Origin of the sequence: Pandoraea sp. SD6-2 (assembly GCF_000389825.1) — a bacterium.
Taxonomy (GTDB): domain Bacteria; phylum Pseudomonadota; class Gammaproteobacteria; order Burkholderiales; family Burkholderiaceae; genus Pandoraea; species Pandoraea communis.
The window spans coordinates 1-57671 of the sequence record NZ_KB944429.1; the positions used below are offsets into that span (position 1 = coordinate 1).

General features: G+C 62.4%; 50 protein-coding genes (1 of these 50 running past the window's edge). 19 read left to right on the forward strand and 31 right to left on the reverse strand.

Annotation, left to right across the window (positions count from 1 at the left end):
- The 5 genes from C266_RS06660 to C266_RS06680 all read right to left on the reverse strand — a co-directional run.
- Window positions 1-1475 (reverse strand): filamentous hemagglutinin N-terminal domain-containing protein (locus tag C266_RS06660; protein ID WP_010805340.1); only part of this gene is annotated, 1475 nt, incomplete at its 3' end.
- Between the two features lie 159 nt (window positions 1476-1634).
- On the reverse strand, window positions 1635-2624 hold the full coding sequence (locus C266_RS06665) for a FecR family protein (RefSeq protein WP_010805341.1): 990 nt from the start codon (window positions 2622-2624) through the stop codon (window positions 1635-1637).
- Window positions 2625-2819: 195 nt separating this feature from the next.
- Window positions 2820-3323: an RNA polymerase sigma factor gene (locus C266_RS06670; protein ID WP_010805342.1), complete on the reverse strand. Its 504-nt coding sequence runs from the start codon at window positions 3321-3323 to the stop codon at window positions 2820-2822.
- Window positions 3313-3915 (reverse strand): secretin and TonB N-terminal domain-containing protein, encoded by a 603-nt coding sequence (locus tag C266_RS06675; RefSeq protein ID WP_010805343.1) that lies wholly within the window; start codon window positions 3913-3915, stop codon window positions 3313-3315. The genes C266_RS06670 and C266_RS06675 overlap by 11 nt, the downstream gene beginning before the upstream one ends.
- 315 nt (window positions 3916-4230) lie before the next feature.
- Window positions 4231-5556: a citrate synthase gene (locus C266_RS06680; RefSeq protein WP_010805344.1), complete on the reverse strand. Its 1326-nt coding sequence runs from the start codon at window positions 5554-5556 to the stop codon at window positions 4231-4233.
- 215 nt (window positions 5557-5771) lie between these two features.
- Between C266_RS06680 and C266_RS06685 the strand changes: the two genes are divergently transcribed.
- From C266_RS06685 to C266_RS06695, 3 genes are all read left to right on the forward strand, one after another.
- Entirely contained in the window at window positions 5772-7136 is a 1365-nt protein-coding gene (locus tag C266_RS06685; protein WP_010805345.1) for an MFS transporter, read from the forward strand.
- 81 nt (window positions 7137-7217) lie between these two features.
- A complete protein-coding gene (locus C266_RS06690; protein WP_010805346.1) occupies window positions 7218-8207 on the forward strand; it encodes a 4,5-dihydroxyphthalate decarboxylase in 990 nt (329 codons plus the stop codon).
- 62 nt (window positions 8208-8269) lie between these two features.
- The gene (locus C266_RS06695) at window positions 8270-9034 is read left to right on the forward strand and encodes a class II aldolase/adducin family protein (RefSeq protein ID WP_370855851.1); all 765 of its coding nucleotides are present in this window, start codon (window positions 8270-8272) and stop codon (window positions 9032-9034) included.
- 60 nt (window positions 9035-9094) lie between these two features.
- Here the strand turns inward: C266_RS06695 and pdxA are convergent, their stop codons facing one another.
- The 3 genes from pdxA to C266_RS06710 all read right to left on the reverse strand — a co-directional run bounded on the left by pdxA (window position 9095) and on the right by C266_RS06710 (window position 12455).
- Complete coding sequence (pdxA, locus tag C266_RS06700; RefSeq protein ID WP_010805348.1) at window positions 9095-10096, reverse strand: 4-hydroxythreonine-4-phosphate dehydrogenase PdxA; 1002 nt, start codon at window positions 10094-10096, stop codon at window positions 9095-9097.
- A gap of 98 nt (window positions 10097-10194) precedes the next feature.
- Window positions 10195-11469, reverse strand: coding sequence for a four-carbon acid sugar kinase family protein (locus C266_RS06705; RefSeq protein ID WP_036661894.1), 1275 nt, complete (start codon window positions 11467-11469; stop codon window positions 10195-10197).
- On the reverse strand, window positions 11466-12455 hold the full coding sequence (locus tag C266_RS06710) for a 2-keto-3-deoxygluconate permease (RefSeq protein ID WP_010805350.1): 990 nt from the start codon (window positions 12453-12455) through the stop codon (window positions 11466-11468). The genes C266_RS06705 and C266_RS06710 overlap by 4 nt, the downstream gene beginning before the upstream one ends.
- 346 nt (window positions 12456-12801) lie before the next feature.
- On the opposite strand from C266_RS06710, the gene C266_RS06715 reads away from it, so the two are divergent.
- Both C266_RS06715 and C266_RS06720 read left to right on the forward strand, forming a co-directional pair.
- On the forward strand, window positions 12802-13566 hold the full coding sequence (locus tag C266_RS06715; RefSeq protein ID WP_010805351.1) for a DeoR/GlpR family DNA-binding transcription regulator: 765 nt from the start codon (window positions 12802-12804) through the stop codon (window positions 13564-13566).
- Between the two features lie 137 nt (window positions 13567-13703).
- Window positions 13704-14429 (forward strand): ABC transporter substrate-binding protein, encoded by a 726-nt coding sequence (locus C266_RS06720; protein WP_010805352.1) that lies wholly within the window; start codon window positions 13704-13706, stop codon window positions 14427-14429.
- Window positions 14430-14477: 48 nt separating this feature from the next.
- Here C266_RS06720 and C266_RS28370 read toward each other — a convergent pair whose 3' ends face one another.
- Window positions 14478-14594, reverse strand: a complete 117-nt coding sequence (locus tag C266_RS28370) for an MEKHLA domain-containing protein (RefSeq protein ID WP_144265738.1) — start codon at window positions 14592-14594, stop codon at window positions 14478-14480.
- 451 nt (window positions 14595-15045) lie between these two features.
- Here C266_RS28370 and C266_RS06725 point away from each other — a divergent pair, with 451 nt between their 5' ends.
- The 5 genes from C266_RS06725 (at window position 15046) to C266_RS06745 (ending at window position 22405) form a co-directional block, all read left to right on the forward strand.
- Window positions 15046-15831 (forward strand): DUF3050 domain-containing protein, encoded by a 786-nt coding sequence (locus tag C266_RS06725; protein ID WP_036661937.1) that lies wholly within the window; start codon window positions 15046-15048, stop codon window positions 15829-15831.
- Window positions 15832-15969: 138 nt separating this feature from the next.
- Window positions 15970-16893, forward strand: a complete 924-nt coding sequence (locus C266_RS06730; protein WP_010805354.1) for a diiron oxygenase — start codon at window positions 15970-15972, stop codon at window positions 16891-16893.
- Window positions 16894-16903: 10 nt separating this feature from the next.
- The gene (locus C266_RS06735; protein WP_010805355.1) at window positions 16904-20509 is read left to right on the forward strand and encodes an amino acid adenylation domain-containing protein; all 3606 of its coding nucleotides are present in this window, start codon (window positions 16904-16906) and stop codon (window positions 20507-20509) included.
- Window positions 20510-20570: 61 nt separating this feature from the next.
- On the forward strand, window positions 20571-21062 hold the full coding sequence (locus C266_RS06740; RefSeq protein ID WP_010805356.1) for an SRPBCC family protein: 492 nt from the start codon (window positions 20571-20573) through the stop codon (window positions 21060-21062).
- 116 nt (window positions 21063-21178) lie between these two features.
- Entirely contained in the window at window positions 21179-22405 is a 1227-nt protein-coding gene (locus tag C266_RS06745) for a PLP-dependent aminotransferase family protein (RefSeq protein ID WP_010805357.1), read from the forward strand.
- Window positions 22406-22456: 51 nt separating this feature from the next.
- Here C266_RS06745 and C266_RS06750 read toward each other — a convergent pair whose 3' ends face one another.
- Entirely contained in the window at window positions 22457-23371 is a 915-nt protein-coding gene (locus C266_RS06750; protein WP_010805358.1) for a LysR family transcriptional regulator, read from the reverse strand.
- A 301-nt stretch (window positions 23372-23672) separates the two neighbouring features.
- Between C266_RS06750 and C266_RS06755 the strand changes: the two genes are divergently transcribed.
- Window positions 23673-24650 (forward strand): sigma-54-dependent Fis family transcriptional regulator, encoded by a 978-nt coding sequence (locus C266_RS06755; RefSeq protein WP_010805359.1) that lies wholly within the window; start codon window positions 23673-23675, stop codon window positions 24648-24650.
- An 80-nt stretch (window positions 24651-24730) separates the two neighbouring features.
- Here C266_RS06755 and C266_RS06760 read toward each other — a convergent pair whose 3' ends face one another.
- Window positions 24731-25726: an aldo/keto reductase gene (locus C266_RS06760; RefSeq protein WP_036661898.1), complete on the reverse strand. Its 996-nt coding sequence runs from the start codon at window positions 25724-25726 to the stop codon at window positions 24731-24733.
- 404 nt (window positions 25727-26130) lie between these two features.
- Here C266_RS06760 and C266_RS06765 point away from each other — a divergent pair, with 404 nt between their 5' ends.
- Window positions 26131-26886, forward strand: coding sequence for a 4'-phosphopantetheinyl transferase superfamily protein (locus C266_RS06765; protein WP_010805361.1), 756 nt, complete (start codon window positions 26131-26133; stop codon window positions 26884-26886).
- Between the two features lie 67 nt (window positions 26887-26953).
- On the opposite strand, the gene C266_RS06770 is transcribed toward C266_RS06765, so the two are convergent.
- On the reverse strand, window positions 26954-27847 hold the full coding sequence (locus C266_RS06770; protein ID WP_010805362.1) for a LysR family transcriptional regulator: 894 nt from the start codon (window positions 27845-27847) through the stop codon (window positions 26954-26956).
- Window positions 27848-27946: 99 nt separating this feature from the next.
- Here C266_RS06770 and C266_RS06775 point away from each other — a divergent pair, with 99 nt between their 5' ends.
- Genes C266_RS06775 through C266_RS06785 form a run of 3 tightly spaced genes read left to right on the forward strand, consistent with a single transcriptional unit; the run spans window position 27947 to window position 30957 of the window.
- Window positions 27947-29251 carry a CitMHS family transporter gene (locus C266_RS06775; protein WP_010805363.1) on the forward strand — a complete coding sequence of 435 codons (1305 nt, stop codon included), beginning with the start codon at window positions 27947-27949 and terminating at the stop codon, window positions 29249-29251.
- 25 nt (window positions 29252-29276) lie between these two features.
- Window positions 29277-30644: an acyclic terpene utilization AtuA family protein gene (locus tag C266_RS06780; protein ID WP_010805364.1), complete on the forward strand. Its 1368-nt coding sequence runs from the start codon at window positions 29277-29279 to the stop codon at window positions 30642-30644.
- Between the two features lies 1 nt (window position 30645).
- Window positions 30646-30957: a hypothetical protein gene (locus C266_RS06785; RefSeq protein WP_010805365.1), complete on the forward strand. Its 312-nt coding sequence runs from the start codon at window positions 30646-30648 to the stop codon at window positions 30955-30957.
- Window positions 30958-31221: 264 nt separating this feature from the next.
- On the opposite strand, the gene C266_RS06790 is transcribed toward C266_RS06785, so the two are convergent.
- Together C266_RS06790 and C266_RS06795 are read right to left on the reverse strand one after the other, a co-directional pair.
- Window positions 31222-32730, reverse strand: a complete 1509-nt coding sequence (locus tag C266_RS06790; protein WP_246831149.1) for an aldehyde dehydrogenase family protein — start codon at window positions 32728-32730, stop codon at window positions 31222-31224.
- 181 nt (window positions 32731-32911) lie between these two features.
- Complete coding sequence (locus C266_RS06795) at window positions 32912-34051, reverse strand: helix-turn-helix transcriptional regulator (protein WP_081636194.1); 1140 nt, start codon at window positions 34049-34051, stop codon at window positions 32912-32914.
- A 293-nt stretch (window positions 34052-34344) separates the two neighbouring features.
- Between C266_RS06795 and C266_RS06800 the strand changes: the two genes are divergently transcribed.
- Entirely contained in the window at window positions 34345-35691 is a 1347-nt protein-coding gene (locus C266_RS06800) for a UbiD family decarboxylase (protein WP_010805368.1), read from the forward strand.
- On the forward strand, window positions 35688-36260 hold the full coding sequence (locus C266_RS06805; protein WP_010805369.1) for a UbiX family flavin prenyltransferase: 573 nt from the start codon (window positions 35688-35690) through the stop codon (window positions 36258-36260). Before C266_RS06800 ends, C266_RS06805 begins: the two co-directional genes overlap by 4 nt.
- A gap of 87 nt (window positions 36261-36347) precedes the next feature.
- Here the strand turns inward: C266_RS06805 and C266_RS06810 are convergent, their stop codons facing one another.
- From C266_RS06810 to C266_RS06845, 8 genes are all read right to left on the reverse strand, one after another.
- The gene (locus C266_RS06810) at window positions 36348-37259 is read right to left on the reverse strand and encodes an ABC transporter permease (RefSeq protein ID WP_010805370.1); all 912 of its coding nucleotides are present in this window, start codon (window positions 37257-37259) and stop codon (window positions 36348-36350) included.
- Entirely contained in the window at window positions 37259-38047 is a 789-nt protein-coding gene (locus C266_RS06815) for an ABC transporter ATP-binding protein (RefSeq protein WP_036661947.1), read from the reverse strand. Before C266_RS06815 ends, C266_RS06810 begins: the two co-directional genes overlap by 1 nt.
- Window positions 38048-38097: 50 nt before the next feature.
- On the reverse strand, window positions 38098-39096 hold the full coding sequence (locus C266_RS06820) for an ABC transporter substrate-binding protein (protein WP_010805372.1): 999 nt from the start codon (window positions 39094-39096) through the stop codon (window positions 38098-38100).
- A 256-nt stretch (window positions 39097-39352) separates the two neighbouring features.
- Window positions 39353-40651 carry an NAD(P)/FAD-dependent oxidoreductase gene (locus C266_RS06825; protein WP_256380697.1) on the reverse strand — a complete coding sequence of 433 codons (1299 nt, stop codon included), beginning with the start codon at window positions 40649-40651 and terminating at the stop codon, window positions 39353-39355.
- Entirely contained in the window at window positions 40648-42342 is a 1695-nt protein-coding gene (locus C266_RS06830) for a thiamine pyrophosphate-dependent enzyme (RefSeq protein ID WP_010805374.1), read from the reverse strand. Before C266_RS06830 ends, C266_RS06825 begins: the two co-directional genes overlap by 4 nt.
- A 60-nt stretch (window positions 42343-42402) precedes the next feature.
- Complete coding sequence (locus C266_RS06835; protein ID WP_010805375.1) at window positions 42403-43554, reverse strand: porin; 1152 nt, start codon at window positions 43552-43554, stop codon at window positions 42403-42405.
- A gap of 121 nt (window positions 43555-43675) precedes the next feature.
- Window positions 43676-45427 (reverse strand): hydantoinase B/oxoprolinase family protein, encoded by a 1752-nt coding sequence (locus C266_RS06840; protein WP_010805376.1) that lies wholly within the window; start codon window positions 45425-45427, stop codon window positions 43676-43678.
- Window positions 45424-47634 carry a hydantoinase/oxoprolinase family protein gene (locus C266_RS06845; RefSeq protein WP_246831151.1) on the reverse strand — a complete coding sequence of 737 codons (2211 nt, stop codon included), beginning with the start codon at window positions 47632-47634 and terminating at the stop codon, window positions 45424-45426. The genes C266_RS06840 and C266_RS06845 overlap by 4 nt, the downstream gene beginning before the upstream one ends.
- 311 nt (window positions 47635-47945) lie before the next feature.
- On the opposite strand from C266_RS06845, the gene C266_RS06850 reads away from it, so the two are divergent.
- Together C266_RS06850 and C266_RS06855 are read left to right on the forward strand one after the other, a co-directional pair.
- On the forward strand, window positions 47946-48941 hold the full coding sequence (locus tag C266_RS06850) for an ABC transporter substrate-binding protein (protein WP_036661902.1): 996 nt from the start codon (window positions 47946-47948) through the stop codon (window positions 48939-48941).
- A gap of 17 nt (window positions 48942-48958) precedes the next feature.
- Complete coding sequence (locus C266_RS06855) at window positions 48959-49693, forward strand: aspartate/glutamate racemase family protein (protein ID WP_010805379.1); 735 nt, start codon at window positions 48959-48961, stop codon at window positions 49691-49693.
- A 59-nt stretch (window positions 49694-49752) separates the two neighbouring features.
- Here C266_RS06855 and C266_RS06860 read toward each other — a convergent pair whose 3' ends face one another.
- From C266_RS06860 to C266_RS06900, 9 genes are all read right to left on the reverse strand, one after another.
- Window positions 49753-50181, reverse strand: coding sequence for a hypothetical protein (locus C266_RS06860; RefSeq protein ID WP_010805380.1), 429 nt, complete (start codon window positions 50179-50181; stop codon window positions 49753-49755).
- The gene (locus tag C266_RS06865) at window positions 50178-51851 is read right to left on the reverse strand and encodes a GMC family oxidoreductase (RefSeq protein ID WP_010805381.1); all 1674 of its coding nucleotides are present in this window, start codon (window positions 51849-51851) and stop codon (window positions 50178-50180) included. Before C266_RS06865 ends, C266_RS06860 begins: the two co-directional genes overlap by 4 nt.
- Before the next feature lie 27 nt (window positions 51852-51878).
- Entirely contained in the window at window positions 51879-53411 is a 1533-nt protein-coding gene (locus C266_RS06870; RefSeq protein WP_010805382.1) for an aldehyde dehydrogenase family protein, read from the reverse strand.
- A 10-nt stretch (window positions 53412-53421) separates the two neighbouring features.
- Window positions 53422-54444, reverse strand: coding sequence for an ABC transporter substrate-binding protein (locus C266_RS06875; protein WP_036661905.1), 1023 nt, complete (start codon window positions 54442-54444; stop codon window positions 53422-53424).
- A gap of 83 nt (window positions 54445-54527) precedes the next feature.
- Window positions 54528-55349: an ABC transporter permease gene (locus C266_RS06880; RefSeq protein ID WP_010805384.1), complete on the reverse strand. Its 822-nt coding sequence runs from the start codon at window positions 55347-55349 to the stop codon at window positions 54528-54530.
- The gene (locus tag C266_RS06885) at window positions 55346-56197 is read right to left on the reverse strand and encodes an ABC transporter ATP-binding protein (RefSeq protein WP_010805385.1); all 852 of its coding nucleotides are present in this window, start codon (window positions 56195-56197) and stop codon (window positions 55346-55348) included. The genes C266_RS06880 and C266_RS06885 overlap by 4 nt, the downstream gene beginning before the upstream one ends.
- An 82-nt stretch (window positions 56198-56279) precedes the next feature.
- The gene (locus C266_RS06890) at window positions 56280-56876 is read right to left on the reverse strand and encodes a glutathione S-transferase family protein (protein ID WP_010805386.1); all 597 of its coding nucleotides are present in this window, start codon (window positions 56874-56876) and stop codon (window positions 56280-56282) included.
- 47 nt (window positions 56877-56923) lie between these two features.
- A complete protein-coding gene (locus C266_RS06895; RefSeq protein WP_036661961.1) occupies window positions 56924-57295 on the reverse strand; it encodes a RidA family protein in 372 nt (123 codons plus the stop codon).
- A 34-nt stretch (window positions 57296-57329) separates the two neighbouring features.
- Window positions 57330-57671, reverse strand: partial view of an LVIVD repeat-containing protein gene (locus C266_RS06900; RefSeq protein ID WP_010805388.1) — the final stretch only. It continues 789 nt past the right edge of the window; 342 of the gene's 1131 nt are visible here — the last part of the coding sequence; its start codon lies off the right edge, out of view; the stop codon is at window positions 57330-57332.

Consider the following 57671-nt stretch of genomic DNA (forward strand, 5'->3'; position numbering starts at 1 on the left):
ACATTACCGCCGCTCACGATCTCGACGCGCGATTGATCGCGACGATCCGAGAGTCTCGACAAGTTGTCGAACAGTCCGGACGACATGCCGGCGCGCAGGCTGTCCTGTTTTGCGGAATCCTGCATCAACGCGGCACGTTGGCTGTCGAGCGCCGTCGCCCCGTTATCGCTGATGAGCACCGACGTCAGCGCACCACTGCCCAACGTCACCTTGCCCAGCGTGTCGCTCGCCGAGTTCAGCAGGTGAATCGTGCCGCGTGTGTTCACCGTCGTGGTCGACACCGCCGTGCCCAACTGTTGCACGTCGCGGCCCGCTAGCGTGATGTCGCCTTCCGGGGACATCAGCAAGCCGCTGTTCACCACCTTGCCCGCCGTACTCTGTGCCACGAACTGCGGCGACACTTCGTTACCGCGGGTGGTCGACGGCGTGTTCGCGTCCGTGCCCACGCCCTTGCGTATCACGAAGCTGTCGCCTGCGGCCAACGCCACCTGTCCTTGCGGCGCGACGATCGTCCCCGCGTTGCTCACCTGATTGCCCAGCAGCAGCACGTAGCCACCGCCTTGCGTCACCGACGTCGGCGTGCGCGTCGTGATATTCGCCCCCGCCTGCACTTCGACCTTGCCCAGCGCATCGGTGAACGTCGGCGTCGTGCCGTTCGCGCCGTAGATCCCGTTCGTCTGAAACTGCGCGTCGCTCATGCGAGCCGCCGCGACCACCAGATTGCGCGTATCGACCTGACTCGTGCCGCCGAAGATCACACCGTTACGGTTCAGGACCAGTACGGTGCCGTCGCCGTGAATCTGCCCCTGAATCTGGCTCGGACGCGCTTGCGGATCGTTCACACGATTCAGCACCGCCCAGTCGCTTTGCTGTGCAAAGTTCACCGACGTGTTTCGCCCGACGTTGAACGTCTCCCAGTTCAGGATTGCCTTATTGGCCGTTTGCTGGATGTTGACGTGGGTCTTGCCGTTGGCGCTCGTCTGCGTCGGCGCTTGAGCGTTGATCCAGCCCTTGGTCAGGCTGTTCGTGTCGACCTTCAGGCCGCCTTCGGTCAGGCCATCGGGGATGGTCGTATCGCTGCTCGCCGCTGCCGCGCGCGCATTGGCTTGTGCGGCCTGCATTGCCGCGATGTTCTGTGCGGCCGAACTCAGATTCGCAATCGAGCGCTGCAACTGCGCATTCGCCTGTTGCTGCTGCGCCGAGGGGTCCATCAGCGACGTGACCGGCATGCCGTTCGGCAGACGCCCCGTTTGCGACGCCGTTGCCTGTGCGGCACCGCGGGCGGCAAACCATGCGTTGCTGAACGCCTGTTGCGCATGCGCTGCCGACGATGCCAACAGCGTCAACGCCGCAGCCTGCACGAGCGGTTTGCGGTGCAGGCTGCGGATGACGCGCCCCAACCGGCGGCGTTGCGACTGATTGGGCGAGTCGTTGGAATCGGGGGAAGCGAGCGAGATGAAAGGGTTCGGTTGCATGGCGAATTTGCAGTGGCAATCGGTTAGCGGCCGCCGCCATCTCATCGATGCAAGCGGCCTTCCCTTTGATGACGACGCTCACTCCTCAAACCCGCAAAGACGCTCTCGAAAATTTCTCGTTCTCCGAATCGACTCCTCGCGCCTGCCCGACGATTTCCGCTAGCCCACGACCACGATGCCGCCAGGTAGCTGTGTCACACTCGCGCCCAGCACGGCCTGAATCTGCGCGAAGATCTCGCCGATCCGGTCGATACGGAATCGTCCGCTCAACCGGCTTTGTGCAAGACGACTGTCGAACACCATCACCCGCCCCGAGCGATAGCGATTGATTTCGCCAATCACATCGGCGAGCGGCGCATCGCGGAACACGAGCACGCCCGAGCGCCATGCCGACGTTGCGGCCGTATTGACGGACGCGGCGCGCCCCAACTTCCGCCCTTCGTAGACCACCTGCTGGCGTGCGGCCAATTGCACGCTGTTGCCCCCCACCTCGACGCGCACGCCGCCGGAAACACAGGTCACGCACACACGTGTATCGAGGTGGCGCACTTCAAAGTTCGCCTGAGTACCGATGGCACGTCCATCGCCTGCCGTCACGACGAACGACGCCGGGCTGCGCGAGTTGTCGACGGCTATCTCGCCATCGAGCAGATTCACGCCGCGTCGCGCATCGGCCGCGCCGTTCTTGTCCGTCAACGCAATGCTGGTGCGGGTATTGAGATCGACCGTGACGTTACCGGCCAGCGCAATCTGACGTTGCTCGCCAGTGGAGGTGCGATAGTCGGCGCTCGCCATCGACGCCATCGCGCCCCAGAACCCCGTAGGGGCCACAACGACCGCGCCTATGCCAGCGGCCGACGCCAGCGCACCGCCGAGGAACATGCGGCGTCCCGCGCGTACGGGGCGGCGCACCTCGGCGCTGGCGCGTGCGCGCGCCATCTCGCCGGCGGGGCCGAGATCGCGCCATAGATCACGCGCCTCGGCGAACGCCGCGGCATGCGCCGGGCTCACGTCGCACCATTGCTTGAGCGCCTGCGCATCTGCCACGGTGGCCTCGCCGGACGTGAGACGTCGCACCCATGCATGGGCGTCGCGCCGCAGGGTCTGCGTCGTGGCGGATCGGGTCGAGCTATCGGGTGCAGCCTTCATGTCGGGTGTGTCTGTCGATCCTCTGCTTGCGGCGCTGCCAGGCATTCTCTGAGTTGCCGGCGGGGTTCTGCCCAGATTTGGGGGCGTCATATTCACAAGACGTTTCCCGCGAGCGGTTTCCGCAAGTATTTTTGAAATTATTTTTGCCCGCTTCGCATCATCGTCACGATGACGTGGCAAGCGGACAGTCGTTTGCTATCGTTCCATTTGGTCGGCACAAAACTCCTGCGCCCGCTTGAGTTCCAGTTCGACAAGCCGCAACGAGATCCCGAAGCGCTCGGCCACCTCGCGCTGCGCAAGGCCGTCGAGTCGCACCGCGAGCAGAATGTCACGACGGCGCTGGGGCATTTGCTCCAGCACGCGCGCAAGCGCATTGAGATCGGAGTTCGCTTCTGCGATCTGTGCGGGCCCCGGCTCCGGGCTCACCAGATCGAGCATCGTCTCGATCTCGCCGACACTCAACCGGCGGTCCTCCGCGCGCTGCTTGTCGATGGCGGCGTGATAGGCCATCCGGTACAGATAGGCACCCGGATTGCGCACCGGCTCGATGTTCTCTGTGTTTTCCAGCCGCAGCCACGTGTCCTGCAACGCGTCGCCCGCCAGATCGGACGAGCCGAGCTTGCGCGAGAGCAGGGTCTTGAGTTGCCCGTAGCGTTGCACGAGCAGTTCTCGTAGCTTGGCGCGGGGGCTATCGGCCATGCGCCCCTCCGGCCGTCGCGTCGTTCGCCGTCTCGCATGCCCAACTGCGGCCGGACGCCCGGGGCAACACCACAAAAGTAAACGGCTGCGCCAGCGCCGCCGGTACTGCTTCGCCGACTCGCACGCCCTGCAACGTGCGGACCACCAACGCGTCGACGGTCCGGTCGCCGCTGGAGTCAAGCAATGTCACCGGGCCGATCTCGCCAGCGGCATTGATCCACAAACGCAGCGCGATACGGCGCGCGCCCTGTGCAAGCACCGGCTGCGCACAGAAGGCGTCGTGCACGCGCGTCTGTATCAATCCGAAGTAGCGACGGGCAGACGCGGCATCGACGGGCGCGCGATCAACGGGGCTGGGCGAATTCTGTTGCACAGGCACAAGCGCCACGGTCTTGGCGCCGGTATAACGGGACGTCAAGCCACTGCCTTCGAGCAGGATCTGGAGCGCTGCGCGAGCGGACATCTCGCCTTTCACGGGCGCAGAGATGCGCCCTGCGGTCAGGGAACTGTCGTACAGCAGAGAGACATCGGTGAAGGCGCCGTACGCCTCGAGCGCAAACTGCAGCGGTTGCGCGGCAATATCGAAAGACAACAGCGGCTGGGCTCCGGCCTCGGCAGGGGTTACGGCGCCGGGAGCGACGTCTGTCGCCCAGACACGGGCAGAGCAAGCGCAGGAGCAGATCATCGCGATGCACAATAACAATATCGGCTGCGGCGTGCTTTTCGCTATGTTTCTGAGCATGTCCGCGCTACTTGGCACACGGCTCGCCCGGGCAAGTTTGAGCACGCTCGGGGACGTGCGGAATTGGAGTCTTCGTGCAGGCTAGCAGTCCGAGATGAATTATTTGTTACAAGCGGCGTTTCTTCTGTCGCAACGACGTCTGACACCTGTCGGGGGCTTGCGGCGCTATCGCGAAACCGGGGTCTCGAAAGACTCGAACGATTCGGATGTCACTGGGCCACCCAATCCGTACTTCGCGCGCGGGCGCAGCATGAACGCCTGTGTGCGTTGCTCCATGACGTGCGCGACCCAGCCGGCCGAGCGGCCCACGATCCAGAGCGCGGTGGACGCCCCGTCAGGCAATCCCAGCGCACGGGCCAGCGTGACGAGCCCCGGCGCCAAGCCGGGATGGGCATTCAGTTCGCTGCGCATGCGCTCAAGGAAATCGAGCGTCAGACGCGTGTTCTCGCGCGCCACCGCGTTCATCGCCCCTTTGCCCGTCTCGTCCATGAGCCTGCGCGCCATCTGCATCATCAGATCGGCGCGCGCATCGCCGCCCGGATACAGCGGATGGTTGAAGCCGAACAGGCTCGCGCCGTACTCGCGCACACGATCCACGCGTGTATCGAGCGCATTGAACGGCTCGCAGAGCAACAACGTCTCGATCTTTTCAGTGCTCGTGCCTGTGGAGAAGCCGATATGCGAGCCAATGGCGGCGGCCACGCAACTGAAAAGATCCGCATGGGTCGAGGCGGCGATCCGTGCCGAGAACGTGGCCGGGGCCAGTTCGTTATCGGCCAATAGCACGAGGGCGGCGTTCGTCGCGCGAAGCTTCGCGGGCGTCGGTGCGTTACCCGCTGCGCGCAGGATATGTCCCGCGACATTGTCCCCTTCGACGCGCGCCACGAACCGATGCTGCGGCCCGAGAAAGCCGACACAACCGGCCATGCAATGCAGCATCATCCGCGCGGCCTGTACCGCTGCACCATCGGCCAATTCGCGCGCCCCCCGACCGTGCATCGCCAGCGCAAACGGCACCATGCCCAGCAGATTGCCGATGTCTGCGCTCGCGACTTCGCCGTCGTAGGTCGACAGGAATCGCAGCACGTCGGGCGGCGTGTCCTGCATCGGCCACTCGGCAATGCTGTCCTGCCAGATGCCTGTCATCAGCAGATGCACGACCGATTCGAACGACGCGCCGCCCCCCGCCAGATCGATGGCCAGCCGGTTGCGGTATCGCGGGCCATGCGGCGTGATCTGCGTGATGGCCGAATGCAGCACAGGGTCGCCGAAACGCATGGTCGATTCGGCCACGGCGCCAGTGGGCGCGCGCCCGCGCTTGCGGGTCGCCAGACGCTCCACGTCACGTCGCAAATAGAGACTCTTGCGTCCGTCCTCATGCGGCCTCGCCCGGATCAGCCCCCGGCTCACATAGGCGTAAAGCGTGGCGGGCTTGATGTCGAGCACGGCCAGCACTTCGTCGCGCGTCATCAGGTCGTTTTGCTGCGTCATTGTCTGCCTCAATGGTCCCGTCGCCCCCTCACTGCGGGCGAGTGCCCACGATTCGGTCGAATTTGCGAGACATGATGCCACAGGCGTATTGACTTTAAAAATCAATATTGATAAACAAAAAATCGCCCAGTAAAGTCGACTCCGGATAGCACAACAAAGACACTGCGGCCCGGTCTTCCCGGCGCGCGACAGGTCGTCCCATTCGGAGACAAGGCATGACTCAAGACACCCCGACGCGGCAGCCGGAACGCATCGACGTTCGCGACGCGCTGCAATCGGCCCCGCTCGGGGCGTTTCATTACTGGCTGGGCACACTGCTCGCGCTGATCCTGCTGTTCGACGGCTTCGATCTCTATAACGCGGCTTATATCGTCCACGACGTGACTGCGCTATGGCACTTGTCGCCGAGCCAGATCGGCGTGCTGCTGTCATGCGGACTCGCGGGATTCGCCGCGGGTTCTGCCGTCTCGGGGTTATTCAGCGATCGCATCGGGCGGCGTCGCGTGCTGCTCACCGGCATCTGGCTCTCGGGGTTGATGAGCCTGGCCATCGCCCTGTTCGCGCACGATCTGCGCACCTTCATTGCGCTTCGCTTCGCGATGGGGATTTCGCTGGGTCTGCTGATGCCGGTCGCCGTCACCTACATCAACGAGATCGCGCCCAAGCGCAGCGCGAACGTTTTCACCATCGTTTTCTTTACCTGCGGCTGGATCGGCGGTGCGACGGCCTCCGGCTTCGTTGCCGCGTGGCTGATTCCGCAGCACGGCTGGCAGAGCATGTACTACGTGGGAAGCCTGTCCGTCGTGCTGGCGCTCGCGTTGCCGTTCGCGCTGCCGGAGTCGGTGTCATTTCTGGCGAGCCGGGGGCGTCAGGAAGCGGTACGTGCGCAACTCAAACGCCTGTGGCCGGCGCGCGCCGCAGCGTTCGATCACGCAACGTTCACTTCTCCCGACGCCGGCGTCAAAGCCGGCTCGGTCGCGGCGCTCTTCTCCGGCAAGTTCCGCCGTCAGACGATCTGTTTCTGGGCGATGGGGGCACTATCGCTGTTCTCGTCCTATGGTCTGTCCGGCTGGCTGCCGACGATCATGCTCAAACGCGGCGAAAACCTGTCGACGAGTTTCGCCTACGGCTCGCTGCTGGTGTTCGCCTCGGCGTTTGGCAGCCTGATCTGCGGCGTGGTGGCCGACCGCATCGGCAATCGCCGTCTGGCGATGTCGCTCGCCTGGCTGTGCGGCGCGGCGGCCATCGCCGTGCTTGCAACGGCCGCCGGCGGCACCGTGACATTTGCAGGCATCGTGGTCGCCGGCATGTTCGTGATCGGCACGCAGACGGTACTCAACAACCTCGTGGCCGTGAGCTATCCGACCGAGATTCGCAGCACTGCGGTCGGCCTTTACCTCGGCATCGCACGCGTCGGGGCGATGTGCGGCCCAGCCATCGCCGGGGTGCTGCAACAAGCCACGGGCGGCGCAGGCGTGATGTTCGTCGTGCTGGGCGCCGCGCTCGTCACGGCAGCGGTGCTGGTGTTCTTCGTCGCCCGCCCCGAAAACCTGCCCAAGGCCCCGGCCTTCGGTCACTGATGATCTGCGGCCGTGCGGGCGCCGGTTCGGTGCTCGCGTAACGGCCGTCTCTGCGCGCGCCTGCGCGCATCGGAACGCGTCATGTCCAAGCTAACCCTCTCGCTCGCCGTCAACGATTACGACCATGTGCGCGACCTGCTCGACGGCCGGGTTGCCGCGCAAGGGATCGATCTCGTGCCGTCGTTGCTGCCGGTCGAAGAGATCTTTTATCGCACGACGCACTTTCAGGAATGGGATCTCTCGGAGATGTCGCTCGCCAAGTATGCGTCGCTGCGCTCGCAAGGCGATGACCGGCTGATCGGCCTGCCTGTCTTTCCCTCGCGCGCGTTCCGGTTGTCGTCGCTCTACGTGCGCGGCGACGGCAGCGTGACCTCGCCCGCCGATCTGCGCGGCAAGCGGATCGGCGTGCCGGAGTGGGCGCAAACGGCATCGGTCTACTCGCGTGGATGGCTTGCGCACGATCAGGGCGTTGCGCTGACGGATGTCGAATGGGTGCAGGGTGGCGTCAATCAGGCAGGGCGTCGCGAGAAAGTCGCCGTGCGGATGCCGGACGGCGTGCGTTATCGGCCGTCCCCCGAGACCTCGCTCACGGCCATGCTGCTCGATGGCGACATCGACGCGATCCTCAGCGCCCGTCCGCCCGCGCCGCCGCCGGGCCGCGAGCGGGAAATCGTCCGCCTGCTGACCGACTTCGAGACTGCCGAACGCGCCTATTTCGCGCGCACCGGCATCTTCCCGATCATGCATCTGATTGTCATGCGGCGCGAGGTCTTTAGCGCACATCGCTGGATCGCGGGCAATTTACTCAAGGCGTTTACGCAGGCGAAAGACGCCAGCATCGCTCGCCTCGACGACATTACCTGCTCGCACTTCCCGCTGCCGTGGATGAGTCGGCGCGCCGCGCAGGCACGCGAAATGTTCGGCAGCGATCCGTGGCCCTATGGGGTTGCGCCCAACCGCGTCACGCTCGACGCCTTCCTGCGTTTCGCCTTCGAGCAAGGCGTCTGCCATCGGCCGATGCAGGCCGAGGAGTTGTTTCCTCCGGAGATGGCGGCTGCCGTGCGGGTGTGACCCCGCTCGCTGCCTACGCTGCGCTTCGGCCTTCCTCTTTGGATCTTCTACTTGTCACGATCATGACCCACGCTGCTACCCCCTACACCCCGGCGCTCACCGAACACGATGCCCGGTCGATGGCGCAATTGCTCGAAGACCTCGCCGCGGCGAACCACATCCTCGCGCATCACGAAGTGCTCGACGGCTTCGGCCATGTCAGCGTTCGCGACCCGCGCAATCCGGCCCATTTCCTGATCGCACAATCGATGGCGCCCGAACTGGTGACGCCGGACGACATTCTCACACTCGACCTCGATTGCCAACCGGTCGACGGCGACACGCGCAAACGCTATCTGGAGACGTGGATTCACAGCGAGATCTATCGTGCGCGCGCGGACGTGGCAGCCATCGTGCACAGCCACTCGCCGTCGGTGATTCCGTTTGCGTCATCGTCCGTGCGTCTGCGCCCGGTCTATCACATGGCGGGCTTTCTCGGCAGCGGCGCACCGGTGTTCGACATCCGCCATTGCTTCGGCTGTACCGACATGCTCGTACGCAACGGCGAACAGGGTAAAGCGCTGGCGGAGTCGCTAAGCGATGCCGACGTCGCGCTCATGCGTGGACACGGTTTCGTGGCGACGGCCCCGTCACTGCCCGCCGCTGTGTATCGCGCCATCTATACGGAGCTAAACGCGGGAATGCAATCCAGGGCCATTGCGCTCGGCGGCGAGGTGACGTACCTCGACCCCGAAGAAGGCAAACGCTCGAACGCCACGAACCTGGGAGTGATCGAGCGTCCGTGGACGCTGTGGAAGCGTCAGGTGGCGGCATTGCGCAGCAGTTGATCGGACTGACGGCAACTCGCCCCCTTCAGGCCAGTTGCGCGATGTTGCCGTCGGCCACGCTTACGTGCGACGCGTGGCCAATTCGGCCCCTTGACGCAGCGCTTCGAGCAGACTGCCTTCGTCGGCGATGCCCTTGCCTGCGATATCGAATGCCGTGCCGTGATCGACCGATGTGCGCACCACTTGCAGGCCGACGGTGACGTTCACCCCCGCTTCGAGGCCCAGCACCTTCACCGGGCCATGCCCCTGGTCGTGGTACATGGCGACCACGAGATCGAAGTCGCCGCGCCCGGCGCGGAAGAACAGCGTGTCGGCCGGCAACGGTCCTTCGATATCCCAGCCGCGCTCGCGCAGCAGTTCCACTGCCGGCACGATCTTCTCTTCTTCTTCCCCATAGCCGAACAGCCCATTCTCGCCTGCATGCGGGTTGATGCCGCACACGGCGATGCGCGGATTGGCGATGCCCGCCTTGACCAGCGTCGCGTGGCCGCGTTCGATCGTGCGCTGCACCAGGCCGGGCTCGATCTTGCGAATCGCGTCGATGATGCCGATGTGAGTCGTGACGTGAATCACGCGCAGTTGCGGTGCGACGAGCATCATCGACACTTCGTCGACACCGGTCAGATGAGCGAGCATCTCGGTGTGGCCGGGGAACTTGTGGCCCCCGGCGTGCAGGGCTTCCTTGTTCAGCGGTGCGGTGCAAATGGCATCGATTTCGCCGGCCTCGGCGAGCTTCGCCGCGTGCGCTATGTACTGATACGCCGCGTCGCCTGCGATGGCGGACAGTTCGCCGAACGGCAGGTCTTCAGGGATCAGATCGAGGTCGATGCACTCGATCACGCCCGGCGTGAACGTCGCTTGCGAGACCGTCTGGATACGTCGCACGCTCAGCGGCTTCTTGACGATGGCGATGGCCTGCTCGAGACGTCGCGCGTCGCCGATCACCACAGGACGGCACTGTCGATAAACGCTATCGTGCGCCAGACTCTTGACGACGATTTCCGGGCCGACGCCAGCCGCATCACCCATGGTGATGCCAATGACAGGGAGATATTGATTCATGGCGTTTGCGTTGATATTCGTTTCGTTGGAAGAATGCCCGGAACGGAGGGCGTGTTCCGGATCGATGTCTTGTTGTCCTGCGACGCGTTCGCGCCAGCTCATTGGGTGTCGCCAGTCTTTGCCGCAGCGCGCAGATGCCGGTAGGCACTATGCAGCGCCGCTTCGCCCCCGAAGGCACCCGCCTTCGTGACGATACGCATTGGCGCACCGTTCGCGGGCCGCCCCACCGCAACGCCCGGTTCGACCTCCGAGAGCAACTCCAGTGCGCCGACGCCTGCCGCGCTCAACACGGCGCGCGCCGTTTCGCCGCCCGTCACGATGAGGCCCGATAGCCGCGCGAAATGCGGTGCGATCAATGTGGCCAACGCGGCCGACAACTGCGCGCCCTCGGCGGGATCGAACGCGTCGTCGCGACCGATTCGCACCAGCAGGTCGGTGCCGCTTTCAATGGCATCGCCAATGCGCGCGCGCCAGAGCGCGCTGTCGGGATGCGCCGGGCCGGCACGCAACACCGCAGGCGGCACGATCCACTCGACGACCGCATTGTCTTCACACAACCGCGCGCATTGTTGCTGCGACACCGCGGACAAACTGCCCACCAGCGTCAGCACGCGCCCGTCCGCACGGTCTTCGTTCGTTGCGTGCGCATTGTGCCGCACGTCGCCGGCATGTGCCGGCGATGCAAACAACGCCGGCAGTTCGGCCAGCTCACGCGCGAGACCGCCCGATCCGACCCAGAAGATGTCCGTCAGCGCGACGCTGGCACGCGCCAGCATGGCGAGATCGTCATCTGTCTGCGCGTCGACGATCAGCGCCGTGACGGCATCGGCGCGCGCCTGTGCGATAACGTTGTTCAGCACCGCACCTACCGTCGCGACATCGCCGCGCAGCACATCGACCGTCACGGTCTGCGTCTTCATGCCGGCGGCAGCGAGCATCGGCGCGAGGCGCGCCTCCTGAGCGTCATGTTCCAGCCGCCACGTATCCGTCTCGGCGAGCGGCACGCCACGCACGAAGACTTCCCCGTTCTGCACGGTGCGGCCCGTGGCCGGGAACGCGGGCGCCACGATGGCAAGTCCCGCAAGCGGTTGCAATGCCGCGACTTCAGCAACCCAGTTGCCGCGCAATGTGGAGTCGATCTTCTTGTACAGACGACGTCCGGGTGCGGCAAGCCGCTGCCACGCCGCAACCGCACGCGCGGCGGCGTCGGCCGGGGCAAGACGGCGTGTGTCCGTATCGATCGCCACCACCTGTGCCGCCGCATTGAAGCCGTCGACGTCGAGCGACACAACGCTGCGCCAGCCGGCATTGGTAAAGCCGATCGCGCAGTCGGCGGCGCCAGACAAGTCGTCGGCGACAATCAGCATGCTCACTGCGCCGCCCCCTTGGCCGCCGCCCCTGCCCCGCGCGCCATCACGCGCTTGGCAACGGCCGCCGTCAGAATCGGAGAGACGATGGCGGTCACCACCACACAGGCCGCCACCAGCAGCGTTGCGCTCTTGGCCGCTTCCTCGTAGACCGGGTTGGCAGCCGCGATCAGCGCAGGCACGGCGGCCGCGTTACCCGCCGTGTTGGCGGCAGCCGTGCCGGCCACGCCCGTGCCACCCGTCAGACGGTCGACGATATACAGCGGAATGCCGGTCACCACGACAACGGCGAAACCGAGCAGAATGCCCAGCAGGCCGGCCTGCCACACCTTGTGCAAATCGAGGCCGGCACCCAGCGCCAGCGCGAAGAACGGGATCATCACCGGCACGGCGCGGCCCAGAAAGTCGCGCATTTCGCGGTCGAGATTACCCAGCAGCATGCCCACCGCCAGCGGCAGAATGCTGCCCACCAGCGTCGGCCACGGGAACGCAGACAGACCTGCAACCCCCAGCGTGACCATCGTCAGGAACGGGCCCGACTCCAGCGACATGATCGTGTACGCGCCCACGTCTTCCGAACGGCCGTACTGCCCCATCAACGCCATGTACAGACCGCCGTTGGTGTCGTTCATCGCCGCCACCACGGCCAGCGTGGAAATGCCGGCGAACACGCCCGACGTCACCGGGGCTTCCCCCAGGAAGTGCCCGAGCACCACCCCGACGACGATGGCCGCGCCCACCTTGGCGCCGAACAGTGCCCCGCCCTTTTTGATCAGGTACGGCGTCGCCTTGACGTCGATGCTCGCGCCCATGCAGACGTAGAACACCGCAAGAATCGGCAACGCGCCCGTGAACAGCGCGTTGGTAAACGAGCCGAAGAACTTCGGCATTCCAGGCATGAACGTCGCAATCAACGAACCGATCAGCAAGGGAACGATCATCATCCCGCCCGGCACGCGCTCGATGGCACGCTTGATATGAATTTGAGCCATTGTTGTCTCCCGACTGGTATCAATTTTGATTAATTAATCATTATTTTGATCGTTTCAATCATGCGGAAGTCTAATCGCTGCTAGAAAAATGTGCAAATTTTGTGACTACGGGTTTATCCCCGCCCAAAATCGGGGGGAAACGCCGCGAACGGAGGGTCTTAGTTCTGGGAAAAATGATTGAATCGATCATTTCCAGAGCCCCCGACGATCGAGCTAACGCCAATCGATCACTTTGCGGTGTATCGGACGGTTTTCGTACGCAGCAAGCTACACTATGCGCGACGCGCGGCGTATATGCTGTCCGCCCGCAAAGCCACGATTTGTTCTGCTCAACGTCGATCCATCCATGAAAGTTGCGAACCGCCGCGAGGCGATTTTCAAAGCCGTTCTGTCGGGCATGACCGATGTTGCCGCGCTGTGTGCGCATTTCGGCATGTCGGAAGCCACGGTGCGCCGCGATTTGCGCGCGCTGGCCGACGAGCGCCGCATCGTGCGCACGTACGGCGGTGCAGCCGCGCCCGTGCGCATGCATGAACCCGAGGAATCGCTGGAGTTGCGCCGCGAGAGCTTTCGCGAGCAGAAGGACGCCATCGCGCGTGCCGCCGTGGCTCACGTCGACGACGGCGACACGATCTTTCTGGATGGCGGCACCACGACCGAAGCCATGGCGCGCTTTCTGGCAGGACGCGAGGGGGTACACGTCGTGACCAACAACCTGCTGGCCGTGGGCGCACTGGCGGCCAACAAGGTCCCCGTGACGCTGATCGGGGGGGATGTCCGACCGTCGAGCATGAGCGTACTCGGGCCGTTGGCGCAACTGGCGCTCTCGCGGGTGTCCGTCGACAAGGCATTCCTGGGTGCGGATGGCGTCGTTGCCGGCCGCGGCTTGTGCGAAGCCTCGGCCGAACAAGCCTGGCTCAAGGAGTGCATTATCCGTCAGTCGGCCAGCGTGTACGTGCTGGTCACGGCCAACAAGCTCGACCGGGCGAGCCAGCAGCATTGGACACCGCTGGAGCGCGCCTGGACGCTCGTCACCGAAGCGCGCACCGACAACGACGCGCTTGCGGAATTCCGCAAGCACCCTGAAATCACGATCGAGTCGGTGAGTTGACGCTGTCATCTGCCGAGCCATTGGCATACCTCAATACATCGCACGCAACACCATCGATAAGATGGCCCCGATTGCCCGACCCTGAGTCCTGACTTCCCCCGCCGCGCTGCGGCACGACACGACCGGTTCTCATTGCCATGACACTCGATCCTTCTCTCGTTGCCGCCATCGCGCCGACCGGCGTGCTGCGTGCCTGTATCAATCTGGGTAACCCCATCCTCGCCGGGCTGGACGCGCAGTCCAAACCCTGCGGCATCTCGGTCGATCTGGCGACGGCGCTGGCGCAGCGGCTGGGGGTGCCGCTCGAACTCATCACGGTCGATGCCGCGGGGAAATCGGTCGACGTCGTGTCGGCCGGCGACGCCGACGTCGGTTTTTTCGCCGTAGACCCGCGACGTGCCGCGACCATTACCTTCACAGCGCCGTATGTGCTGATTGAAGGGTACTACCTGGTGCCGGAAGCATCGGCGGTGAAGACCAACGCAGACGTCGACCAGGCCGGTACGCGCGTCGTGGTCGGCAAAGGCAGCGCGTACGACCTCTTCCTCACACGTGAATTGCAACACGCGGAGATCGTGCGGGCACCGACGTCGCCGGCCGTCGTGAAGATGTTCCTCGATGGCGGTTACGAAGTCGCAGCGGGCGTGAAGCAGCAGCTTGAGGCCGAAATTGCCGGCACGGCCGGCTACCGGCTCCTGGACGAGCGCTTCATGGTGATTCGTCAGGCGATGGGGCTGGCGATCGGCCGTGGCACGCAAGCCGATGCGTTTCTCGCGGCATTCGTCGACGCCATGAAGGCGTCGGGATTCGTGGCCGACGCCTTGCGTCGCCATCATATTTCGGGCGCAGCGGTCGCGCCCTGAGCCTCAGATATCGCGCGTCCGGGACTCGGCCCAGTCGTATCCCAAACGTCACTGCGCGGCCTTGTTCGCGCACATGAAAACGGGATCGGCAGCGTCGTTGTGCGCAAGCATGGCTAACGGCGCTCGCTCGTAAAGCCACTCGAAGCCACTCGAGCGCCTCGGCAGCCAGCACGTCCTCCGGGATCAGAGGACGCCCACAAACTCCGGCATTGCGCCCCGCATCCGCATCGCCTGCTCGCCGATCGATGGCAAGACCGCCGCCTCCTCTCTATGAGACCTGCGTTCTGCCACATGACCTCATCGATGGGGTCGCCATCCCCAGCCATACCGTGAACACCGGGATCAACGCGATCTTGGGCGGCGCAAAGCCGAACGCAGCCATCGGCGCCAGGCAAATTCCCGCGACACCCGCGCGCACACCTGTCCACAAGTTGTACAGGTGTCACGCCGCGTCCCCCCTGCGAAATCGCGTCAAACATCGCTCGATCCTCTGAATACTTGCGATTCGAGATGTTGGCACCGAATTTGCTGATGTCTGCAGGCGACGACGAGCAAGTCGCGCCGCACTCCCCTCGCCAAGGTTGAACTCAACATCACTACCTCAAGGATGCATATCGTGGACAAGATCGAACATCTCGAACGGCAGATCAACGAACATCACGCGACGCTGGCAAACCATCCGGTGTTCCATTCCATCGAATCGATGCAGGGCTTGCAGACGTTCATGGAGTGGCACGTCTTCGCTGTCTGGGACTTCATGTCGCTGGTCAAGCGGCTTCAGGCAGATCTGACGACCATCACGCTGCCGTGGATCGCGCCGCGCAACATTCATGCCGCGCGTCTGATCAACGAGATCGTTCTCGGCGAAGAATGCGACGAGACGCCGCAAGGCCCGATGAGTCATTTCGATCTTTACCTCGCCGCCATGCGCGATGTCGGCGCCGACACGCGGCAGATCGAGAAGCTCATCGACCTGCTCGTCAAAGGCCATAGCGTGAGCGCTGCACTCGTCGCTGTCGAAGCCCCGCCGCCGGTGGTGCGTTTCGTCAACTCGACGTTCGCCACCTGCTACGAAGGCGCCACGCATCAGGTGCTCGGCAACTTCTTCTATGGCCGCGAGAACGTGATTCCCGACATGTTCCGCACGCTGCTCGACGGATGGAAAATCGATCCGAAAAGCGTACCGCTGCTCACGTTCTATCTCGATCGCCACATCGAAGTCGACTCCGGCGAACACGGCCCGGCCGCGCGCGCAATGATTGCCGAGTCTGCACGCAACGACGAACGCCTGCTTGCCGAAGCGCTGGAGGCCGGACTGCGTGCGATCGACGAGCGCTTGCGCCTCTGGGACGGACTTCACGAACACATCGTGGCAACGCAGAAAGAAGCCGTCGCCGCCTGAAGCCCGGCGGGTCGCACCGTCTCACGTGCAGGTCCCGCCACACTTCCCCGCGATATCTGCGCCCCTGACGGCGCCGCTTCAGGCGCCTCTTGCGGCGCCCTCATCGATCTACCCGGCACCTTACTCCGAGGCAACGCCATGTCATTGCACAGTTACGTCAGCCACGCTGAACAATGGGAGCAACGCGCGACCATTCGTTCCCGTCCGCGCCGCATCGTCGAAGACGATGACCTGAGCTACTACCCTGTCGAGCGCCAGCCGCTTTACGCGCATCCGGCCGTCGTCGACGCAGGCCGGGAAGTGCAGGATTACATCCTGTTGCAGAGCTTTTACAAGTACATCAACGACGTCATCATCTTCGAGACGGAAATCGTCAACCGCACGGCGCTCGCCATCGCCAAATCGCGTTTCCCGTTCGAATTTCCGTTCGCCTGCCGCAGCGACGCCATGTCGGTCGTGATCGACGAGAACTACCACGCCTACGTGGCGATGGACTATCTCGATCAGGTCGAGCGCAGCACAGGTATCGGCCCCATCGAGCAGAACCGTGAAATCGAACTCTCGCGTGCCATCCCTCGTGCGATGGAATACGTACCGCCGCAATATGCGGCAGGCATGGAACTCCTTGGCGTTGCGATCTCGGAAAACACCGTCACGGCAGAAGTCGCTGCGTTCTCGCGCGACACCACGCTCAAGCGCTCGGTGAAGGGGGTGATGGCCGATCACCTCGCCGATGAAGGCCGGCACTCGGTGTTTTGGATCAATCTTGTCAAGCTGTATTGGCGCGAGATCGACGAGACGGCACGCATCGAACTCGGTCGCGGCCTGCCTTTCTTCCTGCGCGAATATCTGACCAACGAGCTGCAACTGGAATTCGACCGGCGCCTTGTCGGCACGCTCGATCTTCCCTCTGCCACGCGCGACCAGATCGCCAACGACATGGTGGGCGCGTATCCGATCACGAATCAGCATCCGATGATCGTGAACATTCGCAAATTCCTGAAGATGGCGGGGTTGCTCGATCACGAGCCGACACGCGCCGCCATCGCACAATACCTGTGAGGAACGTGCCATGAGAGCGATTTCCTTCGCCGTCGCCGGCAACAACCGCCTGGGTGCTCGCGTATTCGCGGCCCTGCACGATATGGGCCACAACGTGACGCCGCTTTGCGACGCCTCCGGGCCGCTGGGTGCGATGGCCACGCAGCTCGGAGGGACCTTGCCGAACGCGCACGCTGCCCCGCTCAAGGCCGAGTGGCTTGTCGAATGCGGCGACGCCGATCCGCGCTTCGCTTGCCGCCCAGACCAGATATTGGCGTTTTCTGCCTGCGCCCCGGCATTCCCGCCGGCCAGCGCCGAACTGTCCTGGCAATGGCAGGGCCCTGTCGGCGTCGTCGATGTTGCCTCCAGCACGAGCGAATTCGGCAGACCGGTTTGCGGCGCCGATCTTGCCGCCCAGATCGAGGGGGAAGCGGAAGCCCTGCTCGTGACTATCGTCAGTCAGCTCGGGCGCGACATATTGACCCCTCAAATGCTGAGTACGCGCGCGCCGGCAACGCCCTCACCGGGCGGCGTGACGCTCGACCTCCATCGCCTGTCCGGATGGCACGCCAGCAACGAAACGCAGCGACCGGTATCGCTCGAACCGTCGCTGCCCGAGATGGTGTCGCGCCGTGCCGTGGCAACGCCATCGGCCATCGCACTGCGCGATGCGCAGGGTGACGTCGACTACCGCACGTTCGTGGGCGCCTCGATGAAACTGGCCGCGCAACTCGCAGCAGCGATGGCTGCCCCGGCCGAATCCGGCGACCAGACACCGCGCGTCATTGCCGTTCGCTTGCCCAAGTCTCGCCTGCTTTACACGGCCATCCTCGGTGTTATCGGCGCCGGCGCCGCGTATGCCCCCCTCGATCCATCGTTCCCGCCCGATCGCGTGCGGCAGATCCTTGAGCAAAGCCGTGCCACCTGCCTCATCACCGACGACGACTTCGATGCGAGCGCACTCTCGGAACTGAACATCGACGTCGTCCGCCTGCGCTCGATCGATGCGAACGGCGTGGATATCGACGCGACGGCCTGGCCGGTGGAACGCTACGCGGATCGTCAAAGCCGTTGTGCGATCACAATCTTCACTTCCGGCTCGACCGGTACGCCCAAAGGCGTCATGCTCACGCACCGCAACATCGTGCACTTCTGCCACTGGTACCGCGACTACGTTCATCTGAGCGAGCGTTCGCGTGTGCTGCAGTTCTGCACGGTAGCGTTCGATGTCTCGCTGCTCGACATCTTCCCGACGTTCCTGTCCGGGGCCACACTCGTCATTCCGACCGAAGCGCAGCGGCACGCGCTCGACGAGTTGAGCGATCTCATCGAGCGCGAGGCGCTCACGCACGCCTTCCTGCCTCCCGCGTTGCTGGGCGTCATGCCCGACGCCGGTTGGCCTGCCCTGCGCCATCTGCTCACGGGGGGCGACGTCTGTTTTCCGGAGACCATCGCGCGCTGGAGTCAGGGGCGGGAATTCCACAATATTTTCGGCCCGGCGGAATGCACGGTTTTGGTCACCATTGCGCGCCTGCAAACGGGTGACAGCAATCGCCTGATCGGGCGACCGATCGCCAATGTTCGCTGCTACGTGCTCAACGACGCCGGGGAGCCTGCGCGTACCGGCGAGCCAGGCGAGCTGTGCGTCGCTGGCGCCGGTGTGGCCGATGGCTATCTGTATCGCCCCGATCTGACCGAGCGCGTCTTTGTGCCGAATCCATACGCCGAAACGAACGGCCAGTGGCCATCGGCACATAACGAGAGGCTGTATCGCACGGGCGATGTCGTGCAATGGGACGAAAACGGCCTGTTGCACTTCGTCGGCCGACGCGATGCGCAGGTCAAGATTCGCGGCTTCCGCGTCGAACTCGGTGAAATCGAGCAGGCGGCACTGGCGACGGGAATGTTCGGTCAATGCGCGTGTGTGGTGGACGATCGGAAGCGCATCCGGTGCTTTGTCGCCAGACCGCTCGATGGCCATGCGAACGGCGATGGGCTTCGCACCACGCTCCTCGCCCGCCTGCCCGACTACATGGTGCCCTACGAGATCGTGATGCTCGACGCCTTGCCGGCCACCAACAACGGCAAGATCGACCGCGGTGCGCTGGCACGCATTCCCGATCGACGCTCGGGCCCCCTCGACTCGCAGACGCAAGACACACCGCTCACCGAAACACAGACGCAATTGCGCGCACTCTGGGCACGGCTTCTCGACCTGGAGCCTTTCGAAATCGGTAAGGACGATTCGTTCTTCAATCTCGGCGGCCACTCGTTGCTTGTCTCGAAGCTGATGCTCGCCGTGAAGAAGGAGTTCAGCGGCAACGCCCCGCTTGCGCGGTTCATGGAGCAACCCACCATTGCCGCGCTTGCCTCATTGCTGGCGAACGACGATGTCGACAAGGGGGGGCGGATTCCGCAACGCGTGTTCGACGACATGGCACTGCCCGACGACATCCGTCCGGTCGATGGACTGCGTCCGGCGCCCGACGGGGCTCGCGCGATCCTGCTCACCGGTGCGAACGGCTTCCTCGGCACGTTCATCGCCGCCGAGCTGATTGCCCAGACCTCCGCTGTCGTGCATTGCATGGTGCGCGCCGCCAGCCAGCACGAAGGCGAAGCCCGGCTTGCCCAGGCGTTGCAGGCGAACGGTCTCGGTGCGCTCGCCGGGCACCCCCGCCTGAAGGTGATTCTCGGCGATCTCGCCAAGCCGCGACTCGGCCTCGCGCCCGCCGCATGGCGCACGCTGGCACGCGACATCGACGCGATCTATCACAACGGCGCGCACGTCAACCACGTCTACGACTATCCGTATCTCTACGACGCCAACGTCGGCGCAACACTCGAACTGCTGCGACTGGCCTGCGAGTTCCGCAACAAGTCGCTGCACTTCGTCTCGACGTTGTCCGCCGCGAGTGCGATGGACGAGACCGGCCATGTGCTCGAGCAGGGGCCGGCACGCAACGCGCCCGCGTTCGTCAACAACGGCTACAACGTGACCAAATGGGTGGCCGAACATCTGGTGTGGGAAGCCGCCGAGCGCGGCGTGGACGCGACGATCCTCCGACCGGGCAACATCACCGGTGTTGCCGACACGGGCCTTTGCCAGCCAACACGGAACCGGGTGCTTCTGCTTGTCAAAGGCTCGCTCCAACTCGGCGCCGCGCCTGCGGGCGACACCGAATTCGACTTTGCCCCGGTCGATTTTCTGGCCCGTGCCATGGTTCGCTGCACCACCGATGCGCAGCGCGAACTGCGAGTCTTCCACCTCCAGAACCCGCAACCGCTGACGTGGGAAGACTACCTCGGCGCGCTGGCGCAGTGCGGCTACGCACTGGCGCTTGAGGAGCCGGCGGACTGGCGTCAACGGTTGACGTCGATCGACGAAAGCAACGCGTTGTACGACGTCGTGGCGTTCTACCTCGACGACAGTCAGGAAGACATCGGCGATATGTCGCGCATTGCCTGTCAACGCACTGCCGGCGCACTCGCAAAACTGGGCGTGGCTTACCCGCGCAAGGATGGCCGGCTGCTCGCCAGTCACTTTGGCTATCTGATCGAGAGCGGTTTCTTGCCCGCGCCCGCCGGCAACGGCGCACGGCGTACTGAATGCGAGACGGACACGGCGTCAGTGGCGTGATCGTCATGCATCGCAACTTTGCTGTTTTCGTGCAGTCCCTTCATTTACCAAGGAGTTCATCATGCTGCAAAAAACCCGCACCGAACTGCAACCCGACACGCTGATCCACAACCTGACGACCACCGTGCATGCCGGTGTCGCGGAACTGAACGCTCCTGCGCGCAAGGTATGGGATGTGGTCGGCCGTTTCGATGGTTACAACCGCTTCGTGACCGGTCTCGAGTACATCCAGATGACGGGCACCGCCACCGGCCCTCGCTCACTGCGCCACAAGCATTTCACGGGCGGCGACCTGGTCGTGGAGCAACTCAACACCCGCGACGATGCCGGCATGACCATGAGCTGGACGCTGATCTACACCACGTTCGACATCGGCAACATGTGGGCATCCATGGAAGTCGTGCCCCGCGGCGACAAAGCCTGTACCGCAACCTACCGCATCGTCGGCGAAGCGCGCTCCGGCAATCCGAAGGATCAGCCAGCGTTCGACGACTTCGCGGTCGGCTTCCTGAAGATGGCGATGGACAACCTTCGCAAGATGTTCAACGACTGAGCGGAATTTCGCCGCATCGGGCCTTCGCGCCTTTGGTCGTTCACCGCCTCGTTCCCTCGCCCCCCGCTTCGGGAACGAGGCGTCCCTCTCCTGTTCGCTTCGTCAGGGACCGCCCCATGGACAGACACATCCCGCCCGCCGGACGCTGGCAACTCGCCGCGCGCGCACAACGCATGACGCCCTCTTCGTTGCGCGAGCTGCTCAAGGTGGCCGAAAGGCCGGACATCATCTCGTTCGCCGGCGGCCTTCCCTCTCCCTACGCGCTGCCTGTCGAGCGGCTTAGCGCCGCAGTCGGCCAGATTCTGCAACGCGACGCCACCGGTGCGCTGCAATACGGTCCGTCGGAGGGCTACACCCCACTGCGCGAAGCCATCGCGGCACGTCTGTCGCGCAGCGGCGCCACGGTGAGTCCGGCGCAGGTGCTCGTCACCACGGGATCGCAGCAGGCGCTTGATCTCGTTGCGCGCGTGCTCATCGACCCCGGCAGCCGCGTGCTGATCGAAACGCCCACGTATCTCGGCGCGGTTCAGGCGCTGGCGCAGTACGAACCTGTCTTTGAAGAAGCCCCGTCCGATGCCGGCGGTCTCATCCCGGAATGCCTCGAAGAGGCGTCGATGCGCGACGCCCGGCTGCTGTACGTCCAGCCGAACTTCCAGAACCCCACGGGCCGCACGCTGCCGCTGGATCGCCGGATTGCACTGCTCTCCCGGGCAAAACGCCACGGCCTGCTGCTCGTCGAAGACGACCCATACGGCGAACTCGTCTACAGCGGTGTCACGCCCGCGTCGCTGCTCTCGATGGCCCCTGACGATGTAGTCCACATCGGCTCGTTCTCGAAGGTCATCGCGCCGGGCCTGCGGGTGGGCTACCTCGTCGCCCCCGAAGAACTCATGATCAAGTTGCTGCAAGCCAAGCAGGCCAGCGACCTGCACACGACCGGCATCACGCAGCGGATCGCACACGCCCTGCTGACCGACGGTCAATACGATGTCCATCTCGAAGCAGTGCGCCTGCGCTATCGCGCGCAGTGTGCTCTCATGCTCAAGTGTCTGGCCGAACACATGCCAGACGGCGTGGCATGGACGCGCCCCGCCGGAGGCATGTTCCTGTGGGTTACCTTGCCGCCGGCGATCGACAGCGCCACGCTGTTCGAGGACGCGCTTGCCTGCGGCGTAGCGTTTATCCCCGGCGCGTCATTTCATGCGCTAACACCGAAAGCCAACACGATGCGCCTGACGTTTACGACCGCCACCCCCGTCCAGATCGAGACGGGTGTGGCCCGCCTGGCGCAAGCCATCAAGGCACGCCTTCGCAAGACGGCGCCCTGCCTCGCCGTCTCCTGAGACCGGTAGCCGTGCGCGTAGCGAGCATCGTGGCGAGCGCCATGTTGAACGCTATGCGCACGCCTGTATCCCTGCCGCCAACGACTCGAACAGTCCGATGTGTTGCGCCGTCTGCACGAAGCGAGGCACGCAGGGATTGCTCGATGCCGCATTCCACACGAGCGCGACATCGATATGCGGGGCGTGCAGCAGCGGCACGAACAGCACATTCTCCGCGCGCGTACTGCGCATGGAGCTGTGTACAAGCGCCACGCCGAGGCGTTGTCCGACAAGGTTGACGATGGTTTGCTGGAAATTCGTCTCGAGCCGGACTCTTGGCAGGAATCCGGCCTGACGACAGTGATCGGTAATCGTGTTGTGGATGAACGGCGAGGCGTCGCGTGGCGAAATGATGAACGGATCGTCCCGAAGTTCGCCGATCGAGATCGCGGATCGCGCTGCCAGCCGGTGGCCGGCGGGCAGCGCCGCGACGAGCGGCTCGCGAAAAATGGTCTCGGTACATAGCTCGCCGGTGGCGTCGGACGAATACATGATGCCCACGTCGAGCCTGCCGCAACGTAGTTGGTCCGCAAGGTCGGTGGGAATCGTCTCCTTGAGTTTCACTTCGATATGCGGGAAGGCGGCCGCGAAAGCTCGCGTGAGCACGGGCAGCACACTGCAAGCCACAGCGAACATGAAGCCTGCGCAAAGCACGCCTGTCTCCCCCACCTCCGCTGCGCGGGCGTGGGAGCGCGCCTGATCGAGCGTGGCCAGCACTGAGCGTGCATCTCGATTGAAGCGCTGCCCCGCAGCGGTGAGTCGAACGCTGCGCTGCGTTCGCTCGAACAGTACGACACCCAACTCCTCTTCAAGCATCGCGATCTGACGCGACAGCGGAGGCTGCGAAATATGCAGGAGATTCGCTGCGCGCCCGAAGTGGAGCGTTTCAGCCAGTACTACGAAATAGCGAAGTTGCCTCAGTTCCATGGAGCCAGCCCCTTTAGAGAACATCGGTTTCTATTCATAGCGAACTAGTATCAGTCGTCGCATCATATGGTATTGGAGACCTCAGACGAATCGAACTATCCTTGCTCTTGCTTTATGGAGCACCCCCAGACACGGCAATCGCGATCATGCGATATTGCGCAGCCAAACGCAGCGCTCGCCCAATCCTATAAAGTCAATGAGAGACGCTATGTACGCCCACGATCCGCTGGACCGTTCAAACGCAAACTTTCAGTCCTCCTTACGTCCATCCCTCAACCAACTCTGCGGTGACGACCCCGTCATGTTGGCCACCCTCTCCCGCGCCCGCATGCTCATCGATCGTCAACTTCCCATCCTGATTCTTGGAGAAACCGGCACTGGCAAGGAATACCTCTCAAGAGCATTGCATGACTACAGCACGCGCAGACGCGCCAGCATGATCTCGGTCAACTGCAGCTCGATTCCGGAGAATCTCATCGAAAGCGAGCTGTTCGGCTATCGACGTGGCGCGTTCTCGGGCGCGCTGAATTCCGGCATGAAGGGCAAGGTCGAACAGGCCGACGGCGGCACACTCTTTCTCGACGAAATCGGCGACATGCCGGCGGCCCAGCAAACGCGTCTTCTTCGGGTATTGTCCGAGCGGGAAGTCACGCCCATCGGCGCGACACATCCCGTCGCCGTCGATCTGCAACTCATTTGTGCGACGCACCAGAACCTCGAAGCGCGCGTGCAGGCGGGATCGTTTCGCGAAGACCTTTACTACCGGATTGCCGTGGGGATCGTGAATCTTCCCCCGCTACGACTACGACAGGATCGCGCCTGGTTGCTCAACAGCATGTTCATTACGGAGTCCCAAGGTAATGCGACCCTCGACTCGCTCGACAGCGAAACGCGCGAGTTACTGCTGACCTACGCCTGGCCTGGAAACCTGCGTCAGATGCGCGCCGCCGTCCAGTACGCCTGCGCCGTCAAGTCCGACGATACGATCCGGTTGCGCGACCTGCCCGCGAATCTGGTGCACAGCGCCACGTCGGCCGCGACCGCCATCGCGCCCATGCCGGTGGCCGTAGCGGCAGCGCCGCTCGATTCGCTCTCACCCATCGCCCACGGCGAGCGCGAGATCATCATCCGCGTGCTCTCGTCGCGCCGGTGGAACATTTCGGCCGCATCGCGCGAACTGGGCATCTGCCGAACGTCGCTTTATCGCAAGCTGCGCGAACTGCATATTCCCCATGTGCGCGACATGGGTAGCGACGTCCTGCGCGGACCGCAGCGCTGATCGCCCGGCACTTGTCGCACGAACGGCGGATGGCGGATGCGAACGGGCTTCGGTCCGTCTGCATCCGCTTGCCGTAACGCTTATGTGCGATCCGCAAGCAACGCCATCATCGCCGACTCCTTGTAGCGCGGGCCGGTTGTCGAGCCTGCGGCAAAGTGCGCGTCGAGTGCTTCCAGAATCTCATGCTCGACGTGGGCATCGGCAGCCCCGAGGTTCTCCTCCAGACGGCTGATGCGACGCGTTCCGGGAATTGGCACGATATCGTCGCCACGCCATAGCAGCCAGACGAGCGCCAATTGCGCGGGCGTCACACGCGCTTTACCGGCGTAGACGGCCAGGGTGTTGGCGAGGCGCATGTTCGCGTCGAAATTCTCGCCTTGCACACGCGGATCCGACGTCCGGCGCGAGTCGCCTTCGGGGAACGCCTCGGCGCGACGCGCCGTGCCCGTCAGGAAGCCGCGACCGAGCGGCGCGAACGGCACGAGTCCCACACCAAGTTCGCGCAGGCACGGCAGGATCGCCGCTTCTATGTCGCGGTGCCACAACGAGTATTCGCTTTGCAGCACGCTCACGGGATGCACGGCGTGAGCACGCCGGATCGTGCGCTCGCCAGCTTCGGACAGTCCGAAATAACGCACTTTGCCCGCCTTGACGAGATCGCCGACGGTGCCTGCCACGTCTTCGATCGGCACGTCGGGATCGACGCGGTGCTGGTAGAGCAGATCGATGTAGTCGGTACCGAGCCGCGCGAGGCTGGCGTCGACCACCTCGCGAATATGCGACGGCCGGCTATTCGCGCCGGTAACCGTGCCGTTTTCGAGACGGAATCCGAACTTTGTCGCAATGATCGCCTTGTCGCGGCGGCCCTTCAGCACGCGCCCGAGCAAGCGCTCGTTTTCGAACGGTCCGTAGACCTCTGCCGTATCGAAGAAATTGCATCCCAATGCCAGTGCCCGTTCCAATACGCGAACCGACTCCGCATCGTCGGACGGCCCGTAGGCGTAACTCATCCCCATGCAGCCCAATCCCAGCGCGGGGACTTCCAGCCCTTGCGTTCCCAATCGTCGTGTTCGCATCAAGCCGCTCCTCTGTGGTGTGAAAGGCGTGTCCGCCAGCGGAAAATGCCGGCCGACACTTCGCAGTAACGATGCAAGTTTCGAACCAATGCCCTCGATTCATTTTCGGTTTGGCGCTCACCTCCCTTTCTTCCGCTGCGGCAAGCTCGCCCGCGCCGCGTGCCTGCACGATGTCACGACGAAGGGGATCGTCTGCCGCGCCGCCTTCGCATCGCCCCGCCGCTGGTCAGATCACAACGTGTGGCGATCGACAGGTGTATGAAGTTGCGACACCTGTCGCACGCTGCGACACCTGTCCGCGATCTCGTCGTCGCGTCTCTCGCCGTCTTATGGCGGTGGCACTTAAATTGCTTGGATTCCTTTTATTCCTATGACGCCGTGCCGAGCCAGGCGCACGACTCACCATGACGCACGCCAATAACGTTGGACTGACGGGGACGGGGCTTGCGCTGTATGGCGAATCTCGTGGAGTACTGACAAGATTCGGGCAGTGGACCGCCCATCTGAGCACGGAGGAATGGAAGCGCGCCGACGCGTTTTCCCGACCGGCCGATCGGGAGGATTATGTTGCGGCGCACATCCTGGCGCGTGTTGCTGCTGCGCGCGTCATCGGCACCTCGGACATCCCGGGCCCGGAAGCCCGCACCTATGGGCTCATGCAGCGCTGCGAACGCTGTGGCGGTGCCCACGGGCGCCCGCATTTGCCGGCGCACCCCGGACTGCACGTCAGCCTGAGTCACACCCGTGGCACCGTGGCGGCAGCGTGTGCGATCGCCCCCATTGGGATCGACATCGAACATTGGGATCAGGCGATAGCCGCCGATCCGGATTTGCCTGGACTGAACGAGCGCGAGCGTATGCGTCTGGCTGCGTTCGCAAGCGTCGCGCACACGCATTTCGCGCCATCGCCGCGCGCACTCGCCTGGTTGCGGCTGTGGACGCGCAAGGAAAGCCTCGTCAAGGTCGGTGAGACAACGCTGGACACGATGAACCGCGTCGACATGTCCGGTCTGCCCATGAGCGAGGTGCCGCTTCGCGCATGGCAGCGGCGTGTCGCCCACGGGGTATGGGCAATGACGGACTGGCTCGACCCTGGACTGCGGGTCACCGGCACGGTGGCGAGTTCCGGGATCGTTGCGATCCAACGGATCGAACCTTAGCGCTATCCCGGCGCCACGTCGCACACGCACGGCTGTGCCGCACGTACCCAGGCATTGCCCCCATCCGTCATTCGGGAGCCAGTCTTTCCAGCAGCATCGACACGAACGTTTGCGTAATGGGAGGTAGCGTCCGCCCTCGCTTCTTGATCAAGGCGATGGGGCGCAAGAACGCCTCATGATCCACCGGGCGAATCAGCAACTCCGGTTCTGCCCTGACCTCCCGGGCAGATTCTGGCAGGATCGTGACACCGAGTCCCGCCCTGACCATGGCGACGGCCGTCATCATGTAGGTCGGCTCGCACGCAATCTCCGGCGTGTAGCCGCCGCGCGCAAAAGCGCCGTCCACGACCGCCCGGACACTGGTGTTCTGCGCCGTCAGCACCAACGGCACGCTGGCGAGATCCGCGAGGCCAAGGTGTTTGCGCCGTGCGAGCTTGTGACGCGCAGGTAGCACCGCCACCAGGTGATCGCCGCCCGAATACAGCACGTCGAACTCGGCGCCAGTCGTCTCCCCACCCGTCAGTCCGATGTCGACCTCCTCACTGCGCACCAGCGAGTCGACCACCCCGGCCACGGCGTCGCGTACATGAAAGCCCGCGCGCGGCACGCGGGTCTTCATCTGCTGAATCAACTCCGGTAATACGCTCGCCGCAAACGTTGGCAGGCAGGCGATGCGCACCATGCCGCTCGACCCGTCGCCCAAAGCGCGTGCGTCGATCAGCACATGCTCCATGTCATGCAGCGACTTTTGCAGCAACGGCAACAGCGCGCGTCCTGCCGGGGTCAACGCCACGTTGCGGCTGTTGCGATCGAATAACCGCACGCCGACTGTCTCCTCCAGCCGCCGAATCTGTACGGTCAACGCCGGTTGCGACAGATGCAGCCCCCTTGCGGCACGCGTAAAGCTACCACTCTGCGCCACCGCAAGGAATGCGCGAATGTCTCGTAGATTCAGATCCATTATGTTTTTTGATTACTGCAATCAAATCATTTCAATTGATTTATCAATCCCCGGAACTTACGCTCCAACGCACTAAAAGACAATATTGGAGACAAGCACATGCTGCCATTGCTGGGGCTGGCCACCATCGTCGTGCTGCTCGGCGCGATTCTGTCAAAACGGATGTCGCCACTGGTGGCGCTCATCATCGTACCGATTGCGGCGTCGTTGATCGGCGGGTTTGGCTTCCAAACGAGCAAATTCGTGATCGACGGGCTGAAGAGTCTTGCGCCGGTCGTTGGCATGTTCGTCTTCGCGATCCTCTACTTCGGCACCATTACCGATGCAGGCACGCTCGATCCGATCATCGACCGCATTCTGAAAGCGGTCGGTACACGGCCGACACGTATCGTCGTAGGCACAACGTTGCTGGCGTTGCTCATCCATCTCGACGGCTCCGGCGCGGTTTGCTTCCTCGTCACGATTCCCGCAATGCTGCCGCTCTACGATCGCCTCGGCATGGACCGTCGAGTGCTCGCGGCCGCCGTATCGATGGCCGCAGGCATCAACTTCCTGCCGTGGACCGGGCCAATGATCCGGGCCTCGGCGTCGCTGCACTTGCCCGTGTCGAGTCTGTTCAATCCGCTGATTCCGGTGCAGGCCATCGGACTGGTCTTCGTGTTCGGCATGGCTTACTGGCTGGGGCGTCGCGAAGAGAAGCGTCTCGGACTGACCGCCGCTGGTGGCGCAGTCCCCATGCCGAAACGCGAGTTGTCGCCGGAAGAGCAGGCGCTGCGCCGCCCGAAACTCTTCTGGTTCAACATCGTGCTCACGCTGATCGTGCTGGGCACCATGGTCGTGATGGGCGAGAAGATTCCGCCCGCGATCATGTTCATGGTGGGTCTGTGCGTGGCGTTGATGGTGAATTATCCGAACGTCGACATGCAGCGCAAACGTATCGACGCACATGCGCGTGCCGCGTTGATGATGGCGGGCATTCTGCTCGCCGCGGGTGTGTTCACCGGGGTGATGCAAGGCAGCGGGATGCTCAAGGCGATGGCGCAAGGTGCCGTGGGCTTCGTGCCGCAAGGCATGGCGAGCCACATTCCGGTCGCTCTCGGGTTGGTGTCGATGCCGCTTAGCATGCTCTTCGATCCCGATTCGTTCTATTTCGGCGTTCTGCCGGTCATTGCCGAAGTGGCCGGACAACTGGGTGTACCGGCGGTGCAAGTCGGTCAAGCCGCGTTGCTGGGCCAAATGACCACGGGCTTCCCGGTGAGCCCGCTCACACCGGCCACCTTCCTCGTGGTCGGTCTGTGCCGCATCGATCTGGCCGATCACCAGAAATTCACGTTTCCGTTGCTCTTCGGCGCGTCGATCGTCATGACGATCGCGGCCGCCGCGCTCGGCGTCTTCCCTCTTTAAGCCTTACCGAACGGACTCGACCCGCATGACAGGCAAGCCAACCCACCCGGCCCCGCGACGCATTCGAATCGGTGCGGGCGCCGGGTATTCCGGCGACCGTATCGAACCCGCGGTCGAACTCGCGGCGCGCGGGGCACTCGATTACCTGGTTTTCGAATGCCTCGCCGAGCGCACGATTGCCATCGCGCAACAGGCACGCCGCAAAGACCCGCAAGCCGGCTACGACCCGCTGCTCGAAGCACGGATGACTGCCGTCCTGCCGGCCGCGATGCGCAATGGCGTACGGATCGTCTCGAACATGGGCGCTGCGAATCCGCTTGCGGCAGCACGCAAAACGGCCGAGATCGCTCGCAAGCTAGGACTAGGCGGCGTGAAAATCGCCGCCGTCACCGGCGACGACGTGCTCGACGTCGTGCTGCAAAGCGATGCGAAGTTCGAGGAAACCGGCGAGAGCGTAGCGTCCTACCGAAAGCAGATCGTGTCGGCGAACGCGTATCTCGGGGCAACCGCCATCGTCGACGCATTGGCTGCGGGGGCGCAGATCGTATTGACCGGGCGCGTAGCAGACCCCTCACTGTTTGCCGCGCCGCTGATCCACGAGTTCGGCTGGCGCATGGACGACTGGGACAGGCTGGGTCAAGCCACTGTCGTCGGGCATCTGTTGGAGTGTGCGGGACAGGTCACGGGCGGCTATTTCGCCGATCCCGGCTACAAGGACGTGCCTGATCTCGCAAAGCTCGGCTTTCCGATTGGAGAAGTGTCGGCCGACGGCTCGGTCGTCATCACGAAAGTCCCGCAAGCCGGGGGGCGTGTCACGCAAGCCACTTGCAAAGAGCAATTGCTGTACGAAATTCACGATCCCCGGCGATACCTTCAGCCGGACGTCGTCGCCGATTTCTCTGAAGTCCGCGTGGCGGAGGAAGCGCCCGACCGGGTCCGAGTCACGGGGGGACGCGGGACGCCCCGTACGGACACGCTCAAGGTGTCCGTCGGATATGTCGACGGATTCATCGGGGAAGGACAGATCTCCTATGGCGGCCCCGGCGCGGTTGCGCGCGCACGGCTTGCTATCGAGATCGTGCGTGAACGCCTTGCCTTGACCGGCGTGCAGACAGGCGAACTGCGTTTCGACGTGATCGGCGTGGATTCACTGTACGGCAAGACATTGGATTCACTGAATGCAGAGCCGCACGAGGTTCGCGTGCGCGTGGCAGGACGTACGACATCCGCCGAACAGGCCGTGCGCATCGGCAACGAAGTTGAGACGTTGTACACGAATGGCCCGGCCGGCGGTGGCGGCGCGACGAAATCGGTGCGCGAAGTGCTGGCGGTTCAGTCAGTGCTGTTGCCGCGCGAGCACGCGAGACCCGCGTTCACCCTTGTGGAGATTTGAGATGAAGCTGCGAGAACTCGCGCATTCGCGCACGGGAGACAAAGGCAACACGCTCAATGTCTCGCTCATCTGTTACGACGCACAACATTACGAACATCTTCGCGTCGAAGTCACGGCTGATCGGGTCAAGGCATTCCTGGCAGATGTCGTGCTCGGAGATGTCGTGCGTTACGAGCTTCCCCATCTGGCGGCTTTCAACTTCGTATTGGGCAAGGCGCTGGGGGGTGGCGTGACACGCTCGCTCGCATTGGACGCGCACGGCAAATCGCTGAGTTCAGCGTTGCTGGATCTTGAGGTTGTGGCACCGAATTAAGATGCCAGCGAGGCGTTGGGAACACACGATTCGCGTCTTACCGATCGCGGGGGCTGATGTTGACCTGCCTTCGTTTTTCCGAAACGCCCTTGGAGTCCGAGTTTGAAAAGCGCTGTCTGGCTACACCGTCGCAGAGTCTATTCAGGGGAGCAGGTCAACGGTCCTTGAATCCCCCAGCGCAGGCCGAAGGGTGGGCTATCGCAGAACGTACGTAGCAAAAGCCCCCCTCCGTGAACCGAGACATTGAAGCGCCGTCGCTTTGACTTACAACGGCGTCTCTTCCAACTTCGACAGCGGAGGAACGGCGCCTTCATTGGCAAGCAACGCCCGTTTGCGCACGTATCGCAACAAGCTGGTCGCGCCGTAGCGAGATCCCCCCATGCCCGACTGCTTGAACGCCATCTTTTCGCCATCGAACATCATCACGCGCGGCAACTCGGTGTCGTTGATGCTGACCCCGCCGGCCTCCATCTTCAGTGCGAAATTCCCTGCGACATGAGAATCCGGACCGAATACCGCGCCGGACAATCCGAATTGGCTATCGTTCATAAGGTGCTCGGCTTCGTCCTCCGTTGAGAATTTCATCACCGGTACGATCGGACCGAAGGTCTCTTCGGTCATCAACGTCATTTCATGACTCGCCCCGACGAGAATGGTCGGGTCGATCCAAACGGCACCGTCGACCGTCTGACTCTTGCCGCCCGATACGATGCGGGCTCCTTTTGCCACAGCATCATCGAGTTGGGCATCGATGATCGCGCCCTGCCGGGCGAAAATCATCGGACCATAATGGCCGCCATCCCCTGCCGCGAAACTGCGTTTGAGGGTCGCCGCCTGGCGAACCATCGCGTCGACCAGCCGATCGTGCAGTGAAGCGTGTGCGTAGACGCGTTCGATGGCGTAACACACCTGTCCCGAATTGTAGAGTGCCGAGCGCAAGATGCTGGTGGCGGCGCGCTCTACATCGGCGCCCTCGAGCACGACGGCAGCATCCTTGCCCCCAAGCTCCAGAAACGCAGGAATGAACGCTTCGGCCGCCGCGACGGCGATCTTCCGTCCGGTCGGAATGCTGCCCGTAAACACTACCGCGTCGGACTTGGCGACTAAAGCTTGCCCGGTGCTGGCACCGCCTTGAACCAGTTGGAGCACGTCCTTCAGTCCCGGAACGGCCTCAATTGTCTTGCGAAGCGGTTCGACGAATCGCGGCGTGACTTCGCTCGGTTTGATAATGACCGCCGCACCGGCCACCAACGCCGGAATCGCGTCGATAAATGAGAGAACCAACGGGAAGTTCCATGGGCTGATGACACCCACGAGCGAATAGGGAACGTAAGTCACCTTGAAAACGACATCCGGGTGCGATGCGACCTTACGAAAAGGCGTCGCGAGCACTTCGGGCGCAGCCTCACAAAACCCGTGGATGAAATGAATGACAGCGTCGAGTTCTTCCTCGGAGATGCGCGCGCGAGCCGTATCGACCGACAGTGCAGCCACAATATTGGCCCCTTGCGTCTTTAGCGCATCGGCCCAAGCCATCAGAATTTGCGTGCGATACTCAAGGCCGCGTTCGGCCCACTGCCGCTGTGCTGCGCGAGCGCGATCGGCCATTTCGCCGACTTCCTCAGCCGTTGCAGCGTTAAAAGAATAGTCATATTGTCCCGTCCGCGGATTGCGAACTTCCATTGCTGACATGATCGCCTCACTTAAACAGATTTCAGAAGGAGCATGCTCGGCGCGAAGCTCTCGGCATCGGCACGGCAAACCTTCCTTCAATCGTAACAAGGCAATCAGCGGGTAAAAACAAGGGAGATGGCGAAGGGACCGATTTCCTATTTCTAAGTGCGCGAGTCAAATACTTCGCATTGCCGACGCTAGGGTGATCGCACGACGCTCATGCGCCAATGTCGTACTCTCTTTCGTGTCAATTGAACTGCTCTCTGCGGTGGCAACGGAGTTAACCAATGGGGCGCTCGGGAATGTTGTCTTCGTCCGAAACTTCTCGGGCGGGGGCAGTGCCCTCCGCGCCACTGAGACGGCGAGCGTCCTTGGGCGAGAAGCCGAAAAAATCGCGAAATGAGGTAGTGAAACTCGTCTGATGCTGATAGCCAACCGCCAACGCTACCTGTCCGACCGGTAAGCGCTCCTGCACCAGTAATCTGAGGGCTTCATGCATACGGCACCGTTGGCTGTATTCGAAAATCGTCACTCCGTAGAGAAACTTGAAGCCACGCTTCAGCTTTGAAGCATTAGTCCCCACGGCACGAGCCAATTCGGGAATGGTCATGGTTTTCTGCAGGTCCGCCACGATAAGCTCGCGTGCGCGTCCGATCAGGCGCAAATCGCGCGACGACAATATCTCGCCCGACTGACTGACGTCGAGACTGCCAATCCACATGCCGATACTCGCGCAGAGTATTTCGGCGCACTTCGCCTCCACGTATATCAACTCCCGAGCGCCGTGGTAGGGGCTCGCCAGCAAATGCTCCACGACATGGAGCGCTTCCATGCTCAACCGCATTTGCGAGTGATAGATCTGGTCGCTCGTCACCGAAGCAAGTTTCGCTCGAATGCCGTCGGCTTCCTCTCCCAACGAACGCAACACCTTGTCGAAGTATTTCCGCGACACGTACATGCCAATCGCACGCCAGACACCCGCAGCGCACGTGACCTGATATCGCAAATCAGCGCCCTGATAGCAAATCATCAGGTTCGGCGCGCTGACATGAACGTGTCCCGTCTCACTGAGATCCACTTCCGCAGGCCCGGATACGAGATAGTGGAACTCCACAAACCCCTCCGGAGGGACCATTTCCGAGCGGGCGTGAGCATAGTGGCAATCCGACACCACAATGAATATCTCGTCTCGCACGCTAATCATCTTCCAGGCGCCCTCCTCGGCCCCCCCTGGCACCTGCACGGTACGGCCATATAGCCCCAATTCAGGCGCAACCACACAATCAGAGGCCGCCCGCACCCGATGAAACGCTTCCGTCAAGCGGGATCCAGTGCCGGCAAGCACCGTGCGAAACAACCCTGAGCAGGGCGATGACGCAATGGCCTCGGGGGTGGAAACAGATATCTGTGCGTGAGTCATAGGTCCCTGCCAGTCCGTAACACGTTCACCGATTATAGAAGGGGCCGTTGGCGGATCGATATTCTGGTTCCCCCCAAATTCCCTCGAATTCGAGTGCCGGAATCTTAAAAAAATCGCGATCCCTAACTCTGCATACACTTCCCCAACATCCCCTCTCCTGCCCTGCGATATATCTCAGGCGTGCCTCGAACAAGCGCAATACGGTTCGGCATATCCCTGTCTTCAAACGAATGGCTGCCAGTACCACGTCAGTGCGCCAGCAACCGTTTCCATAACGCTATTGAGGCTTTTGCATGAGACACTTCCTCGCCAAGCTGCACTCACGCGGCGAACTCCTGACCGTCGAACGCGAGGTGGATCCGCGCTTCGAAGCCGCAGCGGTGGCGCGTCGCCTCCAAACGGTGACCAACCGGCCGGTTTTATTCAAGCGGGTAAGAGGCTCGGCGCTGCCGGTAGTGATGAATCTATATAGCGATCACCAGCGCCTTCGCGAGATTATCCGGTGCGCCGACGACGAAACGTTTTGCGCTCGCCTCGACAAGGAGATCACGCTTGCCTCAACGCTGGAGAAGTCCGTCGAGTTCGTGACACAACCCGACGACTGGGAAACGGGCAAGCTCTCGGATCTTCCAATTCTCACGTACCACGAACGCGACGGTGCGCCTTACATTACCTCCGGACTGTTCCTCGCCAAAGACCCGAACACCGGCATTCCCAATCTATCGTTCCACCGCTCGATGGTCATATCCGACACCGAGCTGCGCATCAGACTCGGTAGCTCGCATGATCTCGCTCGCTATCAGCACGCCGCAGAAGCACGAGGCGAAGCGTTGGAAGCGGCCATTCTGATCAGCGCAGCGCCCGAACTATTTATGGCGGCATGCGTATCGTTGCCCCCCGATGGCGACGAGATCGCACTGGCGTCGGCGATGCGGGGTGGGCCGATCGCCATGCGACGCGGACATACGATCAGCCTCGACGTCCCCGTCGCGGCAGACATCGTGATAGAAGGTCGCATCCTGCCCAACGTAAGACGCCCTGAAGGCCCGTTCGGTGAGTTCATGGGCTACTACGTCGACATCGGCGAGAACCACGTTTTTGAAGTCACTCACGTGGGCTGGCGCAAGAACGCGGTGTTCCACGGATTGATATGCGGCTCGAACGAGGACCTGAGGCCATTGGAAGCGGCCACCGCCGCGCGAATCTACAAATCGGTCGCCTCGCAAGTTCGGGGCGTCATTGACGTGTCATGCCAGCCGACGGTGATGAATACGATCATCAAGATCGACAAACAATATGACGGACATGCACAACATGTCCTGTTGGCAGCCATGGGTGCACACCTTGATTACAGCAAGCTGTGTATCGTCGTCGATGACGACATCGATATCTACAACCTCGACGAGGTCATATGGGCTTTTCTCACCCGAGGGCGGGCGGACACCCGCACATTGGTCCTTCCCGGCGTACCGGGCTTCTACCGCGACCCGCATAAGGACCACTGGGGACGGCTTGCCATCGACGCCACGAAACCGTGGGGACGTGAAGCCGAGTTCGAACGCAAATCAATTCCCGGCACGACAACGCTCGATCTGCTCGACTACCTGCCGCAATTGGCCGGCGATGGACTCGCGCGATGACACGCCGGATCGTTGTTGCGATAACGGGCGCCACGGGCGCCATCTATGGCGTACGCCTACTCGCCGCTCTGCGCGAGAGGGAGGTCGAATCGCACCTGGTGGTCTCTCGTGCCGGATGGATGACACTGCATGACGAGATGAACCTCGGCAAAGCGGACATGAAGCATGCGGCGAGCTTCATGCACGATATCAACGACGTAGGCGCAACACTCGCGAGCGGATCATTCGTTCACGACGGCATGGCCATCGCGCCGTGCTCGATGAAAACGCTGGCGGCGGTCGCCCACGGATTCGACGACAACCTGATCACGCGCGCCGCCGACGTGACGCTAAAAGAACGTCGCAAGCTCCTGATGCTCGCACGCGAAACGCCATTGACGCTTGCGCATCTGCAGAACATGACGATGATCACTCAGATGGGGGGAGTGGTAATGCCGCCTTTACCGGCGTTCTACGCAAAGCCAAGAACGGTGGAGGACATGGTCGGGTATACGGTCAATCGAATGCTGGACCAGTTTGGTCTCAACACGGAAGGTGCCTACTCCCGCTGGAACGGATTCGCCCGCTGAAAAAAACGCCGCCCGGCTAGTTTGGAAACCGGGCGGCGTAACCCTCGGACTTCTCGCGAATGCGATTTTCCGCGATACCACTCTGTGTCAGGGCGTCGCGGGCTTGAGCTTGCGGGACGGCGCGCCCTTACGCTTGCGTGCAGCCATGGCCAACAGGGTCGCCAATACGAAAACGGCTGTGACGAGCTTGAGATCCGACGGCTGGAAACCCAATGTCAGAACAACGGAGATCAACTGGAAGTACACGATCGAGCCAATCACGGGGGCGATCACCTGCCGGGTCATCGAACGATTCCCGATGAGCGCTTCACCGAGCAGCAACGCCGCCAATCCGTTAACAAGCACCCCGAACCCCATATTCACGTCGGCAAAACCCTGGTTTTGGGCAAGCACGGCCCCTCCCATGGAAGCAAACAGATTCGCCAGCCCGAGGCCGCACAACGTGTACACCTTCACGTTGATGCCCTGAGCCTTCGCCATCGCCGCACTCGATCCAATTGCCCGCATCGCCATGCCATGCTGGGTTCCCAGGAACCAGATCACCAACCCCGCAATCGCAATATCGATCGCCCCGAGCATGACAATCCGCGGCAGATAGCCGCTGCCATCACCGGGAAGTGCCGAGAAGATGCTCGCAAAGGTGAACAATGCCGCATTGGGTTGCCCCATCACCCGAATATCGACGGAGTAGAGCATCGAGAGCACGAGAATCCCGCACAGAAGCGTGTTTATCTTCACCTTCTCGTGAATGAATCCCGTGAGCAGGCCAGCCAGAAAGCCCGCCAATGCCCCAGCAAGCAGCGACGTCACGGGGTCGAGGCCAAGCATGAGGAATTTCGCGCAAACGCACGCGCCGAAGGGGAATGACCCTTCGCCGGTCATGTCCGCAAAATTCAGTATCCGGAACGGAATCATGATCGCGATGGCGATCAACGCATATGTCAGCCCCTGGAGAATGCCGACAGGCACCAGGTCGAGGAATCCCGAAATCAAATTCATCAGATATTCGCCGTTTGCGGCGCCTCCTGCTCAGCGGTTTCGTGAAACGTTGCGATCAGCTTTTCCATCGTCATGCGGCGCTTTGCCTCTCCCGTCAAATTGCCCACGACTTGCCCATCCGACATCATGATGAGTCGATTGCCATAGTCCAACGCGTGTTGCATGTTATGCGTGACCATCAGCGTCGTGAGTTGCTGCTCACGGACGACTTGCTCAGTTACCTGCATCACGATCTCCGCCGTGCGGGGGTCAAGCGCGGCGGTATGCTCGTCGAGCAGCAGCAATTGGGGCCGGCGCAGCACAGCCATGAGCAGCGACAGTGCCTGCCGCTGCCCACCCGAGAGCAACGACGCTTTCGCTTTCAATCGCTTTTCGAGACCCAGGTTGAACGAGGCGATACGCGCCTCGAAGTGGCTCATTTGCTTGCTCGTGAGGCCTCTACCGAAAGTGCGGCGTTGCCCACGAAGTGCGGCCACGGCCAGGTTTTCTTCAAGACTCAAGGCCGCCGCGGTACCGACGGAGGGGTCCTGAAACACGCGCGCAATAAATTCGGCTCGCCGATGCGTGGGCAGCGACGTCACGTCGCGCCCGTTGACGCTAATGGTTCCGGTATCCGACTCGACCTCGCCTGCGAGCAGATTCAAAAACGTCGATTTACCCGCACCGTTGCCACCGACGACAACAGCGAAGTCGCCTGCATTGAGTTCCAGCGAGACATCAGTCAACGCCACGCGCTCATCGACCGTGCCCGCGTGAAACGTCTTGCTGACACCAGAGACCGACAGCATGGGCAATGCGTCCTGATTCACGTTATCTCCTGCCCGATTGCGTTTTGGATTCAATTGATAAAGCATTGGCAATTCTCAAAGGATGACGGGACCTGCAACCCGAGTTTGGCAAACTCACGCCGGCTGATCGACGTGACGTAATCGGTTGACGCGGGCTTGGCCACTGGCAGCAAATTCGTCGCCTCCCCCTTCAGCGCACGTACGGCAAGACGCGCCGCGTTAGCGCCAACCGATTCGAGCGACACCGCGAACGAAGCAGTCGCCATGCCCTGCTTGATCGCCTCGGTTTCGGAACTGATGATCGGCACGCGCAGGCGCGCCATCGATGCCGCAACGGTCGGAATCGCGGATTGCACGAGATTCGACCCGGTGAGATAGACGAATCCAACACCCTTGAGCAGCTGTGCGCGCTGTGCCAGATCGTTCACCGCATCGACGCTCACCGCCTTGAACGTGAGCCCGGCGCGTCTGGCCGCAGCTTCAAGCGCTTGGTTCGTCACGACATCGTTGGCCTCGCCTGGGCTATACAACACACCGAATGACGTCAATCCGGGGAACAGGCGCTTGGCAAACACCAGCATGGCATCGAAATCCTGAAGATCCGACGCGCCGGTAAAACGATCACCACCATGCGTCCAATTCGGTACAAGGCCTGCGGCGACAGGATCGGTAACTTCCGCGAAGATCAACGGGATGCTTCGGTCCGGAACGGCAGAACGAGCGACCTGCGAGACCGACGTTGTCAACGTCAGGATAAGGGCCGGCTTCTTGGTCAGAATCTGGGAGAACATCTGCGGCATCAACGCTTGCGTGAAGTTCGCGTCGCTGTAGACATAACGGGTGTTCTTTCCATCGATATAGCCAGCCTTCGCCATCTCCTCCTTGAATCCGGCGATCGTTCGCGTGAGTGAAGGGTGAGGTCCCAGGTTGGCAATGCCGATTACCGTCTGCGCGATGGCGGTTTGCGACGTCGCCTCACCGGACAGGCCTACGCCCAGGGCCGTGACAATCGCAAGGGAAAGAAACGTCCTGCGGGATCTTGCTCTCATGCGTGACATCTCCAATGCGGCGCGTTGGGCTCGGTGGTATCGAGAGCGCGCTCTTCATGAATCCAGGAAATTCCAGGAAATCTGTGTCCATCTCAGCCGAAACGGTGCAGACGTCTGACCGTCTTTTTAGCACCGAACATGACAGCGAACATATTGAGGTCTGCGTCTGTGCCGAAAACCTAACTTTTGTGGCATCTCACCCAATCTTTTCCAATAAAAGCTGCCGCCATACGCTAATCGACCGACCGCGCGGACCTCACTTGCCGGCAATCTGAGCCGCCACCCGCACGCCGCTTGCGCAGGCGCCGCCGAGCAGGGCTTGAGACATCCAATCCCCGCAGTAGCGTATGCGCGACTTCCCCGCATCCTGCCAATCGAGGAAGCGGCGAAGCCTATGCCCATAGCCGGGATAGAAGATTGGAATCTTGTGCGCAATCCACTGATTCACGGTAGACAGGCGCCGCTGGTCGAAGTCAGGAATACGCGCCCTGACTTCGTCGATGACCCACTCATCAAGACGATCCGTGGCGCACTGCGCCTGGACTTGCTGAATGGCCTCCGGCGTCAGTTGGCAGTACACCTGTGCATTCGGGCGCCCCTGGCGGGGGGCAGCATTGAGCTGCTGATACGTTGCGATACGGGTGGGGGAATCCCGCATGGCAAATTCGATACCTGGTTCAAGCGATCCAGCGACCGCGAAATGCGCGATGCCCAACGCGTTGTAGCGAATCGCCCCAAGCATTTCGCGCTCTTCCAGTGAAGGCCGAACCAGCAAAGGCGCGATTCGCGCCCCTTCGGTTGCGATCACCACATAATCCGCCGAAAGTTCGCGCCCATCGGCCAGCGTCACGACACATCGATCGGCATGCGGCTCAACTGCCGTCACCGCGACACCTGTCTCGACCGGCAACCTGTCAGCCAACGCCGTGCACAATTGCCCCATCCCGCCAGCCAAGGTAAACACGGTGTCTTCGCCCACCAAATGAGGCATCGTGCTTTGATAGAACAACGCCGAGATGGAGTCGGCATCGAAACTGCGTGTGCCGCGAAACACCGGCTCGATCATGCGCTTGAGAACGCCATCGCCGATCTCCTCCCGTATGCACTCGGCCAGGGTAACGTCGTCCCACGCCAGTGCAGACACGGCCCAATCCGGGTCGACCTGCCGTTTGCGTGCGCGCAGGGTCAGCGCCGCACGTATCAGGCGGCACCGCTCACCAAGCGGCAAGCCGGGTGTCAACAGGGCCCTCGACGACGGCATGAGTTCAATGGAGTACGGCCCTCCAGGGCTTGTGCAAAGCGCGCTAAGACGCCTTAGCGGCACAAGTGAAGATGTGACGCCCACCGCCTCGATGATGCGATGAAGATCCCTGCTGAAGGGATAGATCAGTCGCGCACCACTGTTATAGGCGATGCCATTCTCGAATCGGTCCCCCATGCGCCCTCCCACGACGGAAGCCGCTTCAAGGACACGCACAGAAACCCCAGCCGCCTGTAATTCCCAAGCGGCACTCAATCCGGCGATGCCGGCGCCGACAACGATGGTAGAAGTCACGGTTGAACAGGCTTGGTCAATGTATCGGGAAGGACGAGTTCGATCAGCGAAACACCGTCGTGGGAAAGCGCGGCATCGAGCGCAGGCGCGAACTCATCGGTTGAGGTTACGCGCCATGCCTTGGCGCCGAACGAGGTGGCATAAGAAACAAAGTCGACGTTGCCCAAACGCGTGCCGACCTCTCGGCCGAACGTGCGTTGTTGCGAAGCGCGAATAGCGCCGTAGGAGCGATTGTTTGCCACCATAACCAGCAAACGCAGCCCCAGTCTCACAGCGGACTCCAGTTCTTCCGCATGCATGAGAAAACACCCGTCGCCGGCAATCGCGACAGGTCTGTCGCAGCCACCGTACAAAGCAGCGCCAATGGCGGCAGCCAACCCATATCCCATCGCGCCACTCTTGGGACCGAGTTGCGTGTTTGGCCGCCGATGCGGGAAGTAACGTTGCGGCCACATGGCGTAGGCGCCAGCACCGGCAGTCACCACCGTATCGTCCGGCAGCGCCTCGCGAAGGCGGGCGTAGATCGCGCGCAGGTCGACGGGGCCGGGACACTCGCCGGTGCTCACGAACTGCTCCCGCTCGCGACGGGTCGACTCGACCCAGGCCAAGCGCGCGGCCCCCATCGCATCTGACGCCGATGCGCAGGAACCATCGTGCTTTCCTTGATCATCGGCAATGTGAGCCAGCGCCGCGAGTACCGCTTCGGGTCGGGCACATACCGCAATATCTGCCTGGTAGGCATTGTTGAGTTCCGCTTGACCAGGATGGACATGAATCAGCTTGCAGGCCGGTTTCGGCGTCCGCAGCAGAGAAAACCCCTTGAAAACATCGGCACCGAACGTATTGAGTTCGCCCATTCGTGCGCCGAGAACCAGCACAAGGTCCGCCGCGTCGAAACGGCGTGCCAGCGCGGCGGATATGCCAATGCCGGTTTCTCCGCAGAAATGGGGATGCCCGTTGTCCATCAGATCGCGACGGCGATACGAGGTGACAACCGGCACCTGATATCGCTCGGCCACTTTGACCAGATCCCCGAGGCCCTCAGACGACCAGCCTGTTCCGCCAACCCACAAGATCGGCTTCACCGCGCCATTCAACGCCTCGGCAATCGCATACGCATCTCCCATGTCGATGGAGGTTCCGGCTCGCCGTGGTGCGCAGAGTGAAGGTGCGGCCCTCTGCTGCAACGCCACATCCTCGGGGAGGATCAGCACGACGGGTCCAGGTTTTCCGCAGATTGCGGTATGCCATGCACGGCTTACGAACTCGGGAATGCGAGCCGCATCCGGAATTTGAGCGACCCACTTCACGAGCGCGCCGAACGCCGCATGAAACTCATTGCCCAGAAATGCTTCGCGCTCAGCCGCCTCGGTGGACGCCTGGCCGACAATAAGAATCATCGGTGCGCTATCTGTATCGGCCGTATGCAGCGCAAGGCAGGTATTCAGTGCCCCCGGCGCGCGAGCCGCGAGGCAAACCCCGGGCATGCCACCGAGTTGCCCTATTGCCTGGGCGGCAAAGGCCATCCCCGCTTCGTGCCGAAAACTCGCCAGCCGTATTTGCGGCGTACGAGATGCCAATGCGTCGAGGATTTCGAGGATGCCCTCCCCCGGAACGTGCGTGACCACGCGCACGCCGAATTCGGCCAGCGTATCGGCAAGGATGTCAGCGCCCGAGCGCGTGTTCGTCATGTGGCGACTCTCCAGATATTGATGGCGTGTGACGCAAGCGGTGCCGCACTCGCACGGATTTCAGAAGCGATGAAAAATGCCTGCGGTGACAGCCACTTGCCGGGTCGTCGTGGAAGCTCCTCCACTGGACGCATATTCGATATTGGCATGCCTGGCATCGCCGGCGGCCAGTTGGAAAATACCGACGACAAACAGGGCTGTCCGCTTCGAAAGAAAATAGTTGTCGATGAGGCTGAACTGGTGGTACTGGGGCGTGAAGCCGGTAGTGGATATCTTCCCTCGTGTGTATGTGTAGGCGAAGTTGATCTGATTGGCGAGCGTCAGGAAATGACTGACGTTTGCCTCGATATTGTCAAAATCGGCTCGCGCGCCGCCCAGCCCCAGTTGGGTAACGCCCAGATTTTCATACCGGCTGTGAGACCAGATCAGGGCAGCATTCGTCGAGTCACTGAATGCGTACGACCCACCCGCGCCCCAAATCTCCATGCTCGTCGGGGATACGCTATACGAGAACGTGGGCGACTGAGCGGAAATCGACGGGAACAGGGCCGTATTCCAGATCCCTTCGCTGGCCGCTGTCGATGGCCGATTCAGGCGCATGTACGCCGCAGACACGGAAACCGGGCCACCAGCGTAGTTCGCGCCGAAGCTCACCCCGCTCTGATTATTGAAGCTCCCGGCTTGGCCGCCAAAGCTGTACATTGCGCCAAATTGAACACCGGCCAAGCGAGGCGACACGTACTTGAGCGTATTGTTTGCGCGGAACTGATAGTTGAAATTGTCGTTGTCGCCCACGTGCGCCGTATAGCCATTCCAACGCACGGGTGCCGAGTATTGCGCCAGCCAGTCCTGCGTCAAGTCATATTGGCGCCCCGTCGTCAGCGTGCCCCATCGTTCATTTTGCAAACCAACGAATGCCTGCCGTCCAAACTCACGGCCCCCTTGCGCAGAAGTTCCGGTATTCGGATTGAAACCGCCCTCGAGCGTGAAGATCGCCTTGGTACCGCCCCCCAGATCCTCAGCGCCTTTAAACCCCCATCGGCTCGGACCGTTCGCCGGGCCAACGGATTTCCCTCCCAGCGAATTGTTGGCGTAGATGACACCGCCCATCAGCACACCATATAACGTGACGCTACTCTGCTGCGCCCGGACGGGCGAGCAAAGGACAAATGGCAACATCAACGGCACCAGGGTATAGAGGTATTTTTTCATGGTCGATTCCGTGATTGACGAGAGTGAGAGACGATTAACGTGTGTCGTGCATCGTCGAATGCAGCGTAAGAAAACGCCCTCACCAGACCAACGCCGCCAAAATAAGAAGAACCGAAATCACTTAACCTTGATCTGTTTTCCGACACAGCAACGTCTGCTCTTTGTCGAACCCATAATCGCTTGCCGCACAGCCCTCGCTGATATAGCCGAGCCGCATGTCAGTCTCGACGCTTTCCCGGTTCCGCTCAGTGGCCAATCCGATCCCTGCGCCGCCCGGCAGATCCAGACACAGGCGACGCCCACGCGGTACGGTTTGCAGCCCCATTCCTGCCATGCGAGTCCCGTCGTCGAGCGCCACTCGCCCGGCCAGTCCATCGAACGCCCCGTCGCGCCCGCGCGCCGGGTGCCTCACGCGATCGAACATCCCGAAGAATTGAAAGGGCGCACCGTCCGCCGTCCCGATTTCGAGGCTCTGTCCAAGTCCGCCGCGCCAGCGACCTGCCCCACCGCTATCGCACCGCAGTTCTTTACGCCAGATCACCACCGGATAGTTCGACTCCACGATCTCTGCGGCAATCGACTTCACACCGCTTGGGAAGGCTGTGCCGGACATGCCGTCTTCGCCGACACGCGCGCCAGCGCCGCCGCTGTTGAAGAAAAGTGTCTCGAAGCTCTGTCCCGCACGTTCGGCGTCTTCCCCGGCAGCCATGGCGGCGACGGCGCCCCCGCGCAATTGCGCCCCCCAGATGCAAGAGGCACCCTCCGCAGGGACTTCCTCCGGAAGAATGGCCGCCAAGGCGCCAAAGACCACGTCGGGGAGAAATTGCCCGATGATGTGGCGCGCGCACACCGGCCACGGACGTTCGACATTGAGGATCGACCCCACGGGGGCCGTGATATCGATCGGCTCGAGTGAGCCGGCGTTGTTAGGCACCTCAGGCGCAATGGCGGCCCGCACCCCGAATGCTGTGTAGGCGCGGGTGTAGTTGAGTACCACGTTGATCCCGCGATGACTGGCGGCCGACGATCCCTCGAAGTCGACACGAATGCGTCCTTCGCCGACTTCCAGTTCTGCCGCCAGATCGACGGGTGAATCAAAGCCATCGATTCGCATGGCGTAGCGATACCGGCCCTGAGGCAATCGATCGATCGCGCGCTGCATCGCGGCGCGCGATCGATCGATGATGTCGTTCGCTATGTCGTCGAGCCCGATCTCACCGAACTCGTCCAGCATGACGATGAGTCGCCGTGCGCTGGCCTCGTTGGCGCCAATGTAGGACAGAATGTCCCCAATCACTTCGTCTGGCTGGCGCACGTTGGCGCGAATGATATCCAGCAGATCCTGATTCACCTCTCCGCCCCGGGCCAGCGGCAAGCGCGGAATACAAAGCCCTTCCTCGAACACCGAGCGGCCATCGGGGCCTTGCCCCAACCCGCCGATATCGACCTGATGGCAGGTGCAGGCAAATAGCGCGATCACCGAGTCATTGCGAAACACCGGCGAAACTACGGTCACGTCATGCAGATGGCCGGAGGCAAGCCACGGATCGTTCGTGATGAAGTGATCGCCGGGGCGCATGGTGTCGATCGGAAACGCATCCAGAAAGTGTCCGACCGCGGCGGCCATCGAATTGACGTGACCGGGAGTCCCGGTGACGGCCTGCGCCACCAGTCGGGCACGCGTATCGAAGACACCCGCCGACAAGTCGCCGGCTTCTCGTACGGTCGGACTGAATGCCGTGCGCATGAGTAATCGTGCCTGTTCCTCCACCACCGAAATCAGACGAGTCCAAATGATCTGAAGGCGGATCGCATGGTTGGACGATGGATCATCAGGCATCGCGCCAGTAACAGGTTCATTGTGGTCCATCATTGATAGGCCTCTCGTGACATCTGAAACCCGGTCGAGGAGCGCTGCCGTTCGAGCACGAGGTGTCCCGAAGGCACACGGCGAGCACTGAATTCCGGGGGTACGACGATCGTCGTCTCATCGTCGACAATCACCGCTGGCCCCAGAATCACAGCACCTTCCAAGAGGGTGTGGCGGCGATGGAATACCGCGTCGACACGCGTCTGGGAAGATTGATCCAACACCGATCGCACATCGACTGGCAAGGGCGCCGTTGCCTCCGGCATTCGAGCATCAGGCGCCGTGAGCGAGTGCACCTCATTCGTGGGTATGGGCGGCGTGTGCGATACACGCACGCTCCAACTGAGTATCTCGACATCCGCATGCGCGATCAGACGCCCGAATCGCTCTTGGTACTGGCGTTCGAATTCGGCCCGCAGCGCGACGATGTTCGTTTGATCGATCGAAAGGTCGTGCATCGGAACCTGTATTTCATGCCCCTGGCCGCGATAGCGCATATACGCAAACGCTCGTGTTTCATTGTCGGCGGCCAGCGCCGGGCTGGCATGGCCGATAACGTTTGTGGCTTCGTTCCGCAGTTCCTGAAGCAACTCGTTGACCAGCGATGCATCCAACTCGCCGAGCGTTTGATAGAGACTTCGGGCCGCCTCGAAAGAAATGGGCGCCACAAGAAACCCGTATGCCGAGCCCACACCCGCCGCGACCGGCACGACGACTGTGTCGATCCCCAACTTCTCGGCCAACCGCGCGGCATGCAGTGGTGCGGACCCACCGAACGCGATTAACGTTCTCCCTGCCAACGTTTTTCCAAGCTCAATGGCATGCTCACGTGCGGCCCCCGCCATCGCCTCGTCTGCGACTTCCGCAATCGCGTAGGCCGCAGTATCCCGGCCGACGCCCAACGGCGAGGCGATGGCGCGATCCAGCGCTTCGAGCGCGGCATCCGTGTCGAGCGACAGCGACCCCGCTGCGAAATACTCGGGGTCCAGGCGTCCGGCCACCAGATGCGTGTCGGTCAATGTTGCGTCCGCGCCCCCCAGGCCATAACAGGCGGGGCCCGGTTGTGACCCCGCGCTAGTCGGGCCAACCTTAACGCGGCCGAGCATATCGATGCCGGCAATGGACCCGCCGCCCGCGCCTATCTCGCACAGTTCGACAACGGGGATCCGAAGCGGAATTCCGCTGCCGGGCTTGAAGCGATAGAGTCGCGCCACTTCGAGCGCGCGCGACGTTTGCGGGCTCCCGTCATCGATGAAGCACAGCTTTGCCGTGGTGCCCCCGATGTCCAAAGAAAGCACGCGATCGAGACCGAGCATCCGGCTTACGTAAGACGCCAGCAGCGCCCCTCCGGCGGGGCCCGACTCAAGTAGCCGGACGGGATAGCGGCGTGCGGTCTCAACATCGCACAACCCGCCGTCCGAGGTCATCATCAATAGGGGAACATCGATGCCCATCGATTTGAGCGCCTCCGACAAGCGCAGCAAATAGGAAGCCATCAGCGGCAGGACGTATGCATTGACGCAGGTGGTCGAGAAGCGCTCGAACTCACGAATCTCCGGGGACACGTCTGACGACAGGCTGAACGACACGTCAGGCAGCCGCCTCATGAGTCGTTCGGCCGTTCGCTTTTCATGGTCGGCATTCGCGTAACTGTGCATGAACGCGATTGCGACGCTCTGCACCTCTTGCGCAGCAAGCGCGTCAGCGACACGATCTACGCTTGCCTCGTCGAGAGAAAGCAGTACTTGTCCCTTTGCCCCCATACGCTCGACAACGGCAAACCTTAGGTCTCGGGGCACAAGCGGTTCGGGCTTTCTGACCCGAAGGTCGTATTGGTCCGCGCGCGCCTCACACCCGGTTTCGATGACGTCCCGAAAACCTGCGGTCGTCACCAGTGCAGTCTTGGCTCCGCGTCGTTCAATCACGGCATTGGTCGCCAGAGTCGTGCCGTGAAGCACTGCGCCAAGGGCGCTGGCCGGGGTGCCGGTCAGTTGCAGAAGATGAGCAATACCCGCAATGACCGCCTGCTCAGGCGCCCCCGGTGTCGACAGGCATTTGTGGGTGTGCCGTTCGTCGCCAAGCTCGAGCACGAAGTCGGTAAAGGTGCCGCCGATGTCGATGCCGATGCGAGGCAGCGGGGAGGCGCGAAGAGAAGACATGGTCGCTCCGTAACAAGGAACAGGGCGCCGCGCGTGGCGACGATCAGCCAATAAGTTACGGAACTCGCCAGCGATTCGCGTTGGATATCGGAACTATGACTTATTGATTCGGTAGCGCATCGTCCCTGACCGCCCTTACCGGGGGATAACCCGTACGTGCTGCGCTGATATCCGCCTGCGATGCGGGCGATTTTCGGTGTCGGATGAATGAAATAGGATATCGGGCCTCATTTTCAACCTGCCCCGCTACGAATTTTGGTATTCGCCAAAATGAAGCGAGGATGTACTTGCGAACGTACTCCCTCGCCGAAGCGAAGCAAATCGGCGACGGTATCTCCCTTCACCGCTTACCGAGGACGCCCATGCTCCCTAAACTCTTTGCCAAGCGACTGTCCAGCGTCACCCTGATGTGCTCGCTGATGGCGAGTTCCGTTGTCGCCAATGCAGAAACAGCCGTCATCGGGATCGCCAATTTTGGCCCCCACCCGGCACTATCGAGGACCATTTCCGGCTTTAAGGAGCAATTGGCAAAACATGGGTTCATCGAAGGTAAAACAGTCACCTATGCCTATAGCGACGCCAACTTCACGCCAGGCCTCATTCCTCAAACTTTGGCTCAGATCGTCTCGCAGCGCCCCAAGGTGATTTTGACGGTGACAACCCCCGTTGCGCAGGCTGCCGTTCGCAACGTGTCCGATGCACGAATTCCACTCGTATTCTCTCAAGTCACGAATCCCATCGCGGCCGGGCTGGTGCCCGATTGGGAGCACGGGAGCGAGCGCATTGTCGGCACAGCAAGCGTGACCGACTACGATGCGGTGCTGGCATTTGCGAAGAGAATATTCCCGCGCGCGAAGTCTTTCGGCGTTCTCTACAACGCGGGGGAAGTCAATGACGTTGCCGCCATCAAGAGTCTGGGGGTGGCGGCGGAAAAAGCCGGCATGAAGATGGTCGCGACCAGCGTCGATACGACGATCGATGTCCCGCAGCGCACGGGAACGATGAAGGGGCTCGACTTCTTCTATGCCATTGGCTCCAATCTCGTGCAGTCTTCGCTTCCCGCAGTTGCCAGCGTCACCGATCGACTCAAAATGCCAATTCTGTCGGCCGAACACGAACTCATTCGCAAGGGGAACCTGATTGCGGTCGCCTACGCGCCTTCATACGAATCGCAGGGAGCGCACGCTGCCGATCTCGCTCTGGCGCTCATGAACGGCAAGAAGCCCTCGGAACTGGCGGTCTATCGCCCTCAGCCCAGCGACTATCTGGCGTTGGTAAACCGAAAAAAGCTTGAGCAACTTGGCCTGACGATTCCTCCCGAAATGCGGGACTGCAAGTGCTTCGTCGATCCCCAATAACCGGAAAGTACCTCGCGATGGAAACCAATCCGGACCGGCAAGTTCGCAAACGGGTCGTGCATGGCGTAACGCTGGGCATCTTGATGCTAGACACCGGCTTCGAGCGACTACCCGGCGATATTGGCCATGCATCGACATGGGATTTTCCCGTTCAGTACGCTTTGGTACGAGGCGTGACGGGGCCACAGGTCATGTCGCCGGGTGCGGGCGGCAGTCTCGACTTGTTCATCGCGGCGGCGCATGATCTCGTGGCGTTGGGGGTCGACGGGATCACGACGAGTTGCGGGTTTCTGGCGGCACACCAGAGTGAGTTGCAGGCGAGATGTCCCGTGCCGATCGCAACGTCAAGTCTGCTGCAAATCCCGATGATCTCGAGGATGCTGCCGTTCGGGAAACGCGTCGGTGTATTGACGGCACGGCGAGAGGCAATGACGCCCGCTCACTTGACACAAGTGGGTGCTCCGCCCGACTTGCCCGTCGCGGGCCTGCCTGAGACGTCACACTTCTTTATCAGCCAGTTGCACAATGCCGCGTCGGTAGATCCCGCGCGGAACTTCGCCGATCTGCTTGGCTGCGCTCAGGAATTGCTCGCGGAACACCCGGATGTCGGCGCGATCGTCAGCGAATGCACGAATTTCTCCCCCTACTCGGCCGCGCTCGCCGATGCCCTGAATATGCCGGTGTTCGACATCGTCTCCATGATCGAGTGGTTCCACCAAGGTCTGCGTCCTCGGCGGTTTCACACATTTTGACTAACCACCGTCTCGTAGACACTTACAGTCCCTTTAGCGCGTAACGCCACGCAGACGCGTCAGAAACTGCAACAGTCGCAAAGCAGTTCCGGATTGAGGAGATCGGGCGGGTGCCCACCGAGTCTGCCGAAGCCAAAGGCGGCGACCAGATTCTCAACGGCGCGCCCGGCATCGGGCGACGACATCGCGCGCACTCCCGCGCGAGTCATCGCCTCGATATCCATGTGCGGTTCGCTCGGCGTGAGGCAGCACACGGCTTGCAGCACATCGAGACCATCGAGCATCTGCGCATCGATGATGTCACCCTCGCCCACAAGCGCCGCCGCCGCCGGGCGAAGCTGCTCGATCAGCGCGTCACGCGTCATCTGCCCGTCATGGCTGCACAACGCCACGTCGAAAAATCGGTCGAGGCGCTCGATGGCCGCATCGTCCAGCGGCTGCGTGACAACCACGCGATGCCGGCGCAGCCCCGCAAGGGCGAGCTTCATACCGCCACCGCTTCGGCGCCGGCGTGCGCCGGCGCAGCCGCATGCATCGGAACACGCCCGCGAATCATATCTGCGGCGCGCTCGGCAATCATGATGACCGGCGCGTTGATGTTGCCCGACGTCAGGTCGGGCATGACCGATGCGTCGACCACCCGCAGCCCACGCACCCCCTTGACACGCAGTTCGCTGTCGACCACAGCCATCGGGTCGTCGTTGGTTCCCATCCGGCACGTGCCCGCCGGGTGGTGAACCGTAATCGCCGTCTTCCGGATAAAAGCATCGATTTGCGCATCCGACGAACTCGACGGCCCCGGCGCAATCTCGGCACCGATATATGGCGCCAGACTCGGTTGCGCGGCCAACTCGCGCACGATCCGCACCGACGAGCGCAACGCCGCCCAGTCGTAAGGCGTAGACAGGAAATTCTGATGGATGCGCGCTTTCTCGGACGGATTGCCCGAAGTGAGCCGGACTTCGCCGCGGCTCTCCGGATGCAGCAAGACGGTGCGGCACGCAAAGCCGTCGTTGAAGGGTTGTTTGAATGGCTTGAAATACGGCCAGGCCCCCAGCGGGGCCGCCGTCAGCAGCAGTTGCAAATCAGGAGCCCCGCTCGAATCGGGGGCTTCGCCGCTGTGCATGAAACCGACCACGCCGCCCGGCACATCCGACGCGAACCCTTTTCCGGTCAGATACGCGCGAATCAGTTGAACGCCAATACGGTCAAGGCGCATCATCCGGTGGAACGGCCCCGGCGTTGCCCGGCGATACATCACGATCACCGAGGGATGGTCCTGGAGATTTCGGCCGACGCCCGCGCTCGCCACCAACGCCGGCACGCCGATCTGCGACAGCCGCTGCGGATCGCCAATGCCCGAGAGCATGAGCAACTGGGGGGTATTGATCACCCCACCCGACAGCAAGACTTCGCGACTGGCCATCGCCACATGTTTCACGCCGTTCTGCCAGTACTCGACCCCGACTGCCTTGTCGCCTTCGAGCAGCACGCGAGACGCGAGCGCATTCACCTCGACCCGCAGGCCTGCGCGAGCACGCGCCGGGTGCAGATAAGCGCTTGCGGCGCTGCAACGGCGTCCGTTGCGAATCGTCATCTGAAGACGGCTGAAACCCGCCTGCGTCGCACCGTTATAGTCGTCGACCCAACGATGCCCGGCGGACGTCGATGCGTCGGCGAAAGCACCGAGCAACGAGTCTTCATAGCGGCATCGCTGCACGTTCAGCGGCCCGTCGGCTCCGCGAAAGGCACCTCCGCCCTCCTCCCAACGCTCCTGCTTCTGGAAGTACGGCAGCACGGCATCGTAGGACCAGTCGCGCAGCCCGTAATCGCGCACCCATCGCTCGAAATCGGCGCGATTGCCGCGCACATGCGCCATGGCGTTGACCGACGACGAACCGCCGATCACCTTGCCGCGTGCACATTCCACACTTCGTCCGCCAACATTCTCTTCCGGCTCGCAGTCGTACATCCAGTCATGCAGCCGCTTGGTGAGGATCTTGCCCCAGCCGAGCGGGATGTGAATCCAGGGGTCGCGATCCCACCCCCCGGCCTCCAGCACAAGAACCCGGACGTCGCGGTCCTCGGTCAGACGATTGGCGAGCGTACAGCCCGCCGAGCCCGCGCCAACGATGATGTAATCAAAAGTGGTTTGCATGCCTGGGTCCTGCGATCGGTTGACGGGTCAGCGCTGCGTGGCAACGCGGCGCAGGCTCACATGAATGTTCTTTTCCTGCGTGAAAGACAGCATCTCGCCGAGACACTCTTCCCGGCCCATGCCCGACTGCTTCATCCCGCCGAACGGCGCCCCAAGGAAATGTTTGCCGACCTCGTTGATCCATACGAACCCCGCATTGACCCGCGAGGCCGTGCGCATGCCCTTCTCAAGATCGTTCGTCCAGATGGCACACGTCAACCCGTAGTCGAGTGCATTCACATCGGCCAGCATCTGCGCCTCGTCGTGCCATTTGATGATCGACAGCACGGGGCCGAAGATCTCCTCCTGCGCGATACGCATCTGTGGCTGAACATCGGCAAACACGGTCGGCTCGATGTAGTAGCCGTTTGCCAGCGCCGGATCGTCGGGCACCTTGCCGCCATACACGAGCCTCGCCCCCTCTTCATGCGCCGAGGCGATGAACGCGAGGACTCGCGCATGCTGCGCCTGACTGATGACGGCGCCCATGCTGGTTTTCGGATCCGTCGGCAAGCCGGGCACGAAGGCTTTGCATCGCTCGGCAATACGCTCGATCACGGCGTCGTACATGCTCGCATGCAGGAACAGGCGGCTGGTGGAACCGCACGACTGGCCGCACCATGTGAAGTTCATGCCGGCAACCGCACCGGCCGCCAGCGCGTCGGGGTCGACGTCGGGATAGGCAATCAGGGCGTTTTTGCCGCCCAGCTCCAACAGCATCGGCTTGATGCGCTCTGCGGCGCCACGCGCCACCGCACGTCCGGTCGGAACGCTGCCCACCAATCCCAGCATTGCGACATCGGGATGCGACACGAGCGACTCCCCGACATCGCGCCCGCCATTGAGAATCGACACGACACCCGGCGGGAACAAGCCACCGACGATCTCCGCGAGCCGTAACGACGACAACGGGGCCTGCTCGGGCGGTTTGACGATGACCGCGTTACCTGCCGCAAGCGGTGCCGCCATCTTGCCTGCCGCGAACATGAAGGGATGGTTGAACGCCACGATTCTGGCGACTACGCCCACGGGCTCGCGCACGGTGAAGTTGATCGCTTCGGGGCCCATCGGAATCGAGGCCCCTTTCATTTCCGTGACCAGCCCCGCGAAGAACTCGAACAGCGCTGCTGCAACCATCACGTCCCCCGTCATTTCAGCCACCGGATTGCCGCAGTCGGCAGCATCCAGCAAGGCCAGATCGGCGGCATGCTTGCGCATCTCGACGGCGGCGGCCCTGAGAATCCGTGCCCGCTCGAGCGGCGGCGTATCGCGCCACACGGCAAACCCCTGCCGGGCAGCAGCGACGGCGGCATCAACGTCGCTCGCATCGCCCACGGCAGCCCGGCCGATCCGAGATCCGTCACCGGGGCTGTAGACATCGGCATAACGGCCCGAGCGCGGGGCATGCCACGCGCCGCCGTAGTACAAGCCATCTTGAGCAGGCAAGGTCAGTCCGGCACCGCAGCCTTGCCGTGGGGATGACTCGGAAGCGCTCGAGTTTTCGGACAGGATGGCACTCATCTCGACCTCCTCACTTGCGCAGCGGCTTGGCCGCCGCCAGGAATTTCATATCGAAGCCGCCGCTCGCCTTTGCGCTCGCGTCAATCGAACCCTCTTTCTGGAGGACATCGAACATTTCGCCCCAGCGCTTGCCGTCGATCCATCCAATGCCATGGGTTGCGGTATCGCCCGAGTACATCGTGTGTTTGAAGTCCGCGTCGAGTTGCTCGGCGAGGATCTTTTCCTGGCCCTTGTACTCGGGGTTAGCCTTCACGATGGCGGCAACCGCCTCGTCGGGATGGGCGACGACATAAGCGAACGCCTCCGTGTACGCGTTCACGAAGCGCTGAACGAGTTGCGGATTCGCGGCGATCATCTTGTCCGAAGCGAACATGCCCGAGCCGTAGACGTTCAGCCCGTGATCGGCGGCCTGGAGTATCGAAAGCGACCCCGGACCGCCCGTCTTCTCTTCGAGCAGCGGCACCTCGGCGTCGATGTAACCCGGTACGGCATCGACGCGCCCCATCACGAGGTAATTCTCATAGGGCGGCGCCACCGTGCTTTGCTTGATGTCGGCGAGCGACATGCCGTTCTTGCTGAGGAAGGCTTTCAGGAACACATAGGTTGAACCGGCGGGATGCACGCCGACATTCATGCCCTTGAGATCCTTGGCCGAATTGAGCGGCTTGCGCGCCTTGACCGACACCATCGCCAGCGGGCTCTTCTGATTCACGGCCACCAGCGCGGTATTCGACGCGCCCTGCGTGCGGGCGACCAACAGCGTCGAGAGGTCTCCGAAGCCGAACTGCGCGCTGCCATTGGCCACCATGCGCAGCGCATCGACCGAGCCGGTGCCCTTGCGAATCGCCGTCACGTTGATCCCCTGCTTCGCGAACATGCCCTTGTCGCGCGCCACGAAAAACATCGCGTGGTTGCCTCGCACGACCCAGTCGAGTTGGACGATGACGTCGTCGGCTGCCGACGCCGGCGCTGCAGCGCCCAGCAACGACATCGACACGAGAAGAACCGAAAACAGTTTGCTCAATCTGCTCACGCTGGTACTCCTGCAAGAAGAAACACTAAGAGAGAGAGGACACGACGACAACCCGGCGAAATAGCGAAATAGCTAAATGGCGTTCAGTGACGCGCTTCGCCTCCCCAGGTGATGAAGCGGTATTCGAACCACTCGACGGCGTAGTAGAAAAGCACACCGAGCAGCGAGACCTCGACGAGTGCCGCAAAGACAAGCGGCATCTGCATTTGCGTCGAGGCAAACTGAATCACGTAGCCCAGCCCGGCCGAGGCACCGGCAAACTCACCTACGATGGCGCCGATAACACTCAGCGTGATCGCCACCTTGATACCCGCCATCAACGCCGGCAACGAGTGCGGAATCTGTACCCGCATCAGAATCTGGCTTCGTGTGGCGCCCACCGACTTGAGCAGCGCCACCAGATTCGGATCGGCCGAGCGCAGACCCACCAGCATGTTCAGGGCCACCGGGAAAAATGCCATCACGACGATGAGGAGAATCTTGGGCATCAGGTCGTAACCGAACCAGAGCACGAATATCGGGGCGAGTGCGATCTTGGGCACGTTCTGGAAGACCACCATCAGCGGATAGACCGCGCTGCCCAATCGCTCGAAACGCGCGATGCAAATGGCAAGTGCGGCGCCCACCACCGAGGACAGCACGAATCCGTACAGAACCTCGCGAGCGGTCACCCACGCCGCGGCGGCGAGTTCCGGCTGCTTCGCCACCAATGCCCCGGCGATCTGTGCCGGCGTCGGCAACACGAATGCCGGCACGTCGAACAGGCGTAGCCCCGCCTCCCACAGCACCAGCAGCACAATCGTCAGCGCCACACCGGGCCCTGCACGCCACAGACCGCGAAACGGTTTCGGGGCGGCGCGCCCGCGCGCGCCGGCCGGCACGACGTCGGTAGGCGATGCACTCATGATGTCCTCCCGGCCCGATGGCCTTCTTTGAGACGCTTTCGCAGATGCGAAGCCGTCTGGGCAAACGCCTGCGTGGCGTAGCTATCCTCGTTGCGGGGATACGCCAACGGTACCGTCAGGCATTCGAGAATGCGTGCGGGTCCGGTCGCCATGACAGTGACTTCGCGCGACAGGAACACGGCTTCGTCGATCGAATGCGTCACGAATACGATCGTCTTGCCCGTGCGCTGCCAGAGTTCGAGCAGAAAGTCGCTCATCTCTTCGCGGGTGATGGCGTCGAGCGCACCGAACGGTTCGTCCATCATCAGCACCTCCGGATCGAGCGCCAAAGCACGCGCGATCGAGACGCGCTGACGCATTCCGCCGGACAACTGCGACGGCTTGCGGTCCACTGCATGCCCGAGGCCGACGATGTTCAGCAACTCAAGCGCACGCGTGCGAATGGCGTCCTTGTCGCGCAGCGTGCCGACCAGCTCCATCAACAAACACACGTTATCGAACGCGCTCTTCCACGGCATGAGCGCCGCCTCCTGAAACACCAGGCCGATGCGACGCTGCCGAACCGCCTCGGACGGCGTCATACCGCCCACGCTCACTCGTCCCTGCGTGGGTGCCTGCAATCCCGCGAGCACCTTGAGCAACGTGCTTTTGCCACAACCGGACGGCCCCACCAGCGAGGTGAATCCGCCGCGTTCGACCGACAGATGAATGTCGTTCAGCACGCGATTGATACGGCCATGCGTCTCGAAATCGACGCAAAGACCGCTGACGCTGATGTACGGCTCAGATGATGTCGTCGCCGTCGAGACGGCCATCTGCCGCATATCCGGCCGATCGAGACTTGCCATAGGGGTGCTCCAGTCTTGCGGTTTTTGGAATATCGCCGCGTCTCAGCGAGCGCGCGGCGAGCACGTCTGCCTCAATGTCCGGTCAACCCGCACTCGTGGCCTTCGCGAATGCCGGGCGCGCCTCGATGCGAGCCAGCCACGCTGCAATGCCACGAAATTCGGGCAACGCGAACGGGAAGTTCACGCAGCGCTTGACCAGCGGCGCCAACGCCACGTCCGCGAGACTGAACGACTGACCGGCGCACCACGGAACCTCACGCAGGTGGGTGTCCAGAATCGTCAATTCGGCGGCGAGGTTTGGCCCCGTATCGGCAGACTGTTCGTCCTTCGGCTTCTTCGCGTCCTTGAATCCCGCGAGGTAGACGGGATTGAGCGATGCCAGTGCCCAGTCCATCCAGCGCTCGACAAATGTGCGCTGCGCGAGATCGTCGGGATACAACGACGAGCCATGCCGGCCGGCGAGGTAGCGCAGGATCGTGTGCGATTCCCAGATGACGAGGTCGCCATCCGTCAGCGTGGGCACCTTGTTGGTCGGGTTCATCGCGAGGTATTCCGGGGTGCCGGTGTTGCCAAACTGGCGGCCATAGTCGAGCCGCTCGTAGGACTTGCCCAGTTCTTCGAGAAGGAAGATGACTTTCTGCACGTTGCCGGATGTGGCACGTCCGTAGAGCTTCAGCATGTCGATGTCCTCAGGTGATGTTCAATGTCTTGGCCGACGCAAGCGATTCACAGCGGCCGGTAAGCGATGCATTCGATCTCGATGCGCGTCGTAATCACCGCGCGTGCCTCGACCGTGGTCCGCGCGAGCCGGCCATCCGGGAAGAATTCCTTGAATACGCCGTTGTAACGGCCGAAGTCGCGGGCGTCTTCGAGGTAGACCGTCGCCTTCACCACGTCGGCCAGATCGCACCCCGCCTCGCGTAGTGCACGCTGCACGGCGAGGATCGTGGCGCGTGTTTCGTCCTCGATCGTGCCGCTGACCATCCGCCCGTCTTCGTCTTTGGCAACCTGGCCCGAGACGAACACGTAGTCCCCCGCACGAACGGCCGGATGAAACGGCAGGTTGGGGTTCTTCTTGCCATGTACCGAAATCGTCATTGCCATCCTCTTTGTCGTCGTTGGCGTCGAAATGTCATCCCGGGAAACATTCGATGATGTCGATCCCCTGTTGCCGGTCGAGCAGGTACACGAGCCCCCGGTCGTCGATCGTGACGTCGTTGGACGACGCGCGCTCACAGCCGGCGGGGGCGTCTGGCTCGTAGAAAGCAATCTCCCTGGGCGCAAACGGATCGGAGAGATCGACAAGCCGCATGCCCTTGGCGAACCAGGCGAACGGCAACGTCGTTCCCACAAAACGCTCCGATGGCTGATGACAGCCCGACATCGGTTCTCGCGGCGATCCGTCGGGGTCGACACCGGCGACCTGAAACGTCGATATCGGCATCGGCTGGCGTTCGTCGGTGATGTCATACAC

Coding starts and splice junctions, on each gene's coding strand:
- C266_RS06765 (WP_010805361.1), top strand. CDS start 26,131: ATGACGCACGCCAATAACGTTGGACTGACGGGGACGGGGCTTGCGCTG.
- C266_RS06670 (WP_010805342.1), bottom strand. CDS start 3,323: ATGGCCGATAGCCCCCGCGCCAAGCTACGAGAACTGCTCGTGCAACGC.
- C266_RS06710 (WP_010805350.1), bottom strand. CDS start 12,455: ATGGCTCAAATTCATATCAAGCGTGCCATCGAGCGCGTGCCGGGCGGG.
- C266_RS06895 (WP_036661961.1), bottom strand. CDS start 57,295: ATGACGATTTCGGTACATGGCAAGAAGAACCCCAACCTGCCGTTTCAT.
- C266_RS06770 (WP_010805362.1), bottom strand. CDS start 27,847: ATGGATCTGAATCTACGAGACATTCGCGCATTCCTTGCGGTGGCGCAG.
- C266_RS06775 (WP_010805363.1), top strand. CDS start 27,947: ATGCTGCCATTGCTGGGGCTGGCCACCATCGTCGTGCTGCTCGGCGCG.
- C266_RS06760 (WP_036661898.1), bottom strand. CDS start 25,726: ATGCGAACACGACGATTGGGAACGCAAGGGCTGGAAGTCCCCGCGCTG.
- C266_RS06740 (WP_010805356.1), top strand. CDS start 20,571: ATGCTGCAAAAAACCCGCACCGAACTGCAACCCGACACGCTGATCCAC.
- C266_RS06745 (WP_010805357.1), top strand. CDS start 21,179: ATGGACAGACACATCCCGCCCGCCGGACGCTGGCAACTCGCCGCGCGC.
- C266_RS06680 (WP_010805344.1), bottom strand. CDS start 5,556: ATGACGCAGCAAAACGACCTGATGACGCGCGACGAAGTGCTGGCCGTG.
- C266_RS06795 (WP_081636194.1), bottom strand. CDS start 34,051: ATGACTCACGCACAGATATCTGTTTCCACCCCCGAGGCCATTGCGTCA.
- C266_RS06870 (WP_010805382.1), bottom strand. CDS start 53,411: ATGAGTGCCATCCTGTCCGAAAACTCGAGCGCTTCCGAGTCATCCCCA.
- C266_RS06800 (WP_010805368.1), top strand. CDS start 34,345: ATGAGACACTTCCTCGCCAAGCTGCACTCACGCGGCGAACTCCTGACC.
- C266_RS06695 (WP_370855851.1), top strand. CDS start 8,270: ATGACCCACGCTGCTACCCCCTACACCCCGGCGCTCACCGAACACGAT.
- C266_RS06815 (WP_036661947.1), bottom strand. CDS start 38,047: ATGCTGTCGGTCTCTGGTGTCAGCAAGACGTTTCACGCGGGCACGGTC.
- C266_RS06735 (WP_010805355.1), top strand. CDS start 16,904: ATGAGAGCGATTTCCTTCGCCGTCGCCGGCAACAACCGCCTGGGTGCT.
- C266_RS06810 (WP_010805370.1), bottom strand. CDS start 37,259: ATGAATTTGATTTCGGGATTCCTCGACCTGGTGCCTGTCGGCATTCTC.
- C266_RS06805 (WP_010805369.1), top strand. CDS start 35,688: ATGACACGCCGGATCGTTGTTGCGATAACGGGCGCCACGGGCGCCATC.
- C266_RS06715 (WP_010805351.1), top strand. CDS start 12,802: ATGAAAGTTGCGAACCGCCGCGAGGCGATTTTCAAAGCCGTTCTGTCG.
- C266_RS06865 (WP_010805381.1), bottom strand. CDS start 51,851: ATGCAAACCACTTTTGATTACATCATCGTTGGCGCGGGCTCGGCGGGC.
- C266_RS06830 (WP_010805374.1), bottom strand. CDS start 42,342: ATGACGAACACGCGCTCGGGCGCTGACATCCTTGCCGATACGCTGGCC.
- C266_RS06880 (WP_010805384.1), bottom strand. CDS start 55,349: ATGAGTGCATCGCCTACCGACGTCGTGCCGGCCGGCGCGCGCGGGCGC.
- C266_RS06890 (WP_010805386.1), bottom strand. CDS start 56,876: ATGCTGAAGCTCTACGGACGTGCCACATCCGGCAACGTGCAGAAAGTC.
- C266_RS06730 (WP_010805354.1), top strand. CDS start 15,970: ATGTCATTGCACAGTTACGTCAGCCACGCTGAACAATGGGAGCAACGC.
- C266_RS06665 (WP_010805341.1), bottom strand. CDS start 2,624: ATGAAGGCTGCACCCGATAGCTCGACCCGATCCGCCACGACGCAGACC.
- C266_RS06835 (WP_010805375.1), bottom strand. CDS start 43,554: ATGAAAAAATACCTCTATACCCTGGTGCCGTTGATGTTGCCATTTGTC.
- C266_RS06685 (WP_010805345.1), top strand. CDS start 5,772: ATGACTCAAGACACCCCGACGCGGCAGCCGGAACGCATCGACGTTCGC.
- C266_RS06785 (WP_010805365.1), top strand. CDS start 30,646: ATGAAGCTGCGAGAACTCGCGCATTCGCGCACGGGAGACAAAGGCAAC.
- C266_RS06885 (WP_010805385.1), bottom strand. CDS start 56,197: ATGGCAAGTCTCGATCGGCCGGATATGCGGCAGATGGCCGTCTCGACG.
- C266_RS06840 (WP_010805376.1), bottom strand. CDS start 45,427: ATGATGGACCACAATGAACCTGTTACTGGCGCGATGCCTGATGATCCA.
- C266_RS06860 (WP_010805380.1), bottom strand. CDS start 50,181: ATGAAGCTCGCCCTTGCGGGGCTGCGCCGGCATCGCGTGGTTGTCACG.
- pdxA (WP_010805348.1), bottom strand. CDS start 10,096: ATGAATCAATATCTCCCTGTCATTGGCATCACCATGGGTGATGCGGCT.
- C266_RS06755 (WP_010805359.1), top strand. CDS start 23,673: ATGTTGGCCACCCTCTCCCGCGCCCGCATGCTCATCGATCGTCAACTT.
- C266_RS06750 (WP_010805358.1), bottom strand. CDS start 23,371: ATGGAACTGAGGCAACTTCGCTATTTCGTAGTACTGGCTGAAACGCTC.
- C266_RS06720 (WP_010805352.1), top strand. CDS start 13,704: ATGACACTCGATCCTTCTCTCGTTGCCGCCATCGCGCCGACCGGCGTG.
- C266_RS06855 (WP_010805379.1), top strand. CDS start 48,959: ATGGAAACCAATCCGGACCGGCAAGTTCGCAAACGGGTCGTGCATGGC.
- C266_RS06690 (WP_010805346.1), top strand. CDS start 7,218: ATGTCCAAGCTAACCCTCTCGCTCGCCGTCAACGATTACGACCATGTG.
- C266_RS06820 (WP_010805372.1), bottom strand. CDS start 39,096: ATGAGAGCAAGATCCCGCAGGACGTTTCTTTCCCTTGCGATTGTCACG.
- C266_RS06850 (WP_036661902.1), top strand. CDS start 47,946: ATGCTCCCTAAACTCTTTGCCAAGCGACTGTCCAGCGTCACCCTGATG.
- C266_RS06780 (WP_010805364.1), top strand. CDS start 29,277: ATGACAGGCAAGCCAACCCACCCGGCCCCGCGACGCATTCGAATCGGT.